Annotated in this window: 58 protein-coding genes and 2 pseudogenes (2 of these 60 running past the window's edge); 30 read left to right on the forward strand and 30 right to left on the reverse strand. The window is 67.6% G+C overall.

What is annotated here, in order from left to right; all coding sequences use genetic code 11:
- The 3 genes in view from AAHS21_RS23740 to AAHS21_RS23750 are tightly spaced (at most 33 nt apart) and all read left to right on the forward strand, a layout consistent with a single transcriptional unit that may run on beyond the window.
- Positions 1 to 12: the end of a siderophore-interacting protein gene (locus tag AAHS21_RS23740; RefSeq protein WP_342929997.1), read on the forward strand. The gene continues 846 nt to the left of window position 1, outside the view; the window shows 12 of its 858 coding nt (coding positions 847–858); its start codon lies off the left edge, out of view; its stop codon occupies positions 10 to 12.
- Positions 13 to 36: 24 nt separating this feature from the next.
- The gene (locus AAHS21_RS23745) at positions 37 to 1197 is read left to right on the forward strand and encodes a lactate 2-monooxygenase (protein ID WP_342929998.1); all 1161 of its coding nucleotides are present in this window, start codon (positions 37 to 39) and stop codon (positions 1195 to 1197) included.
- Positions 1198 to 1230: 33 nt separating this feature from the next.
- Entirely contained in the window at positions 1231 to 2127 is an 897-nt protein-coding gene (locus AAHS21_RS23750; protein WP_342929999.1) for a tyrosine recombinase XerC, read from the forward strand.
- Positions 2128 to 2215: 88 nt separating this feature from the next.
- Here AAHS21_RS23750 and AAHS21_RS23755 read toward each other — a convergent pair.
- Positions 2216 to 2710, reverse strand: a pseudogene (locus tag AAHS21_RS23755) (M23 family metallopeptidase); the annotation flags it as partial.
- A gap of 291 nt (positions 2711 to 3001) precedes the next feature.
- Here AAHS21_RS23755 and rpsB point away from each other — a divergent pair.
- From rpsB to AAHS21_RS23770, 3 genes are read left to right on the forward strand one after another with little or no spacing between them, the layout of a single operon-like run.
- Complete coding sequence (gene rpsB, locus AAHS21_RS23760) at positions 3002 to 3844, forward strand: 30S ribosomal protein S2 (protein ID WP_342930000.1); 843 nt, start codon at positions 3002 to 3004, stop codon at positions 3842 to 3844.
- Position 3845: 1 nt separating this feature from the next.
- On the forward strand, positions 3846 to 4661 hold the full coding sequence (gene tsf / locus AAHS21_RS23765) for a translation elongation factor Ts (protein WP_342930001.1): 816 nt from the start codon (positions 3846 to 3848) through the stop codon (positions 4659 to 4661).
- A 31-nt stretch (positions 4662 to 4692) separates the two neighbouring features.
- Positions 4693 to 6111, forward strand: a complete 1419-nt coding sequence (locus AAHS21_RS23770) for an amidase (protein WP_342930002.1) — start codon at positions 4693 to 4695, stop codon at positions 6109 to 6111.
- Positions 6112 to 6153: 42 nt separating this feature from the next.
- Here the strand turns inward: AAHS21_RS23770 and AAHS21_RS23775 are convergent, their stop codons facing one another.
- The gene (locus AAHS21_RS23775; RefSeq protein WP_342930003.1) at positions 6154 to 6573 is read right to left on the reverse strand and encodes a MarR family transcriptional regulator; all 420 of its coding nucleotides are present in this window, start codon (positions 6571 to 6573) and stop codon (positions 6154 to 6156) included.
- Positions 6574 to 6776: 203 nt separating this feature from the next.
- Between AAHS21_RS23775 and AAHS21_RS23780 the strand changes: the two genes are divergently transcribed.
- The 3 genes from AAHS21_RS23780 (at position 6777) to AAHS21_RS23790 (ending at position 9185) form a co-directional block, all read left to right on the forward strand.
- Positions 6777 to 7250, forward strand: coding sequence for a DUF1942 domain-containing protein (locus AAHS21_RS23780; RefSeq protein WP_342930004.1), 474 nt, complete (start codon positions 6777 to 6779; stop codon positions 7248 to 7250).
- 298 nt (positions 7251 to 7548) lie between these two features.
- A complete protein-coding gene (locus tag AAHS21_RS23785; RefSeq protein ID WP_342930005.1) occupies positions 7549 to 8118 on the forward strand; it encodes an MPT63 family protein in 570 nt (189 codons plus the stop codon).
- A gap of 131 nt (positions 8119 to 8249) precedes the next feature.
- Entirely contained in the window at positions 8250 to 9185 is a 936-nt protein-coding gene (locus AAHS21_RS23790; RefSeq protein ID WP_342930006.1) for a lysophospholipid acyltransferase family protein, read from the forward strand.
- 30 nt (positions 9186 to 9215) lie between these two features.
- On the opposite strand, the gene AAHS21_RS23795 is transcribed toward AAHS21_RS23790, so the two are convergent.
- Positions 9216 to 9941 carry a response regulator transcription factor gene (locus tag AAHS21_RS23795; RefSeq protein WP_342930007.1) on the reverse strand — a complete coding sequence of 242 codons (726 nt, stop codon included), beginning with the start codon at positions 9939 to 9941 and terminating at the stop codon, positions 9216 to 9218.
- A gap of 247 nt (positions 9942 to 10188) precedes the next feature.
- Complete coding sequence (locus AAHS21_RS23800) at positions 10189 to 10428, reverse strand: CsbD family protein (protein ID WP_342930008.1); 240 nt, start codon at positions 10426 to 10428, stop codon at positions 10189 to 10191.
- A gap of 376 nt (positions 10429 to 10804) precedes the next feature.
- Between AAHS21_RS23800 and pyrH the strand changes: the two genes are divergently transcribed.
- The 6 genes from pyrH to AAHS21_RS23830 all read left to right on the forward strand — a co-directional run bounded on the left by pyrH (position 10805) and on the right by AAHS21_RS23830 (position 15715).
- Complete coding sequence (pyrH, locus tag AAHS21_RS23805; RefSeq protein WP_342930009.1) at positions 10805 to 11590, forward strand: UMP kinase; 786 nt, start codon at positions 10805 to 10807, stop codon at positions 11588 to 11590.
- Between the two features lie 13 nt (positions 11591 to 11603).
- The gene (frr, locus tag AAHS21_RS23810; RefSeq protein WP_036468078.1) at positions 11604 to 12161 is read left to right on the forward strand and encodes a ribosome recycling factor; all 558 of its coding nucleotides are present in this window, start codon (positions 11604 to 11606) and stop codon (positions 12159 to 12161) included.
- A gap of 22 nt (positions 12162 to 12183) precedes the next feature.
- Positions 12184 to 13107 carry a phosphatidate cytidylyltransferase gene (locus AAHS21_RS23815; RefSeq protein WP_342930010.1) on the forward strand — a complete coding sequence of 308 codons (924 nt, stop codon included), beginning with the start codon at positions 12184 to 12186 and terminating at the stop codon, positions 13105 to 13107.
- A 25-nt stretch (positions 13108 to 13132) separates the two neighbouring features.
- The gene (gene rlmN / locus AAHS21_RS23820; RefSeq protein ID WP_342930011.1) at positions 13133 to 14227 is read left to right on the forward strand and encodes a 23S rRNA (adenine(2503)-C(2))-methyltransferase RlmN; all 1095 of its coding nucleotides are present in this window, start codon (positions 13133 to 13135) and stop codon (positions 14225 to 14227) included.
- 67 nt (positions 14228 to 14294) lie between these two features.
- Positions 14295 to 14807: a protein disulfide oxidoreductase gene (locus AAHS21_RS23825; RefSeq protein ID WP_342930012.1), complete on the forward strand. Its 513-nt coding sequence runs from the start codon at positions 14295 to 14297 to the stop codon at positions 14805 to 14807.
- Complete coding sequence (locus AAHS21_RS23830; RefSeq protein ID WP_342930013.1) at positions 14804 to 15715, forward strand: cytochrome c biogenesis CcdA family protein; 912 nt, start codon at positions 14804 to 14806, stop codon at positions 15713 to 15715. Before AAHS21_RS23825 ends, AAHS21_RS23830 begins: the two co-directional genes overlap by 4 nt.
- On the opposite strand, the gene AAHS21_RS23835 is transcribed toward AAHS21_RS23830, so the two are convergent.
- From AAHS21_RS23835 to AAHS21_RS23850, 4 genes are all read right to left on the reverse strand, one after another.
- A complete protein-coding gene (locus AAHS21_RS23835; RefSeq protein ID WP_342930014.1) occupies positions 15666 to 15920 on the reverse strand; it encodes a DUF2631 domain-containing protein in 255 nt (84 codons plus the stop codon). The two genes, AAHS21_RS23830 and AAHS21_RS23835, sit on opposite strands and share 50 nt — an antisense overlap.
- A 150-nt stretch (positions 15921 to 16070) precedes the next feature.
- The gene (locus AAHS21_RS23840) at positions 16071 to 16652 is read right to left on the reverse strand and encodes a fasciclin domain-containing protein (RefSeq protein ID WP_342930015.1); all 582 of its coding nucleotides are present in this window, start codon (positions 16650 to 16652) and stop codon (positions 16071 to 16073) included.
- 106 nt (positions 16653 to 16758) lie between these two features.
- Positions 16759 to 18489, reverse strand: coding sequence for a cytochrome c biogenesis protein DipZ (locus AAHS21_RS23845; RefSeq protein WP_342930016.1), 1731 nt, complete (start codon positions 18487 to 18489; stop codon positions 16759 to 16761).
- A 120-nt stretch (positions 18490 to 18609) separates the two neighbouring features.
- Positions 18610 to 19281: a fasciclin domain-containing protein gene (locus AAHS21_RS23850; protein WP_342930017.1), complete on the reverse strand. Its 672-nt coding sequence runs from the start codon at positions 19279 to 19281 to the stop codon at positions 18610 to 18612.
- 180 nt (positions 19282 to 19461) lie between these two features.
- Between AAHS21_RS23850 and dxr the strand changes: the two genes are divergently transcribed.
- The 10 genes from dxr (at position 19462) to AAHS21_RS23900 (ending at position 30417) form a co-directional block, all read left to right on the forward strand.
- The gene (gene dxr / locus AAHS21_RS23855; RefSeq protein WP_342930018.1) at positions 19462 to 20673 is read left to right on the forward strand and encodes a 1-deoxy-D-xylulose-5-phosphate reductoisomerase; all 1212 of its coding nucleotides are present in this window, start codon (positions 19462 to 19464) and stop codon (positions 20671 to 20673) included.
- Between the two features lie 6 nt (positions 20674 to 20679).
- Positions 20680 to 21894, forward strand: coding sequence for a M50 family metallopeptidase (locus AAHS21_RS23860; RefSeq protein WP_342930019.1), 1215 nt, complete (start codon positions 20680 to 20682; stop codon positions 21892 to 21894).
- Positions 21891 to 23057 (forward strand): flavodoxin-dependent (E)-4-hydroxy-3-methylbut-2-enyl-diphosphate synthase, encoded by a 1167-nt coding sequence (gene ispG, locus AAHS21_RS23865; RefSeq protein ID WP_342930020.1) that lies wholly within the window; start codon positions 21891 to 21893, stop codon positions 23055 to 23057. Before AAHS21_RS23860 ends, ispG begins: the two co-directional genes overlap by 4 nt.
- 55 nt (positions 23058 to 23112) lie before the next feature.
- Positions 23113 to 23967: a GNAT family N-acetyltransferase gene (locus AAHS21_RS23870; RefSeq protein ID WP_096286142.1), complete on the forward strand. Its 855-nt coding sequence runs from the start codon at positions 23113 to 23115 to the stop codon at positions 23965 to 23967.
- Positions 23968 to 24082: 115 nt separating this feature from the next.
- Positions 24083 to 25912, forward strand: a complete 1830-nt coding sequence (locus tag AAHS21_RS23875; protein ID WP_342930021.1) for a penicillin-binding transpeptidase domain-containing protein — start codon at positions 24083 to 24085, stop codon at positions 25910 to 25912.
- Between the two features lie 42 nt (positions 25913 to 25954).
- Entirely contained in the window at positions 25955 to 26539 is a 585-nt protein-coding gene (locus AAHS21_RS23880; RefSeq protein WP_342930022.1) for a DUF1707 domain-containing protein, read from the forward strand.
- A gap of 63 nt (positions 26540 to 26602) precedes the next feature.
- On the forward strand, positions 26603 to 27460 hold the full coding sequence (gene map / locus AAHS21_RS23885; protein ID WP_342930023.1) for a type I methionyl aminopeptidase: 858 nt from the start codon (positions 26603 to 26605) through the stop codon (positions 27458 to 27460).
- Between the two features lie 14 nt (positions 27461 to 27474).
- A complete protein-coding gene (locus AAHS21_RS23890) occupies positions 27475 to 28974 on the forward strand; it encodes a cobyric acid synthase (RefSeq protein ID WP_342930024.1) in 1500 nt (499 codons plus the stop codon).
- Positions 28975 to 29050: 76 nt separating this feature from the next.
- Positions 29051 to 29605 (forward strand): alpha/beta hydrolase, encoded by a 555-nt coding sequence (locus AAHS21_RS23895; RefSeq protein WP_342930104.1) that lies wholly within the window; start codon positions 29051 to 29053, stop codon positions 29603 to 29605.
- An 80-nt stretch (positions 29606 to 29685) separates the two neighbouring features.
- The gene (locus AAHS21_RS23900; protein ID WP_342930105.1) at positions 29686 to 30417 is read left to right on the forward strand and encodes a gamma-glutamyl-gamma-aminobutyrate hydrolase family protein; all 732 of its coding nucleotides are present in this window, start codon (positions 29686 to 29688) and stop codon (positions 30415 to 30417) included.
- Here AAHS21_RS23900 and AAHS21_RS23905 read toward each other — a convergent pair.
- The 20 genes and pseudogenes from AAHS21_RS23905 to AAHS21_RS24000 form a co-directional block, all read right to left on the reverse strand.
- The gene (locus AAHS21_RS23905; protein ID WP_342930025.1) at positions 30414 to 31346 is read right to left on the reverse strand and encodes a PPE family protein; all 933 of its coding nucleotides are present in this window, start codon (positions 31344 to 31346) and stop codon (positions 30414 to 30416) included. The two genes, AAHS21_RS23900 and AAHS21_RS23905, sit on opposite strands and share 4 nt — an antisense overlap.
- Before the next feature lie 182 nt (positions 31347 to 31528).
- Positions 31529 to 31978 carry a hypothetical protein gene (locus tag AAHS21_RS23910; RefSeq protein WP_342930026.1) on the reverse strand — a complete coding sequence of 150 codons (450 nt, stop codon included), beginning with the start codon at positions 31976 to 31978 and terminating at the stop codon, positions 31529 to 31531.
- Between the two features lie 80 nt (positions 31979 to 32058).
- Positions 32059 to 33204: a nucleotide pyrophosphatase/phosphodiesterase family protein gene (locus tag AAHS21_RS23915; RefSeq protein ID WP_342930027.1), complete on the reverse strand. Its 1146-nt coding sequence runs from the start codon at positions 33202 to 33204 to the stop codon at positions 32059 to 32061.
- Between the two features lie 18 nt (positions 33205 to 33222).
- A complete protein-coding gene (locus tag AAHS21_RS23920; RefSeq protein WP_342930028.1) occupies positions 33223 to 33954 on the reverse strand; it encodes a DUF6390 family protein in 732 nt (243 codons plus the stop codon).
- On the reverse strand, positions 33951 to 35093 hold the full coding sequence (gene hypD / locus AAHS21_RS23925; RefSeq protein WP_342930029.1) for a hydrogenase formation protein HypD: 1143 nt from the start codon (positions 35091 to 35093) through the stop codon (positions 33951 to 33953). The genes AAHS21_RS23920 and hypD overlap by 4 nt, the downstream gene beginning before the upstream one ends.
- Positions 35094 to 35105: 12 nt before the next feature.
- On the reverse strand, positions 35106 to 35378 hold the full coding sequence (locus tag AAHS21_RS23930; protein WP_342930030.1) for a HypC/HybG/HupF family hydrogenase formation chaperone: 273 nt from the start codon (positions 35376 to 35378) through the stop codon (positions 35106 to 35108).
- 20 nt (positions 35379 to 35398) lie between these two features.
- Positions 35399 to 36499 (reverse strand): hydrogenase expression/formation protein HypE, encoded by a 1101-nt coding sequence (hypE, locus tag AAHS21_RS23935; protein WP_342930031.1) that lies wholly within the window; start codon positions 36497 to 36499, stop codon positions 35399 to 35401.
- Positions 36496 to 37164, reverse strand: coding sequence for an SIS domain-containing protein (locus tag AAHS21_RS23940; RefSeq protein WP_342930032.1), 669 nt, complete (start codon positions 37162 to 37164; stop codon positions 36496 to 36498). The genes hypE and AAHS21_RS23940 overlap by 4 nt, the downstream gene beginning before the upstream one ends.
- The gene (locus tag AAHS21_RS23945) at positions 37161 to 37889 is read right to left on the reverse strand and encodes a HypC/HybG/HupF family hydrogenase formation chaperone (protein ID WP_342930033.1); all 729 of its coding nucleotides are present in this window, start codon (positions 37887 to 37889) and stop codon (positions 37161 to 37163) included. Before AAHS21_RS23945 ends, AAHS21_RS23940 begins: the two co-directional genes overlap by 4 nt.
- A complete protein-coding gene (gene hypF, locus AAHS21_RS23950) occupies positions 37886 to 40222 on the reverse strand; it encodes a carbamoyltransferase HypF (RefSeq protein WP_342930034.1) in 2337 nt (778 codons plus the stop codon). The genes AAHS21_RS23945 and hypF overlap by 4 nt, the downstream gene beginning before the upstream one ends.
- 1 nt (position 40223) lies before the next feature.
- Positions 40224 to 40487 carry a HypC/HybG/HupF family hydrogenase formation chaperone gene (locus tag AAHS21_RS23955; RefSeq protein WP_342930035.1) on the reverse strand — a complete coding sequence of 88 codons (264 nt, stop codon included), beginning with the start codon at positions 40485 to 40487 and terminating at the stop codon, positions 40224 to 40226.
- Between the two features lies 1 nt (position 40488).
- Complete coding sequence (locus AAHS21_RS23960; RefSeq protein WP_342930036.1) at positions 40489 to 40986, reverse strand: hydrogenase maturation protease; 498 nt, start codon at positions 40984 to 40986, stop codon at positions 40489 to 40491.
- 124 nt (positions 40987 to 41110) lie between these two features.
- Positions 41111 to 42466 (reverse strand): hypothetical protein, encoded by a 1356-nt coding sequence (locus AAHS21_RS23965; RefSeq protein WP_342930037.1) that lies wholly within the window; start codon positions 42464 to 42466, stop codon positions 41111 to 41113.
- Positions 42463 to 43104, reverse strand: a complete 642-nt coding sequence (locus tag AAHS21_RS23970; RefSeq protein ID WP_342930038.1) for a DUF6084 family protein — start codon at positions 43102 to 43104, stop codon at positions 42463 to 42465. The genes AAHS21_RS23965 and AAHS21_RS23970 overlap by 4 nt, the downstream gene beginning before the upstream one ends.
- Positions 43101 to 43742 carry a DUF5947 family protein gene (locus AAHS21_RS23975; RefSeq protein ID WP_342930039.1) on the reverse strand — a complete coding sequence of 214 codons (642 nt, stop codon included), beginning with the start codon at positions 43740 to 43742 and terminating at the stop codon, positions 43101 to 43103. Before AAHS21_RS23975 ends, AAHS21_RS23970 begins: the two co-directional genes overlap by 4 nt.
- Positions 43739 to 44635, reverse strand: coding sequence for a NifU family protein (locus AAHS21_RS23980; RefSeq protein WP_342930040.1), 897 nt, complete (start codon positions 44633 to 44635; stop codon positions 43739 to 43741). The genes AAHS21_RS23975 and AAHS21_RS23980 overlap by 4 nt, the downstream gene beginning before the upstream one ends.
- A gap of 56 nt (positions 44636 to 44691) precedes the next feature.
- Positions 44692 to 46491 carry a nickel-dependent hydrogenase large subunit gene (locus AAHS21_RS23985; RefSeq protein WP_342930041.1) on the reverse strand — a complete coding sequence of 600 codons (1800 nt, stop codon included), beginning with the start codon at positions 46489 to 46491 and terminating at the stop codon, positions 44692 to 44694.
- Positions 46492 to 46561: 70 nt separating this feature from the next.
- Entirely contained in the window at positions 46562 to 47617 is a 1056-nt protein-coding gene (locus tag AAHS21_RS23990) for a hydrogenase expression protein HypE (protein WP_342930042.1), read from the reverse strand.
- A gap of 175 nt (positions 47618 to 47792) precedes the next feature.
- Positions 47793 to 48121 (reverse strand): annotated as a pseudogene (locus AAHS21_RS23995) (hypothetical protein).
- Positions 48122 to 48165: 44 nt separating this feature from the next.
- Positions 48166 to 48501, reverse strand: a complete 336-nt coding sequence (locus AAHS21_RS24000) for a hydrogenase maturation nickel metallochaperone HypA (protein ID WP_342930043.1) — start codon at positions 48499 to 48501, stop codon at positions 48166 to 48168.
- A gap of 136 nt (positions 48502 to 48637) precedes the next feature.
- On the opposite strand from AAHS21_RS24000, the gene AAHS21_RS24005 reads away from it, so the two are divergent.
- A complete protein-coding gene (locus AAHS21_RS24005; RefSeq protein ID WP_342930044.1) occupies positions 48638 to 49108 on the forward strand; it encodes a Fur family transcriptional regulator in 471 nt (156 codons plus the stop codon).
- A gap of 2 nt (positions 49109 to 49110) precedes the next feature.
- Here the strand turns inward: AAHS21_RS24005 and mtr are convergent, their stop codons facing one another.
- The gene (gene mtr / locus AAHS21_RS24010) at positions 49111 to 50490 is read right to left on the reverse strand and encodes a mycothione reductase (RefSeq protein ID WP_342930045.1); all 1380 of its coding nucleotides are present in this window, start codon (positions 50488 to 50490) and stop codon (positions 49111 to 49113) included.
- A 5-nt stretch (positions 50491 to 50495) separates the two neighbouring features.
- On the reverse strand, positions 50496 to 51521 hold the full coding sequence (locus tag AAHS21_RS24015; protein WP_342930046.1) for an alpha/beta hydrolase: 1026 nt from the start codon (positions 51519 to 51521) through the stop codon (positions 50496 to 50498).
- A gap of 135 nt (positions 51522 to 51656) precedes the next feature.
- Between AAHS21_RS24015 and mqo the strand changes: the two genes are divergently transcribed.
- The 4 genes in view from mqo to cobO are tightly spaced (at most 45 nt apart) and all read left to right on the forward strand, a layout consistent with a single transcriptional unit that may run on beyond the window.
- Positions 51657 to 53141, forward strand: coding sequence for a malate dehydrogenase (quinone) (gene mqo, locus AAHS21_RS24020; RefSeq protein ID WP_342930047.1), 1485 nt, complete (start codon positions 51657 to 51659; stop codon positions 53139 to 53141).
- A gap of 45 nt (positions 53142 to 53186) precedes the next feature.
- A complete protein-coding gene (locus AAHS21_RS24025; protein ID WP_342930048.1) occupies positions 53187 to 53657 on the forward strand; it encodes a GNAT family N-acetyltransferase in 471 nt (156 codons plus the stop codon).
- Positions 53654 to 55492, forward strand: a complete 1839-nt coding sequence (locus tag AAHS21_RS24030) for a magnesium chelatase subunit D family protein (protein ID WP_342930049.1) — start codon at positions 53654 to 53656, stop codon at positions 55490 to 55492. The genes AAHS21_RS24025 and AAHS21_RS24030 overlap by 4 nt, the downstream gene beginning before the upstream one ends.
- A 2-nt stretch (positions 55493 to 55494) precedes the next feature.
- Positions 55495 to 55521, forward strand: the beginning of a protein-coding gene (gene cobO, locus AAHS21_RS24035; protein ID WP_342930050.1) for a cob(I)yrinic acid a,c-diamide adenosyltransferase. Its footprint extends 588 nt past the window's final position; the window shows 27 of its 615 coding nt (coding positions 1–27); its start codon is at positions 55495 to 55497; its stop codon lies off the right edge, out of view.

Raw genomic sequence — 55521 nt, forward strand, 5'->3', positions numbered from 1 at the left:
TCGTCAGCCTGACGGCCGGCTGGCATTCTCTATCCCATGGCATTCGGCGCTTACCAGAACGAGATCTACTTCCAGGGCCTGGCGGGGGTCGTACCCGCGCTGCCGATGGCCTTCGCAGAGTTAGAGGCCCGCGCCGAGAAGGCGATGCCACCGTCGGTGTGGTCGTACGTCACCGGCGGCGCCGGCGACGAACGCACCCAGCGGGCCAACCGCGAGGCGTTCGATCACTGGGGTCTGATCCCGCGCATGTTCGTCGGGGCCGCCGAGCGCGACCTGTCGGTGCAGATGTTCGGCATGACGCTCCCGTCGCCGTTGTTCATGGCGCCGATCGGCGTGATCGGCATCTGTGCTCAAGACGGCCACGGGGACCTGGCCACCGCGCGTGCGGCCGCGGCCACCGGTGTCCCGATGGTGGTTTCCACCCTGACCGCGGACCCGCTGGAAGAGGTCGCCGCACAGTTCGGTGATACCCCCGGCTTCTTCCAGCTGTATACGCCGAAGGATCGCGACCTGGCCGCCAGCCTGGTGCAGCGGGCCGAAGCGGCCGGCTACCAGGGCATCATCGTCACCCTCGACACCTGGATCCCCGGCTGGCGACCGCGCGACCTCAGCACGGCCAACTTCCCCCAGTTGCGGGGGCACTGCCTGAGCAACTACACCAGCGATCCGGTCTTTCGCGCCAGCCTGCAACGCCCGCCCGAAGAGGACCCGCAAGGCACCGTGCTGCAGTGGATTACGACGTTCGGAAACCCGCTGACCTGGGATGACCTGCCCTGGCTGCGGTCGCTGACCGACCTTCCGATGATCATCAAGGGCATCTGTCATCCCGACGATGCCCGGCGCGCCAGGGACGGCGGCGTCGACGGCATCTACTGCTCCACCCACGGCGGGCGCCAGGCCAACGGCGGTCTGCCCGCGCTGGACTGCCTGCCCGGCGTGATCGAGGCGGCGCAAGGCTTGCCGGTGCTGTTCGACTCGGGGATCCGCAGCGGCGCCGATGTCGTCAAGGCTCTGGCCATGGGCGCGACCGCCGTCGGGGTCGGTCGGCCGTATGCCTACGGTCTGGCGCTCGGCGGCGTCGACGGGATTGTGCATGTGCTGCGCAGCCTGCTGGCCGAAGCGGATCTGATCATGGCCGTCGACGGCTACCCGACCCTGAAAGATCTCACCCCGGACACGCTTCGGCGCGTCGGCTAAGGGGCGGCGGGCCGGACCTGCGACCGTGGGGGAGTGCAGGCGATTCTCGAGGAGTTCGACGAGTACCTGAATCTTCAGTGCGGCCGTTCGGCGCATACTCGGCGCGCGTATCTGGGCGACCTGCGCTCGTTATTCGCCTTCCTCGACGAGCGCGGGGTGGCGCTGGACGCGCTGAGCCTGCCGCTGCTGCGGACCTGGCTGTCCAGCGGGGCGGTGGCCGGGGCCGCGCGTACCACGCTGGCGCGGCGCACCTCGTCGATCAAGGCGTTCACCGCGTGGGCGGTGCGGCGCGGCCTGCTGACCGTCGACCCCGCCGCACGGCTGCAGGTGCCCAAGGCACACCGCACGTTGCCCGCCGTGCTGCGTCAGGATCAGGCGCGCGACGCCATGGCCGCCGCGAAATCCGGTGCCGAGCAAGGAGATCCGCTCGCCCTGCGGGACCGGCTGATCGTCGAGATGCTGTATGCGACCGGGATTCGGGTGAGCGAGCTGTGCGGCCTGGACATCGACGACGTGGACGCCGGCCACCGGGTGGTGCGAGTGCTGGGCAAGGGCAATAAGCAGCGCAGCGCGCCGTTCGGGGTGCCGGCCGCCGACGCGCTGCGGGCGTGGCTGGCCGACGGGCGTCCCGCCCTGGTCACCGCGGATTCCGGGCCGGCGCTGCTGCTGGGCGCGCGGGGCCGCCGCCTCGACGTACGCCAGGCCCGCACCGTGGTGCACCAGACGATCGCCGCGGTGGACGGCGCGCCCGACCTGGGCCCGCACGGGCTGCGGCATAGCGCGGCCACGCATCTGCTGGAAGGCGGCGCCGACCTGCGCGTCGTCCAGGAGCTGCTCGGCCATTCCAGCCTGGCGACCACCCAGCTCTACACCCATGTCGCGGTGTCGCGGCTGCGGGCGGTGCACGATCAAGCCCACCCGCGCGCCTAGCCGCCGAGCGGCGTCGAGTGTGCGTCCAGGGCGGTGAGTGTGCGTCCAGGGCGACGTAGCCGCACACTCAAGCGGCAGGCCCGCCGTCGAGCGGCTTGAGGCGGACGGCGGTGGACCGCAGCAGGCCGAGCGGATCGACATAGTCCGCACCCGACGACGGCCCCCACATCGCTCCCCAGTGCAGACAGGCTCCGCCACCTGCAGACGCCCGGCACTGGCCATGCCCGGCGATCAGCTCGCCGATCACCGTCTGGGCGCTCACCTGCTGACCGACCCGCACCGCGGCCCGGACCGGCTCGTAGCTGGTGTGCAGTCCGCCGGGGTGAGCCAGGGCGACCACCGGCCGTCCCGCCAGCAACCCGGCGAACACCACGGTCGCGCTGCCGGCGGCGTACACCGGCTGACCTGCGCGTCCGGCCAGGTCCACGCCGCGGTGCCCCGGCTTCCAGTTCGGCGACGGCGCGTCAAAAGGCCGCACCACGGCCGGAGCCGGCCGCAGCGGCCAATCCAGCCGGACCTGTTCGGCGGCCGCCGGGACCGCGCTGAACAGCGCCATACCCACGATCAGCGCCGCCCACCGCACCCCATGAGTTCAGCGTGGCGTCGACGACACGGCCACCCGCGTTTGCCCAATCTGTGCACGCGGACCGCACTGTGGACGTGTGCTGGAAAAACCACCAGCTGAGTCGGTGTAAACTGCTCGTCGCAGCTCGTTCGCGGGCTGACTTCGCGCGTCTGCCTCGCGTCTCCCGTTCCACTAGGAGTTCGCATCGCATGCCGGGCGGTCCCGTAACAGGGTCCGGCATCGAGCAGGCGCCAGGGCCTGGCCTCACCCGATGCCAGGCGACAACCGACATAAAGGAATGGCATCACCATGGCCGTCGTGACCATGAAACAGCTGCTCGACAGCGGCACCCACTTCGGGCACCAGACCCGTCGCTGGAATCCCAAAATGAAGCGGTTCATCTTCACCGACCGCAACGGCATCTACATCATCGACCTGCAGCAAACGCTGACCTTCATCGACCAGGCGTACGAGTTCGTCAAAGAGACCGTCGCTCACGGTGGCAGCGTGCTGTTCGTCGGCACCAAGAAGCAGGCGCAGGAATCCGTCGCCGCTGAGGCCACCCGCGTCGGCATGCCGTACGTGAACCAGCGCTGGCTGGGTGGCATGCTCACCAACTTCTCCACCGTGCACAAGCGCCTGCAGCGCCTCAAGGAGCTCGAGGCGATGGAGCAGACCGGTGGCTTCGAGGGCCGCACCAAGAAGGAAATCTTGATGCTGACCCGCGAGAAGAACAAACTTGACCGCAGCCTCGGCGGTATCCGCGACATGTCCAAGGTGCCCTCGGCGATCTGGGTCGTGGACACCAACAAGGAGCACATCGCCGTCGGCGAGGCCCGCAAGCTCGGCATCCCGGTCATCGCGATCCTGGACACCAACTGCGACCCCGACGAGGTCGACTACCCGATCCCGGGCAACGACGACGCGATCCGCTCGGCCGCGCTGCTGACCAAGGTGATCGCCTCCGCGGTCGCCGAGGGCCTGCAGGCGCGTGCCGGGGTGGGCCGCGGCGACGGCAAGCCCGAGGCGGAAGCCGCCGAGCCGCTCGCCGAGTGGGAGCAGGAGCTGCTGGCTTCGGCGACCACGACCGCGACCACCACAGCCACCACCGACGCCGCTGGAGCTGCAACCGAAACAAGCACGGAAGGCTGATATGGCGAACTTCACCGCTGCCGACGTCAAGCGTCTTCGTGAGCTCACCGGTGCCGGCATGCTCGATTGCAAGAACGCACTGGCCGAAAGCGACGGCGACTTCGACAAGGCCGTCGAGGCACTCCGGATCAAGGGCGCCAAGGACGTCGGCAAGCGCGCCGAACGTGCCACGGCCGAAGGTCTGGTCGCGGCCAAGGACGGCGCGTTGATCGAGCTGAACAGCGAGACCGACTTCGTCGCCAAGAATGCCGAGTTTCAGCAGCTCGCCGACGAAATCGTCGCCGCGGCAGCCCAATCCAAGGCCGCCGACGTCGACGCGCTCAAGGCCGCTTCGGCGGGTGACAAGACGGTCGAGCAGGCCGTCGCCGACCTGTCCGCCAAGATCGGCGAGAAGCTGGAGCTGCGCCGGGCCGCCTTCTTCGACGGCACGGTCGAGACTTACCTGCACAAGCGTGCCGCGGACCTGCCCCCGGCGGTCGGCGTGCTCGTCGAGTACACCGGCGCCGGCGCCGAGGCCGCGCACGCCGTCGCGTTGCAGATCGCCGCGCTCAAGGCGCGCTACCTGACTCGCGAGGACGTGCCCGAGGACGTGGTGGCCAGCGAGCGCCGCATCGCCGAGGAGACCGCGAAAGAAGAAGGCAAGCCGGAGCAGGCGCTGCCCAAGATCGTCGAGGGCCGGCTGAACGGCTTCTTCAAGGACGTGGTGCTGCTCGAGCAGCCGTCGGTGTCCGACAACAAGAAGACCGTCAAGGCGCTGCTCGACGAGGCCGGCGTCACGGTGACGCGGTTCGTTCGCTTCGAGGTAGGCCAGGCCTAGCCGACAAACCCGAGCGGCTAGCGTCAGTGCTATGCGACGCGTGCACGCTTTCGGTGACGACGCCCTCGGCGATCTCGACGCCACCGGCCTGGCCGAGGCCCTCCGGGCCGGCCGGGTCGGCAGAACTGAGGTGGTCGAGGCGGCGATCGCTCGCACCGAGGCTGTCAACCCCGCGCTGAACGGCTTGGCCTACAAGGCATTCGAGCAGGCCCGGGCGAAGGCGTCGGCCAATGCCGCGAGCGGTTCTGCCCGGTTTTTCGAAGGCGTCCCGACGTTCCTCAAGGACAACGTCGACGTCGCGGGGCAGCCGACGATGCGCGGTGCCGACGCGTGGGCGCCGCGCAACGCCGTCGCCGACGGCGAGTTCACCGCGGTGTATCTGGCCACCGGACCGACGTCGCTGGGCAAAACGCAGATGTCGGAGTTCGGGTTCAGCGCGGCCGCCGAGCATCCCCGCCTCGGGCCGGTGCGCAACCCCTGGGACACCGATTACACGGCCGGGGCCTCGTCGTCGGGCTCGGGTGCGTTCGTCGCCGCCGGGGTGGTGCCGATCGCACACGCCAACGACGGTGGCGGCTCGATTCGAATTCCGGCCGCCTGCAACGGGATTGTCGGTCTCAAGCCGTCGCGCGGTCGGCTGCCGCTTGACGCGGAATTGCGCCGGATGCCGGTGGGTATCGTCGCCAACGGTGTGCTGAGCCGCTCCGTGCGCGACACCGCGGCGTTCTATCGGGAGGCCGAACGCATTTGGCGCAACGCCAAGCTGGCCCCGATCGGAGACGTCACCGGGCCCGGCCGGCAGCGCTTGCGGATCGCGGTGGCCACCGGCTCGGTCCGGCGGGAGTGCGGCCCGGAACTGCGGGAGCTGACCCTCAAGACCGCCGGGGTGCTCGAAGAGCTGGGGCACCGGGTCGAACACATCGACCATCACCCGGTGCCGGACAGCTTCGTCGACGACTTCATCTTGTACTGGGGATTTCTCGCGCTGATGCAGGTGCGCACCGGGCGGCGCCTGTTCGGCAACACCTTCGACCGCACCCGATTGGATGCCTTGACGCTGGGCCTGGAGCGCCACACCGGCCGCAACCTGCACCGGCTGCCGGGCGTCATCATGCGGCTGCGCAGAATGCGGCGGCGCAGCGCCGACTTCTACCAGACCTATGACGCACTGCTCACCCCGACGCTCGCCGACCCGACGCCGCGAGTCGGTCACCTGGCGCCCACCGAGTACCAGCAGGTAATGGACCGGCTGATCGACTGGGTGGCGTTCACGCCGCTGCAGAACGTCACCGGAGATCCGGCGATTTCGTTGCCGCTGGCCCAATCCGCGGACGGGATGCCCGTCGGCATGATGTTCGCGGCCGACCTGGGGCAGGATGCGCTGCTATTGGAACTGGCGTACGAACTCGAACAAGCGCGGCCCTGGGCCCGGATTCAAGCGGCCGGATAACTCGACGGCGACCCGCTTGGCCGCCCTCGCGATCGCCGCTGGTCAGTCGGAGCCGAGTTTTTCCAGCATGCGCTTGAATTCGCGCTGCTGTGTCGCGGTGAGCTTGGCCAGGATGCGGTCATCGGCGCCGCGGACCGCAGCTTCCGCGCGTTTCAGCGTCGTGCGCCCCTGACTGGTCAGGGTGGCCGGCAGCGCGCGCCCGGAGGACACCGACGCCGGCCGTTCCACCGCGCCAATCTCCTCCAGCCTGCGCAGCACCGTGTTCATCGCCTGTGGCGTGACGTTGGTGCTGCGGGACAGCTCGGCACTGGACAGCCCTGGCGACATGGAAAGGATTCTCAGACAAACGAATTCGGGCAGCGTCAGGCCGAGCGGACTCAACACGGCCGAAACTTCGGGTCGCAGCACGGCTCCCACCCGGTAGAGCAGATAGCCAAGCGGAGCATCTTCGGTCGCACCCATGTCAGCGATACTGACATATCCCGACGGCGGGTCGGCGTAAGCGCGGCCAAAGGATGGGCGATGGCGCGGCGGCGAATGCGAGGTAACAGGTGGTTGAACGTCGCTTCAATTCGGTGTTCACAGCGCGCTACGTCGTTTGGCGTGCGGACGCCGATGGGTAACGCCTGTTTTCGGAGGGAACACGAGTTACCAAGGGGATCACAATGACACTTACCAGGACGACAGTGAAAGCGGCTCTGAGCGCTGTGGGGATTGCGGGCGCGAGCATCTTGATGGCGCCCATGGCCGCTGCCAACGTCCAGAGCTACGGAGCCACCGAACGGGCCGTCGATGGCCCACTGATCACCGACTACACCGTCAGCAATCTGGCGCCGACCGACGTGACGATTCCCGGCTACCAACCGGCTGGGCAGCTGTACCGGGCCGATGTGACGGCGAAATCGGTTGCCGGAACCGTCCAGCCCCAGATGTCCCGCTTCATGGCCAGGGCGTTCAACGGCACGGTTTACCCCGTGCTCAACACCAGGCCGGTGCCCGACGGCCTTGACCCTCGTCCGATCGATCAGGGCCAACAGACGTCCGGCGAACTCTACTTCGACGTAACTGGCGAGCGGCCGGTCGGCGTGGTGTACACCGACAAGGAAGACGATTTCCTGGTCTGGACGCGCCACGTTTAGCCCGCTCGAACTGCGAATTCGCGAGAAGTTCCCCGCGCTGTTTACGCGCGGGGAACTTTGTTTTGCGCGTCGGAATTCGACTGTGGCATTTGGGGCTGAATTTATGCTTTGAGGTTAGTGCGCATTCTGTGGCGAATTGATTTGCGCCGACGAATTACGACGTTTTCTGCATCTCAGCGCTCTGATGTTTGGGGCTGACAGGGATTGGATATGCGGCAATGGTGCGGTGATAACTCGTGCCGGAGGGAAATCATCGCGACGAAACAATGGTAACGATTGAACTGAGAGGTATTTAGCTATGAAGTTCACTTCAAATGCTATGAAATCGGTGATCGGAGCCGCCGGTATTGCTGCTGTCAGCGCTTTCACCGCGGCCACCGCGTCCGCGGCGCCCAACATCCAGGGCTTCGGCACCAGCCAGCAGCTCGTCGCGGGGCCGCTGATCACCAACTACACGGTGAGCAACCTGCAGCCGAGCAATGTGTCGATCCCGGGGTACACGCCGAAGGGCACGCTCTACCAGGCGGACGTCACGGCCCGGTCGGACGGCGGCCTGGTCACCCCGATGGTCAACGACTTCATTGCCCGTGGGCCCAACGGCCAGAACTACCGGGTGATCGACAAGGTCGGGGCCCCGGGCAGTCTGAACCCGGCGCCGATTCCGCAGGGCAGCGAGTCGACCGGCACGCTGTACTTCGACGTGACCGGCGCACCGCCGAACGGCGTCGTCTACAACGAGGGCACCCAGGACATCCTGATCTGGACGTCGAACATGCAGGGTGGCTCGGAGCCGGGTGCGGCGCCGAACACCACCCCGGCACCCGGACAGCCGCCGGCCCCGGCGCCGAACGCGCGCGCGAACACCTAAGGCCTAGTCGCTGAAGAACTCCCCGCGCCACCCACCGTGGCGCGGGGAGTTCTGCGTTGACAGCGATTTTTCAGGTTTTTCGCCAGATAATTCGCCGAATTGCCTGCGGCTCAATGGGGTATCCGGCAGGAATGGGTTACACAGATCACAGGCCGGCCGCGGTGCGCGAACAGGCTCAAGAGCACGCCGAACAGGCCCGCGAGATGATGGAGGAAAAGCGCGACGCGCGGCGCGGGGGACTGAGTGGCTGGGTGGCGCAGCGGGCCGCCCGCTGGGATCTGCGCGGTCAAGACGAAGCCACCCTGCAACGCCAGAAGTTCGTGTGGAACCTGTTGGTCGACTATTGGTTTCGCATGGAGATCGACGGCTGGGAGAACATCCCCGAGCCCCCGGCGCTGCTGATCGGGATTCACTCCGGCGCCCCGTTCGTCTGGGACGCGTGGACGGTCGGTCTGCAATGGTGGCGGCGCTTCGGCCCGGACCGCACGTTGCATGGCACCGCTCACGACGCGTTGATGGCGATCCCGCTTTTCGGCCGTTACTTCCGGTCGATGGGCGTGCTTCCGGCCGCCCCCGACGCCATCGCCACCGCCCTGGCCGAGGGGCGAGACGTCGCGCTATGGCCTGGCGGAGAAGTGGATTCGCTGCGTCCCTGGGTCGAACGCGACCGCGCCAACCTGGCGGGGCGCACAGGCTTCGTGAAGATGGCGATTCGCGCCGGGGTGCCGATAGTGCCGATCGCCACGGTCGGCGGCGCGGACGCGATGCCGGTGCTGATCCGCGGTGACCGCCTGTCCAAGGCGTTGCGACTGGATCGACTGTTGCGGCTCAAGGTCTTTCCGCTGGCGGTCTCGCTGCCGTGGGGCATCGCGCCGGCCGCACTTCCGCAATTACCGTTACCGGCCAAGATCAGGACGCGGTTCATGCCGGCGGTCGAGCTGGACCACGATCCCGCGCGCGCCGAGGACGACGATTACGTCGACGCAAAGTACCGGGAGGTGCAAGCCGGCATCCAGCAAGGTATGGATGCGCTGGCACGCAAGCGTGCGCTACCGCTGTTCGCGTGAGGCTCGAATGTGCTTGAACCTCAACGCAGTTCAATGGTGGCCGCGGCCGTTGAGGTCCGGATTCCCCGCGGTGTCGTTGACGACCCACTGCGGGTGCGGTGGCGTCACCGCCATGTAACCCACACCGCGGACGGTGTCGACCATCGATTCGTGTTCGGGGCCGAGCTTCGCGCGTAGCCGCCGCACGTGGACGTCGACGGTGCGGACGCGTCCATTGGCGTCGTATCCCCATACCTCGTGCATCAGCCGGGTGCGGCTGAATGCCCGACCGGCGTGTTGCACAAGGAAATTCAGCAATTTGAACTCGGTAACCGTCAGACTGAGATCCTTGCCGCACAGGGATCCGGCGAAACTCGCCGGGTGCAGGATGAGGTCACCAAACTTCAAGCAGCCGTCCACCGCGCTGCGGCGGCGCTTGATAGCCAGACGCAATCGCGCCTCGAGCTCGTCGGCGCCGGTGGCGGGCAACATCACATCGTCGATGCGCCAGTCCACGTCCACCGACGCGAAGTGCGCGGGGGCGACGACCGCGACCACCGCGAGGGCCGGGGTGTGGGCCGTCAGGCCGCGGCAGGTACTGCGGGCCGCCGCCAGGTCGGTGCGTGCGTCGATGATCGCCACGTCAGCGCTGTCATGGTGTCCGTTGAGCTGGTCGGACAGTGGCGCGCGACGAATCGTCTGGGTCAGCGATTCGAGAGTCGGTAATGCCGACGCGAAATCGTCGGCATTGGAAAGAAGTAGCACATCCACAGACATCTCCAAACCTCATGAGGGTCTGTCGTCGCCCCCGACCGCTTCGGAACCTCACCCAGATGTCCACCAGCGCAGCGCTGAGTACCCCATTCGGGAGTTAACTATGCCTGCTTTGTTGCTCATTGTTCGGGAGATTGCCCGGTGAAGTGCGCGGTTACCGCGGATGGCTTTGTCTGGATGCGCCCACCACAGCCCGGAAAGTCGACGGGTCCGGCCCGTCAACACGGGCCGGACCCATCCTTCAAACAAGCTATTGATTGGCCTTCTGGCGCTCTTCGGCCACCTTCGCGGCGCCGCGTGCGGCCTCCGCCTCGGCTTCCTTTTTGGCCGCGTCGCGCTGCGCTTCGGCCTTGTCCTGCTGGGCTTGACCTTCGCGGGTGAGGTCGTCGCGACCCGCCAGCGCGCCGGCGGCTTCCTTGACCTTGCCCTTGACGTCTTCGACGACGCCCTTGACGGCTTCCGCGGGACCAGAGTTCTCGTTGTCCGCCATGAATCAATTCCTCCTCAGAGGCCTACGAGGGGTGAGCGACTGACGCGCTCGCGCGATCGGCTGGCGATCGCTTTCCGGCATACGGCGTGATTCGGCCCTGCTTCTCAAGACCGCAGATTTCCCCACCGCGTGGTGCGGATTCCCAAGCCGGCGCGAGCTCAAACATCTGGCACCGGAAGCAAAGTCGCGACGCCAGCACATCCGGGCGTGACCTGCGCCGACGGTGCGCCGCTGCGGTGTGGCTCGCCGCCCGCGCAAATAATCCACCCCGCTGGCGCCAGATTGTGCTGCGATGGGGCAGGATGTGAACTGCCGTTCCGGGTGGGAAGCCACCGTGCTGCCAAGCTCGGGATGGCACTGTCATGCGAGGAGTCTGATGACGCAGCCCGAGCCCACCAGCGCTAACGGCGTTCCGACATCTTCATCCGGCCACGGACAACCCACCAGCCAGCCGCGCGCGAAGTATTCACGTGTGTTGCTGAAGCTCGGCGGCGAGATGTTCGGTGGCGGCCAGGTCGGGCTGGATCCCGACGTGGTGGCACAGGTCGCCCGCCAGATCGCCGAGGTGGTCCGCGACGGCGTGCAGGTCGCCGTCGTAATCGGTGGCGGCAACTTCTTCCGGGGTGCACAACTGCAGCAGCGCGGTATGGAGCGCACTCGCTCGGACTACATGGGCATGCTCGGCACCGTCATGAACAGCCTTGCGCTGCAGGACTTCTTGCAGAAGGAAGGCATCGACACCCGCGTCCAGACCGCGATCACGATGGGCCAGGTCGCCGAGCCCTACATTCCACTGCGGGCCGTCCGTCATCTGGAGAAGGGCCGCGTGGTCATCTTCGGCGCGGGCATGGGGTTGCCGTACTTCTCCACCGACACCACGGCCGCGCAGCGCGCGCTGGAGATCGGCGCCGATGTGGTCTTGATGGCCAAGGCGGTCGACGGCGTGTTCACCGAGGATCCGCGGGTGAACCCCGACGCCGAGCTGCTGACCGCCATCAGCCACCGGGAAGTCATCGACCGGGGGCTGCGGGTGGCCGATGCCACCGCGTTCAGCCTGTGTATGGACAATGGCATGCCAATCCTGGTGTTCAACCTGCTGACTAACGGCAATATCGCTCGGGCGGTCGCTGGTGAGAAGATCGGAACGCTAGTCACCACTTGAGGGGAAGACGCAGATGATCGATGAGGCTCTCTTCGATGCCGAAGAGAAAATGGAGAAGGCCGTATCCGTGGCCCGTGACGACTTGTCAACCATCCGGACCGGCCGCGCCAATCCGGGCATGTTCTCCCGGATCGTCATCGACTACTACGGCACGACCACTCCGATCACGCAGCTGGCCAGCATCAACGTCCCGGAGGCGCGGCTGGTCGTGATCAAGCCGTACGAAGCCAGCCAGCTGCACGCGATCGAGACGGCGATTCGCAATTCCGACCTCGGGGTGAATCCCAGCAACGACGGCACCCTGATCCGGGTGGCGGTACCCCAGCTGACCGAGGAACGCCGCCGCGAGCTGGTCAAACAGGCCAAGGGCAAGGGCGAAGACGCGAAGGTCTCGGTGCGCAACATCCGGCGTAAGTCGATGGAAGAACTGCACCGGATTCGCAAGGACGGCGAGGCCGGCGAGGATGAGGTCGGCCGCGCCGAAAAGGACCTGGACAAAACCACCCAGCAGTACGTCAACCAGATCGACGAGCTGGTCAAGCACAAAGAAGGCGAGCTGCTGGAGGTCTAGGGGCCGCTCAGCAACCGAGTCAGTGGCAACCTCCGATGCCGGTACCGGCACCCCGCCCGACGAGCCGGCGCGGGGCGTGAAAGACACCCTGCAGAAAACCGCCAAGAAAACGTCGCGGGCGGGACGCGACCTGCCCGCGGCGATCGCGGTCGGTGCGGCGATCGGCGGCCTGCTCGTCGCGACGCTGGTCTTGGCTCCGCGCTTCTGGGTGCTCATCGTCGCGATCGCGATTCTCGTTGCCACCCACGAGGTGGTGCGCCGGCTGCGCGAAGCGGGGTACGTCATTGCGGTCATCCCATTGCTGGTCGGTGGCCAAGTCACCGTCTGGCTGACCTGGCCTTACCACGCCGCCGGCGCGTTGGCCGGCTTTGCCGCCACTGTGGTGGTTTGCAATGTCTGGCGCTTGTTCATGCCGGATCCCAGCCGCAGTCCATCACCCGCCGGCTCGTCGTCGAACTACCTGCGCGACGCGTCGGCCACCGTCTTCCTGGCCGCCTGGGTCCCGCTGTTCGCCTCCTTCGGCGTCCTGCTCGTCTATCCCCACGACGGCGCGGGACGGGTGTTCTGCCTGATGGTTACCGTCGTCGCTTCCGACACCGGCGGATACGCCGTCGGGGCGCTTTTCGGCAAGCATCCGCTGGTCCCGACGATCAGCCCGAAGAAGTCCTGGGAGGGATTCACCGGCTCCCTGGTCTTCGGGATTTCCGCGGCGATCCTGACCGCGACCCTCCTGGCCGGCAAACCGGCGTGGATCGGCGCGCTGCTGGGTCTCATCCTGGTGCTCACCTGCACGCTCGGTGATTTGGTGGAGTCGCAGGTCAAGCGGGATCTCGGTATCAAGGACATGGGCCGGCTGCTGCCCGGCCACGGCGGGCTGATGGACCGGCTCGACGGAGTGCTGCCGTCGGCCGTCGCGGCCTGGATCGTGCTGACCTTGGTTCCCTAGGCCGCTAGCCGATACTGGACAGAGCATGGCCCAACAATTGGTGTTCGAAGAGCCGCGGGCGGGAAAGCCGCCGCGGCATCTCGCCGACCTCGACGCGGGTGGCCGGGTGTCGGCCGTCGAGGAGCTCGGCTTGCCGGCGTTTCGGGCCAAGCAGCTCGCGCATCAGTACTACGGCCGGTTGATCGCCGACCCGCGGCAGATGACCGACCTTCCGGTGGCCGTGCGCGACGTGATCGCCGAGACGATGTTCCCGAACCTGCTCAGCGTCGCCCGGGAAATCACCTGCGACGCCGGGCAGACGCGAAAGACGTTGTGGCGGGCCGCCGATGGGACGACGTTCGAGTCGGTCCTGATGCGCTATCCGCAGCGCAACACCGTCTGCATCTCGTCGCAGGCGGGTTGCGGCATGGCGTGTCCGTTCTGTGCGACCGGCCAGGGCGGATTGACGCGCAACCTGTCGACCGCCGAGATCACCGAACAGGTGCGCGCCGCGGCGGTGACATTGCGCGACGAGTTCGGTGACCGGCTGTCGAACGTGGTGTTCATGGGGATGGGGGAGCCGCTGGCCAACTACGCGCGGGCCGTGGCCGCGGTGCGGCGCATCACCGAAGCGCCGCCGCACGGCTTCGGCATCTCGGCTCGGTCGGTGACGGTCTCGACGGTCGGCCTGGCTCCGGCGATCCGCAAGCTGGCCGACGAACGGTTGGGCGTGACGCTGGCGTTGTCGCTGCACGCGCCGGACGACGAGCTGCGCGACACGCTGGTCCCGGTCAACAACCGCTGGAAGATCAGCGAGGCGCTCGACGCCGCGCGATACTACGGCGACGTGACGGGCCGGCGGGTGTCGATCGAGTATGCGCTGATTCGCGACGTCAACGACCAGCCCTGGCGCGCCGACCTGCTGGGCAAGCGACTGCACGGCGCGCTCGGGCCGCTGGCACACGTGAACCTGATCCCGCTCAACCCGACCCCGGGCAGCGATTGGGACGCCAGCCCCAAGGACGCCGAGCGCGAGTTCGTCCGGCGGGTCCGGGGCAAAGGCGTGTCGTGCACGGTCCGCGACACCCGCGGCCGCGAGATCAGTGCGGCATGCGGACAACTTGCCTTCGAAGAGGGTTAGTAGCGCGCTGAACCGGGCACGACCCTAGTCCGTGTTGTGAGTTAGTAGTCCAGCAAAAGGGGTTGGGATGACGATTCGCCTTTTCTCGCGCTTCAAGATGTTTGCGGCGGCCATCATGACGGGCCTTGTCGCGACGGTCCTGATATCGGCCGGTGCGCCACGGGCACAGGCTGCCGACGATCGGCTGCAGTTCACCGGAACGACGCTGAGCGGGGCGCCGTTCAACGGCGCCAGCCTGCAAGGGAAACCGGCGGTGCTGTGGTTCTGGGCGCCGTTCTGCCCGTTCTGCAACGCAGAAGCTCCCGGAGTGGCCCAGGTCGCGGCCGCTAATCCCGGTGTCACCTTCGTCGGCATCGCCGGGCACTCCGACCCCGGCGCGGAGCAGGCCTTCGTCTCCAAATACGGCCTGAACTTCACCAACCTCAACGACGCCGACGGCTCGATCTGGGCCCGCTACAACGTGCCCTGGCAGCCGGCCTACGTGTTCTACCGGGCGGACGGCAGCTCGACGTTCGTCAACAACCCCACCTCCGCGATGCCCCAGCAGGAACTGGCCAATCGGGTGGCCGCGCTGAAGTGAACCAGGGCCTCGTCGGTCTGGCATTCGCTGCCGGGTTGGTGGCCGCGGTGAACCCGTGCGGGTTCGCGATGCTGCCGGCTTACCTGCTGCTGGTGGTGCGCGGCCAGCACAACGGGCCACGTCCCGGTCCGGTGGGCGGGGTGGGGCGCGCGCTGGCCGCCACCGCCGGTATGGCGCTCGGCTTCCTGACGGTGTTCGGGTTGTTCGGCGCGCTGACCATCTCGGCGGCCACCACGGTGCAGCGCTACCTGCCGTACGCGACCGTCGTGATCGGCATTGTGCTTGTCGCCCTTGGCATTTGGTTGCTCTCGGGCCGGGAGCTGACCGCGCTGACGCCCCGGGCGCTGGGTCCGCGGTGGGCTCCGACGAGCCTGGCGGGCATGTACGGCTACGGCATCAGCTACGCGATCGCCTCGCTGTCGTGCACGATCGGGCCGTTTCTGGCGGTCACCGCCGCGGGCCTGCGCAGCGGGTCGCTCGTCACGGGCGTGTCGATCTATCTGGCCTACATCGCGGGCCTGACGCTGGTCGTCGGCGTACTCGCCGTTGCCGCCGCGACCGCGAGCTCGGCGCTGGCCGATCGGCTGCGACGCATCCTGCCGTTCGTCAACCGGATCGGCGGCGCGCTGCTGGTGCTGGTCGGGCTGTACGTCGGCTACTACGGCTGCTACGAGTTGCGGCTGCTGGACGCCGCGGCCGACCCCCGGGATGCGGTGATTCTCGCGGCCGGGCGGCTACAGGGCGTGCTGGCCGGCTGGGTGCACCAGCATGGCGTCTGGCCGTGGCTGCTGGCCTTGGTCGCGCTGGTGGGCGTCGCGGTGGTGAGCGCCTGGCACCGGCGCGCCCGACGTACAGCGGCTAGCGGATCCAGCCGCGCCGGCGGCCCCACATGTCGCGGATCAGGATAAACAGCGACAGGACCGCGAAACCGATCAGGAAGTTGTCCTCGACGTGGCCGACGTGGTTACCGCGCAGCATGGCCAGCAAGAAGAGCACGGCGAAGATGCCGACGCCGTGCCAGGTGCGGGTGTTGATCTTGCTCCATCCCCACGCGGCGGATGGCACCTCGGCCGGGTCGACGCCGTTGTAGAGCTCCACCTCGGTACTGGCCACGGCGATTCCCTTCGGATCGGATCGTCTTCTGATCACAGATTCTGGCATACCCGCCGTGCCGCAGGCACGGGTTGGTGGCCGACCCTCCGGATCGGGTAGGCCACCAACCCCGGCCGGCAGGCGCCGCACCGGCCGGCCTGCGCTACCGGTTTAGGAGGGCGGCATCAGCACGGTGTCGATCATGTACACCGTCGCGTTCGCGGTCGGCACCCCGCCGCAGACCACGCTCGCATTGTTGACTTTGAGGTCGTTGCCCTGGCCCGTCACCGTCACGTTCGCGCCCTGCAGTGTGACGTGGCTGCCGCCGACCTTCGCCGGACTCAGCTGACCCTGTACCACGTGGTAGGTCAGGATGCTCTTCAGCATCGCCGCGTTCGTCTTCAGCTGGCCGATGGTGGACTCGGGCAGCTTGCTGAACGCGGCGTCAGTCGGCGCGAACACCGTGTACTGGCCGTTGTTCAGGGTGTCCACCAGATTCACCTGCGGATTGAGCTGGCCCGAAAGTGCCGAAGTCAGGGTGGTCAGCATCGGGTTGTTGGACGCCGCGACGGCGACGGGCGCCTGAGACATCCCGTCCACCGAGGCCGGACCGTTGGGGTGGGCCGCCGCGTAATCCGTGCATCCCGGACCCACCAAATCAGCGGCGCCCGCGCTCGGCGACACTGCGACTGCGAGGCCAACGATTCCCGCGGCAGCGAAGCTGGTTGCCGCCATTTTCCTGAATGCATTCATGCGATTCGCTCCCTTCATAGGCCGGGAGCATTCACCCCGTTTGGCTGAAGTCCCGGTATCCCTCATTCGGAGCCGATCCGCTTGTGGATTGATCGCGACCGCGATATCAGCCATAGGTGAACGAAAACACCTGCAACCCCTTGCCCGGGCGCACCTCGAGCGTGCCGGGTGCCGCCTGATCGCCGCCGACGATCTGGTGGGACGTGGGAGGCCCACTGATCGGCACCGTGGTGGCTTTTCCGTCGCGCACCACTGTGAGGGTGCCGGCGCCGCCTACGACGATGTACACGTTTTTCGCGTGGTAGTTGAGTTTGATGGCGCAATCGTCGCCGTCCGCCGTCGCGCCTTGATAGTCGAGCGACCAGGGGCCGCGCAAGGCGAATTTGTCGGCCGCGAGCTCCGGTGGGTAATCGAACGTCGCCGTCCCTTCGTCGTACATCCCGGCCCCGCCGAAGTTGACGACTTTGCCGACCCCGAAATAGGTCTCCGGTGTCAGAGCGGCCTTCGGGGTGGTGTCGGCCGCGTCCACCGGTCTGGGAAGCTTGACCCCGGGCCGGGCGCCGGTGAGCAGCTGCCTGATCAGGCTCTCGGTGACGTCGTAGTCGCCTTCACCGAACTTGATGTGCCGCACCATGCCGCTGGCGTCGATCAGATATTCGGCGGGCCAGTAGCGGTTGCGATAGTTGGTCCAGGTGGAGTAACCGTTGTCCAGCGCGATCGGATACGTGATGCCCAGATCCGCCGCCCCCTTGGCGACGTTGTCCGAAACTCTCTCGAACGCGTACTCCGGGGTGTGCACGCCGATGACCACCAGACCGGCGTCCTGGTATGCCTTTTGCCAGCCGACGACGTGTGGGATGGCGCGTTGACAATTGATGCAGGAATAGGCCCAGAAGTCGACCAGCACTACCTTGCCGCGCAACGAGTCGAGGGTGATCGGCTGGCCGCCGGGTGTGTTCAGCCATCCGGCTATGCCTTTGAGATCGGGTGCGGCACCACAGTTCTCGAGTTTTGTGCCGCCATTGCTGCAGTTCGACAGCTGTGCGTTCTGGTCGTTGACGATGCCGCCGAGGTTCAGTTTTTCCCGTATCTGCTCGGAGTCACCGATTCGCTGTTGCAGCGACCCGGCGTAGTCCGGAATCGCCCGCTGCAGTGCGGCCGGCAGGTCGAACGCCAGCGCCACCGCGAGCAGCAGCGTCACGACGCCCGCGGCCACCCGGATCTCGCGCTGCCGGCTCCGGAAAGCCCGCACCCGCTCGGCGACCCGCTGACCGGCCAGCGCGAAGAACAGCAGCGGCAGCGCGGCGCCGACTGCGAACGCGCCGGTCAGCACCACCGTCGCCACGCCTATGGTCGCCGTCGCCCCGGCCACCACGATTGCGGCGAGCACCGGACCCGCGCAGGGTACGTACAACACACCCAGCGCCAGGCCCAGCCCGAAACCGCCTCCGCGAGTGGCGATTTGCTTCTGCGGGATGCGGGAGAACGGCCGCTCCAGCAGCTGCTCGAAGCGCGGAAAGATCAGACCGATGCCGATCGCGACCAGCGCGACCAGGCCGACCCAGCGGATGGTGTCCTGCGGCAGGCGCAGCACCGACAGCAGTGCCGAGCCGAGCAGGGTGACCACACTGAAGCTGAGTACCAGGCCGCCGATCACCCGGTACGGCCGCAATGTCGCGGACAGCGTGCGCTTTCCCGCGACCGCGACGGCACCCTCGGACTGCTCGGCGTGGACTTGCGTTCCCGAGAAGAACACCACCGGCAGGACCGGCAGAATGCAGGGGGAGATGCCGGTGATGAGGCCGCCGAGTAAGCCGACCAGCGCGAGTGTCAACATGCCTGGTATTCGTTGCCGTCACCGTGATGGATTGGTTTGAGCGCCAAGGAGTTTCGCAATCAACATGAGAATGGCTAGGCAGCCCACTATCTCGGCTGCCTAGCCATTCCGCCTGAAGGGTTACTGATTCGGCGGCATCAGCACCGTGTCGATCATGTACACGGTCGCGTTGGCGGTGTGCACCCCGCCGCACACCAGGCCCGCGTCATTGACCTTCAGGTCGTTTCCTTGGCCGGTCACCGTCGCGCTGGCGCCCTGCAGTGTGACGTGGGCGCCGGCGACCTTCGCCGGACTGAGCTGACCCTGCACCACGTGATAGGTCAGGATGCTCTTGAGCAGGGCGGCGTCGGTCTTCAGCTTGTCAATAGTGGCCGCCGGAAGCTTGTCGAACGCGGCGTTCGTCGGAGCGAACACCGTGTACTGGCCGTTGTTGAGGGTGTCGACCAGGTTCACCTGTGGGTTGAGCTTGCCCGACAGCGCCGAGGTCAGGGTGGTCAGCATCGGGTTGTTCGATGCCGCCGTCGCGACGGGGTCCTGCGCCATCCCAGCGACCGACCCGGGGCCGGTGGGGTTCTGCGAGGCGTACGCCGAGCACCCCGACCCGATCAGGTCGGCCGCCGGGTCGGCGGCCGCAGCGGAGGTGGTCATCGGTGCCGTTGTGCTGCTGGTCGCAACGGTCGAGCTGGTCGAGCTTTGCGCTGCGGGTTTGTTGCTCGAACAGCCCGAGAAACCCACGATCGCGATCGCGGCCAGGCTGGCCGCCGCGACTGTCTTGACCTGAACATTCGTCATTGCGCTTCGATTCCTTTGTTACGACGGCCGCAGCCGCCACCTCTGGGATGAACGCCAGTGATTCGGAGTGCGGGCGGTCACGGATGGGTCTGAATCGGACGGCCATGACGCGGGCTCGCGCCCTGAGCGCACACTCGAGCCGCCATGGCCCGCGACGGCCACCGGCGGCACAATGAGTGAGTGAGCTCCCCGAGGACCGAAGTGCGGGCCGACGGCCCGATCCGCGTGCTCGTGCTGGGCAGCACCGGCTCCATCGGCACCCAGGCGCTGGACGTCATCGCCGCCAACCCGGACCGCTTCGAGGTGGTCGGGCTGGCGGCGGGCGGGTCCAACCCGGACACCTTGGCGCGCCAGCGCGCCGAGACCGGAGTGACTAATATCGCCGTCGCCGATGAGCGGGCCGCCGCCACCCTGGGCGACGTCACCTTTCACGGCCCGGATGCGGTCACCCGGCTGGTCGAGGAAACCGAGGCCGATGTCGTGCTCAATGCCCTGGTCGGCGCGCTGGGCCTGCGACCGACGCTGGCGGCGCTGCACTCGGGCGCCCGGCTGGCGCTGGCCAACAAGGAATCGCTGATTGCCGGCGGCCCGCTGGTCCTGGCGGCGGCGCGACCCGGGCAGATCGTGCCGGTGGATTCCGAGCACTCCGCGCTGGCCCAGTGCCTGCGCGGCGGCGAGCCCGACGAGGTTGCCAAGCTGGTGCTGACCGCCTCGGGCGGACCGTTTCGCGGCTGGGCCGCCGCCGACCTGGAGGCCGTCACCCCCGAGCAGGCCGGCGCGCATCCGACCTGGTCGATGGGCCCGATGAACACGCTGAACTCGGCGTCGCTGGTGAACAAGGGACTCGAGCTCATCGAAACCCACCTGCTGTTCGGCGTCGGCTACGACCGCATCGAGGTCGTCGTGCACCCCCAGTCGATTGTTCATTCAATGGTCACGTTCACCGATGGCTCCACAATCGCCCAGGCCAGCCCGCCGGACATGAAGCTGCCCATCTCGCTGGCATTGGGCTGGCCGCGGCGGGTGCCGGGAGCGGCCCCGCAGTGTGACTTCACCACCGCGTCCACCTGGGAATTCGAGCCGTTGGACAGCGACGTTTTCCCGGCCGTCGAGCTGGCCCGGCAGGCAGGCGAGACCGGCGGCTGCATGACCGCGGTGTACAACGCCGCCAACGAGGAGGCCGCGGCGGCCTTCCTGGACGGCCGCATCAGCTTTCCGACCATCGTCAGAACAATCGCCGACGTGCTGAGCGCCGCCGACCAATGGGCCGTAACACCGGCTAACGTGGATGAGGTACTAGACGCGCAGCGCTGGGCACGGGAGCGAGCGCAGCGCGCGGTCACAACTGCAAGCCCCGCCAAAGTCTCGGGAATGGTCTTAGAAAGGTCCTAGCGGCTGATGATGTTCGGACTCGGCATTGCGCTGTTCGCGCTGGCCATCCTGATCTCGGTGGCCCTGCACGAATGCGGCCACATGTGGGTCGCGCGTGCCACCGGCATGAAGGTGCGCCGCTATTTCGTCGGTTTCGGCCCCACGCTGTGGTCGACGCGGCGCGGCGAGACCGAGTACGGCGTCAAGGCCGTTCCGCTGGGTGGCTTCTGTGACATCGCCGGGATGACCCCGGTCGAGGACCTGGCGCCCGACGAGTCCGACCGGGCCATGTACAAGCAGCAGACCTGGAGGCGGGTCGCGGTGCTGTTCGCCGGCCCGGGCATGAACTTCATCATCTGCGTGGTCCTGATCTACGTGATCGCACTCATCTGGGGGTTGCCCAACCTGCACCCGCCCACCCAGGCGATCGTCGGCGAAACCGCTTGCATCGCACCGGAAGTCGCCCCGGGCAAGCTCGGTGAGTGCACCGGTCCCGGACCGGCCGCATTGGCCGGCATCCGCCCCGGTGACGTGGTGGTCAAGGTCGGCGACACCAAGGTGTCCACCTTCGACGACATGGCCGCCGCGATCCGCAAGCTGCACGGCACCGTCCCGGTCGTCGTCGAACGTGACGGCACCCCGATCACCGCCTACGTCGACATCACGCAAACGCAGCGATACGTGGGCAACGGACAGGACGGCAAGCCCGCCCCCGCGACGGTCGGCGCCATGGGCGTCGGCGGCGTCAAACAGGCGCCCACGCACTACGGCGTGCTCGGCGCCATCCCGGCCACCTTCGCCTTTACCGGCGACCTGACCGCCGAGGTGGGCAAGGCGCTGGTCGCGATCCCCGGCAAGGTCGGCGCGCTGGTGCACGCGATCGGCGGCGGACAGCGCGACCCGCAGACGCCGATGAGCGTCGTCGGGGCCAGCATCATCGGCGGCGACACCGTCGACCACGGACTGTGGGTGGCGTTCTGGTTCTTCCTGGCCCAGCTGAACCTGATCCTGGGCGCGATCAATCTGTTGCCGTTGCTGCCGTTCGACGGCGGCCACATCGCCGTCGCGGTGTTCGAGAAGATCCGCAACCTGGTCCGGTCCGCGCGGGGCATGGTCGCGGCGGCCCCGGTCAACTACCTCAAGCTGATGCCGGCGACCTATGTGGTCCTGGTGTTCGTGGTCGGCTACATGCTGCTGACCGTGACCGCCGATCTGGTCAACCCGATCAGGCTCTTCCAATGAGCGTCGGCCTGGGCATGCCGGAAGCGCCGGCGCCCACGCTTGCGCCCCGGCGCAAAACGCGCCAGTTGATGGTCCGCGACGTCGGGGTCGGCAGCGATTCCCCGATTTCGGTGCAGTCGATGTGCACCACTAAAACGCACGACGTCAACACGACGCTGCAGCAGATCGCCGAGCTGACGGCCGCGGGCTGCGACATCGTCCGGGTGGCCTGCCCGCGTCAGGAGGACGCCGACGCCCTGGCCGAGATCGCCCGGCACAGCCAGATCCCGGTGATTGCCGACATCCACTTCCAGCCGAAGTACATCTTCGCCGCGATCGACGCCGGATGTGCTGCCGTGCGCGTCAACCCGGGCAACATCAAGGAGTTCGACGGGCGGGTCGGTGAGGTCGCCAAGGCGGCCGCCGCGGCCGGCATCCCGATCCGCATCGGCGTCAACGCCGGCTCGCTGGACAAGCGGTTCATGGAGAAGTACGGCAAGGCCACACCGGAGGCGCTGGTCGAGTCGGCGCTGTGGGAGGCCTCGCTGTTCGAGGAGCACGGCTTCGGCGATATCAAGATCAGCGTCAAGCACAACGATCCCGTCGTGATGGTCGCCGCCTACGAACAGCTGGCCGCGGCGTGCGACTATCCGCTGCACCTCGGTGTGACCGAGGCCGGGCCGGCCTTCCAGGGCACGATCAAGTCGGCGGTGGCCTTCGGCGCCCTGCTGTCCCGCGGCATCGGCGACACGATCCGGGTGTCCTTGTCGGCGCCACCGGTCGAGGAAGTCAAGGTCGGCATTCAGATTCTCGAATCGCTGAACCTGCGCCCGCGCGGGCTGGAGATCGTCTCGTGCCCGTCGTGTGGCCGCGCGCAGGTCGACGTCTACACCCTGGCCAACGCGGTGTCCGCGGGCCTGGACGGGCTCGACGTGCCGCTGCGGGTCGCGGTGATGGGCTGCGTCGTCAACGGCCCGGGGGAGGCCCGCGAGGCCGATCTCGGCGTTGCCTCCGGAAACGGCAAGGGGCAGATCTTCGTTCGCGGCGAGGTGATCAAGACCGTTCCCGAAGCTCAGATCGTCGAGACGCTGATCGAAGAGGCGATGCGGTTGGCTTCGGACATGGCCGGTGATAACGGTCCTGGCACAACAGCCAGCGGGACGCCGGTTGTCACCGTAAGCTGATAAGACCAGTTCTCTCTTACTGGTCCTGTCGTTCGCACCATGGAGAGTTCGCCAGATGTCGGCTCCGCCCCTGTTTCGCCTCGTTGGCGACAGACGGGTGTCCGTGGTGCGCGACGCCGCCGCGGTGTGGCGAGTATTCGACGAAGACCCGATCGGGGCCTGCATGGTCGCCTCCCGCGTCGCCGATCACGGTATCGACCCCGGCGCGATCGGCGGGGAGCTGTGGACCCGCCGCGGCGCGGACGAGTCGCTGTGTTTCGCCGGCGCCAACCTGATCCCGTTGCGGGGGCTGCCGGCCGACCTGAACGCGTTCGCCGACGAGGCGATGAGCGGGACGCGGCGCTGCTCGTCGCTGGTCGGGCGGGCGAGTCTGGTCCTGCCCATGTGGGAGCGGCTCGAGACCGCCTGGGGACCGGCCCGTGACGTGCGGGAACGCCAGCCGCTGATGGCGCTGGCCAAGCACCCGATGTGTGACCTCGACCCCGAGGTGCGTCAGGTGCGGCCGGAGGAGCTGGACGCCTACCTGGTGGCCGCGGTCGACATGTTCATCGGCGAGGTCGGCATCGACCCGCGGCTGGGTGACGGCGGTCGCGGCTACCGCCGCCGGGTGGCCAGCCTGATCGCCGCCGGGCGTGCCTGGGCCCGGTTCGAGCAGGGTCAGGTCGTCTTCAAGGCCGAGGTCGGGTCGCAATCGCCCGCGGTCGGGCAGATCCAGGGTGTCTGGGTGCATCCGGAGTGGCGCGGCCTGGGCCTCGGTGCTCGGGGCACCGCGATGCTGGCCGCCGTGATCGTCGGCAGCGGGCGGATCGCCAGCCTGTACGTGAACGACTTCAACGAGGTGGCCCGCGCCGCCTATGCCCGGGTGGGCTTCGCCGAGGTCGGCACCTTCGCCACGGTCCTGCTGGACTAGCCGGGCTGTCGCCCCCAGGCGCCGCCGGCGCCCGCCGCACGAACGCGCCACATTACGGTCTGGTCTCGGTGTGTCGGCGCCGGTGCACCGGCCGCTGTTCTTAACATCAGTAACGATGGCCACAAAAACCTCATCAGTATCAGTTGTTTCGGCAGCGGCGGTCCTGCTGCTGGTCGCGGCTGCCGCGCTGTCGGGCTGCACGCCGCGGCCCGACGGCCCGGGCCCTGCCGCGGAGAAGTTCTTCCGCGCCTTGGCCATTGGCGACACCGCGACGGCCGCCCAACTCAGCGACAACCCCATCGAGGCCCGCGAGGCGCTGAACGCGGCCTGGGCCGGGCTGCAGGCCACCCACTTGGACGCGCAGATCCTCAGCTCGAAGTACGCCGAGGACACCGGCACGGTCGACTATCGGTTCAGCTGGCACCTGCCGAAAAACCGGGTGTGGAGCTACGACGGCCAGCTGAAGATGGCCCGCGACGAGGGTCGCTGGGAGGTCCGCTGGGCGCCCAACGGGCTGCACCCCAAGCTGGGCGAGCACCAGACGTTCGCGTTGCGCGCCGATCAGCCGCGGCGCGCCTCGGTGAACGAACTCGGCGGCAGCGACGTGCTGGCGCCTGGCTACCGCTATCACTACACGCTGGACGCCACCAAGGCCGGCCCGCCGCAGTCGCTGAGCTTCACCACCCACTCGATCGTCGACGTGCTGCGGCCGTTCAACGACACGCTGACCGACCCGCAGCTGCTCGCCGAACGGGCCAGCTCGACAGCCAACCAGGTGGACCTGGGCGTCACGCTGCTGCCCGCCGACAACGACAAGGTCTTTCCGCTGATCGGCCACCTGCCCGGGATCGTGGTCACCCCGCAGGCCGACATGCTGGCGACCGACCCGCATTTCGCGCCCGCCGTCATCGGCGAGGTCAAGAAGGCCGTGATCGACCAACTCGACGGCCAGGCGGGCTGGCGGGTGGTCAGCGTCAACCAGAACAACGTCGACGTCGCGGTGCTGCACGAGGTCGAGGGAGCGCCGGCCCCGTCGGTGTCGATCACCTTGGATCGGGTCGTGCAGAACGCCGCCCAGCGCGCGGTGGACAACAAGGGCGGCAAGGCGATGATCGTCGCGATCAAGCCGTCGACGGGGGAGATCCTCGCGATCGCCCAGAACGGCGCGGCCGACGCCGACGGGCTGCCCGCCACCAACGGCCTGTTTCCGCCGGGGTCGACGTTCAAGATGATCACCGCCGGCGCCGCCGTGGACCGCGACATGGCCACGCCCAACTCGATGGTCGGCTGCCCGGGCCATCTCGACATCGGCCACCGCACGGTCCCGAACTACGGCGGCTTCGACCTCGGCGTGGTGTCGATGTCGCGCGCCTTCGCCAGTTCGTGCAACACCACGTTCGCCGAGTTGAGCAGCAAGATGCCGCCGCGGGGCCTGACGCAGACGGCCTCCCAATACGGGATCGGGCTCGACTACACGGTCGACGGCATCACCACCGTCACCGGGTCGGTGCCGCCGACGGTCGACCTGGCCGAGCGCACCGAGGACGGCTTCGGGCAGGGCCGGGTGCTGGCCAGCCCGTTCGGCATGGCGCTGGTGGCGGCCACCGTCGCTGCCGGGAAAACCCCTGTGCCGCAATTGATTGCGGGCCGGCCGACGACGGTCGAGGGTGACAGCACCCCGATCAGCCCGAAGATGATCGACGCGCTGCGCCCGATGATGCGGCTGGTAGTGACCAATGGGACAGCCAAGGAGATCAACGGCTGTGGCGAGATCTACGGGAAGACCGGTGAGGCCGAGTTCCCGGGCGGGTCACATTCCTGGTTCGCCGGGTACCGCGGCGATCTGGCCTTCGCGGCGCTGATCGTCGGGGGCGGCAGCTCGGAATGGGCGGTCCGGATGACCAAATTCATGTTCGAGTCGCTGCCGCCGGGCTATCTGACCTGAAACCTTTCGGCCTGGCAACCCGGAACGGCGTAAATTGCGGGCATGACGGATAGCGGCGGGGACATGGTGACGCTGCGCGTCTCCGATGCGGACCGCAACGGCACGATGCGGCGACTGCACAACGCGGTTGCGCTCGGCCTGATCGATATCGACGAATTCGAGCAGCGCTCGTCGCGGGTGTCCTACGCGCGCACCCAGGGCGAGCTGGACGGCCTGGTCGGTGACCTGCCCGGGCCGGGCGCGATCGTCACCTCGGCGGCGGATCGGATCGAGCTGCGGGGCTGGGCCGGCTCGCTGCGGCGGCACGGCGAATGGACGGTGCCCACCCGGTTGGCGCTGGTACGGCGGCTCGGCTCGGTCAAACTCGAGCTCACCAAGGCCCGGTTCGCCGGGCCGGTAGTGGTCGTCGAGCTCGACGTGCGGTTCGGCTCGGTCGACATCTGGCTGCCGGAGGGCGCCAGCGCCTCGATCGACGACGTCGAGGTCTACGGCGGCAGTGCTCGCGACCGCCGCAAGGATGCTCCCGGCGAGGGCAGGCCGCATGTGGTGCTGACCGGGCGGGTGGTGTGCGGCTCGGTGACCATCCACGGACCCCGCCGTTCGCTGCTGCACCGCCGCAAGCCCTGATGCCGGCGCCTGCGGCTCCCGCAGCCACACCCGAGCCCGCTGCCTGCGATTAAGCTAGCGAGCATGTCTGTTCGCACCGCGCTTTCGCCCGGAGTGTTGTCCCCGACTCTGCCGGTGCCCAACCGCATCCCGCGACCCGAGTACGCGTGGCAGCCCACCGCCAAGGAGGGCACCGAGCCGTGGGTGCAGACGCCCGAGGTGATCGAGAAGATGCGCGTCGCGGGCCGGATTGCGGCCGGTGCGCTGGAGGAGGCGGGCAAGGCGGTCGCGCCCGGCGTGACGACCGACGAGCTGGACCGCATCGCGCACGAGTACATGGTGGACCACGGCGCCTACCCGTCGACCCTGGGCTACAAGGGCTACCCCAAGTCCTGCTGCACCTCGCTCAACGAGGTGATCTGCCACGGCATCCCCGATTCGACGGTGGTCGAAGACGGCGACATCGTCAACATCGACGTCACCGCCTACATCGACGGCGTGCACGGCGACACCAACGCGACGTTTCTGGCCGGCGATGTGTCCGAGGAACACCGGCTGCTCGTCGAGCGCACCCGTGAGGCGACGATGCGGGCGATCAACGCCGTCAAACCCGGACGCGCGCTGTCCGTCGTCGGACGCGTGATCGAGGCATACGCAAACCGGTTCGGGTACAACGTGGTTCGCGACTTCACCGGTCACGGCATCGGCACCACGTTTCACAACGGGCTGGTCGTGCTGCACTACGACCAGCCGTCGGTCACCACGGAGATCCAACCGGGAATGACGTTCACGATCGAACCGATGATCAATCTGGGCTCGCTGGACTACGAAATCTGGGACGACGGCTGGACCGTGGTCACCAAGGACCGCAAGTGGACCGCACAGTTCGAGCACACCCTGCTGGTCACCGACACCGGTGCCGAAATCCTGACCCAGGTCTAGGAAGCCGTGAGCGCTTGAGCGGCGCGCTGCTGGTCGCGGGTACCAGCTCCGATGCGGGCAAATCGGTGGTCGTCGCGGGCCTGTGCCGGCTGCTGGCCCGCACCGGGGTCAGGGTCGCGCCGTTCAAGGCGCAGAACATGTCCAACAACTCCGCGGTCACCGTCGAGGGCGGCGAAATCGGCCGGGCCCAGGCCATCCAGGCCCGGGCGGCGGGACTGCAGCCCAGCGTGCGGTTCAACCCGATCCTGCTCAAGCCGGGCAGCGACCGGACGTCGCAGCTGGTGATCCGCGGGCGTGTTGCCGAATCAGTGACCGCGGCAAGCTATTTCGAGTATCGCGACCGGCTCACGGAAGTCGTCGCCGACGAGTTGGCTTCGCTGCGCGACGAATTCGACGTGGTGATCTGTGAAGGTGCCGGATCTCCGGCCGAAATCAACTTGCGTGCAACAGATTTGGCTAACATGGGTCTGGCCCGTGCCGCGAAACTGCCCGTCGTCGTGGTCGGCGACATCGACCGTGGTGGTGTGCTGGCGCATCTGTTCGGCACCCTGGCGGTGCTCGACCCCGACGATCAGGAACTGATCGCGGGCTTCATCGTCAACAAGTTTCGCGGCGACCCCGCGCTGCTGGAGCCCGGGCTGCGGCAACTCCTCGAATTGACCGGCCGCCCGACCTACGGGGTGTTGCCCTACGCCGACGAGCTCTGGCTGGATGCCGAGGACTCGCTGTCGGTGCTCGCCCGTCGCGTCGTCGGTAGGCCGGCGCCGCCGCGCGGCGGTGAGTGGCTCCAGGTCGCCGCCGTCCGGTTGCCCCGGATCTCCAACTCGACCGACATCGAGGCGCTGGCCTGCGAGCCCGGTGTGCTGGTCCGCTGGACCAGCGACCCGGCCGACCTCGCCGACGCCGACCTGGTGGTGCTTCCCGGGAGCAAGGCGACCGTCGCCGATCTGCACTGGCTACGCGATCAGGGCCTGGCCGCCGCGATTACCGAGCACGCCGGGGCCGGCAAGCCGCTGTTGGGGATTTGCGGGGGATTCCAGATGCTGTGCCAACGGATCCAGGACACGGTGGAATCCGGTAGCGGGGAAGTGGCGGGGCTCGGGCTGCTGGACGCCGACATTGTGTTCGCCGAGGAGAAGGTGCTGCGGCGGTGGGAGCGGCCGCTGTCCGGCTACGAAATCCACCACGGCCGGCTGGCCCGTTACCTCAACGAGCCGTGGTTCCAGGCGGGCGACGACCTGCACGGCCTGGCCCACGGCGCGGTCTTCGGAACGCATTGGCACGGCCTGCTGGACAACGACGACTTTCGCCGCGACTGGCTGACCGAGGTGGCCGCGGCCGCCGGACGGACACGGTTCGTTGTCGCCGACGACACCGACGTCGCGGCGCGACGCGACGCCCAACTGGACGCGGCCGCCGAACTGCTCGCGTCGCACCTCGACATGGACGCCGTCCTCGGCCTGCTCGACGGCCCGCCACCGCGGCCACAGCTGGTGAGCCGGCTGCGGCCGTAACGCCGGCGGCTCGCGCGGCGCCGGGAGAAACCTCGCGCGGTGCCAATATTGGCTGTAGCGTGCGTAAGTGCCCTCGATGATGACCACGCTCGACGGGTTTCCCGTCCCGGTGGGCGTGTCCGGTCCGGAGAAGGGTGTCGTCGTCGTCATCCTCGGCGATGAACAGCGAGAGTTAGCCGCTTATGACGCGGTCTGTGAGCGCCTCCACACCGCGTCGCTGCGCACCATCGTGATCGGCCTCGACCCGCGGCTGACCCCTAAGTCGGTGATCGGCATCCTGGACGGCCTGGGTATCGGCTGGGCCGTCGTGGTGGGGGACCGCGCCGGCGGCGACATCGCCTGGGAGCTCGCGGCGACCAAGCTGGGCCGGTTTGTTGGCCTGGTCGTCGTGGACCGCGGGCATCCGTGCGTGGCCGACGTCAACGGCGTGGTCCGCGACGAGCACTGTCCCCCGGTCGAGATCGGCACCACCGTGTTGGTCAGTACGCCGGGTGGGCGGACGGTCGCCCGCAACAGCCAGCGGTTCGTGTACGCCGACTACCGCAGCGTGGACATGCTCGGACGGCGCAACGCCCAGGAGTCGACCGCCCAATTAGCGGCCGAGATCGTCTTGCGTACCAGCACCTGGTAGGACTGTCCGGCCGGCATACGTTTGGCGACAGCGTGGTCGCGCAGTCAAGGAAAGGACGCTGCGGCGTGAACGCCTCTGGAATGCGTCGGCCGGTCATCGGCCTGACCAGCTATCTCGAGCAAGTGCAGTCCGACGGCTGGGACATCCCGGCGGGCTATCTGGGCGCCAACTACTTCGAGGGTGTCATCAAGGCGGGCGGCGTGGCGGTGCTGCTGCCGCCTCAGCCGGCGGATCCCGGGGTCGCCGAGAGCGTGCTCGACCACCTCGACGGGTTGATTGTCACCGGGGGATACGACGTCGACCCGGCCGCCTATGGCCAGCAACCGCATCCGAAGACCGACGCGCCCCGCACGGTCCGCGACCAGTTCGAGTTCGCGCTGTTGCGCGCCGCACTGGAACGCGGTCTTCCGGTGCTGGGCATCTGCCGCGGCACGCAGATGCTCAATGTCGCATTCGGTGGAACCCTGCATCAGCATCTGCCCGACGTTCTTGGCCACCGCGGGCATCACGCGGGCTACGGGCGCTTCACCAAGTTGCCGGTCACCACGGTTGCCGGGACCAGGCTCGCCGAGCTACTCGGCGAGTCCGCCGACGCCTGGTGCTATCACCACCAGGCCGTCGACAAGGTCGGTGACGGCTTGATCGTCAGTGCCTGGGACGCCGACGGCGTCGTCGAGGGGCTGGAGGTACCCGGGGATAACTTCGTGGTCTGTGTGCAGTGGCATCCCGAGCAATTCCTCGAGGACCTACGGCTGTTTACGGCGATCGTCGACGCCGCGAGCTCGTATGCGTCCGGCACGCGGGTCGCCTAACGGGTCTGTGGCCATTGCGGCGGTTCACCGTTGTTGACCAAATGCATTGGCTCATAGCCCCACCCGCGTTCCAGGGTGGCCGGGGGTGGCGTCCTGGCCAGCCAGCTTTGCGGCACGGTCAGCGTCCCGATCGATGCCGCGCGCCCGAAGCCCGGCACCGCTGCCCGAGCGCGGATCGGTAACCGGGACAACAACGTTGCCGCTTTTTGCAGTGCCGCGTTCTTGTTCCGGGCATTCAAGTGGTTGATCGCGAAGTCCGACGGCGCACACAGCGAACCAAGCTTGGACAGCGATGCGGTCACCGGCGATAGGTACGTGTCGAACACTGCCGACGGTTCCCCGGACGACGTAGCCAGTGCATCGAGAGCATCGGGTATCGCCGAGATCACGTGGCGGCCAGCCGAGATCACTGCCGGCGCGTGCGGCGTCCGGCTGTCCCGGCCGGGATTCACACCGGCCAGTGGTGGCGACGCGAACGGTGTCACCGCCGCGGCGTCGGCGCAGGCCTGCGCGTAGGTGTGCATCGCATCGACGTCCTGGGCCCACATCTGGTCGTAGTCGCTCTCGGCGTCCGCGATGGCCGCGCTTGACTGGCCCAGACAATTCGTCTCGGCCAGCCACCTGCACAGCATGCGGTTGGCCTGGATTGCCGAAGGGGTCACCGTCGCCGCCAGCGCCAACTCGTAGGCATTCGCGGCGGAGGTAGCCCGGGCGGCCGTCCGTTCGGCTTGTGCCGCAACGTCGGTCAGCCATTGGGCGTGGGTGTTCATCGCGGGTTGCGCGGTCGCCGAATTATATTGCGCCGCGGCGCCATATAAGCGAGCAGCGAGCTTGCTCCATGCCGTTGCGGCGTCGGTCATCGATCGTGAGCCGGGGCCCGAATGCAGCAGCCCCGAGTTGATTTCGGGCGGTAGCGTTGCGAAATCCATTGCTATCACGCTTTAAGGGCTGCGGAGAATGGTGAAAACATGGACGTTCCCTTCAAAGAGATAGACGCGAACAAGAACGCCGCCAAGGGCGTTCGCTTTTCGCTCCTGCGGAAGTTGTAACAGGCCTCACAACGCATCTCACACGGTCGAAAGCGAGGCGGGCGCAGCCTGGTGCTGTCCGATCAACGACGAGCAACGCAGAGCAGCGTCAATATCTCCTGTTTGTGGCATTCGGGTGCGGGGGTGCCGTCGGGCACGCCGCCGAAGCGAAAACCGCTGCCCGCAAAAGAAACCGGCAGTACGGACAGTAACGAGTGCGCCGATATGCGCGTCCAGAGGTCCGGGCGGTCTCGCGTCATCCACATGCTGTGGAACGGCTTCTTGTTCACCGGGGACGCGTCCCATGAACTGCCCTGTTGCAGGTGGACCGCCATGGTGAACGCGCTATCAGATTGCGGATGACCGGAATTCGGTGTCGACTGCGACCACGCCGCGGGTTCGGGCAGGGTGGCCGCCGAAAATTGGGACCGCAACGCAGAACCGGCGATGAGGCTGGCAAACAGACTCAGCGCCGCGATAACGGCGATGGCTGCCTGCCGCCGCCGAGTGTGACTTGCGCCCCGGACGTTCACAGTGGCCCGACTGTACCGGACAAAGCTGGTCTTCGACGGTCGCCAGCTGTGAGGTGGATCGGAGTCTGTTGTGTATTGCGCTACGCGGCGAAAACGATGAGCGGTATCGCCATTTCGGCCGCGGTGGCCCCGCCGTGAAACCCGATGAGGCGGGCCGCTTCCGGGGGCTCGCGCTTGGTGGCCAGCACCGCGGTGTCGCCGGTGCAGATCACGACGACGTCGCCGATGCGCGCCAGGTGTCCCGGATCGACCGGCCCGAACATCCCGGTGGCCACCGCCTGGTCGCGGCTGTATACCTGGGCCCGGCCGTCCAGCAGCGCGCTCCACGTGGCCTGCACATCGGCCGCGGCGCCCGGTTCGGTGTGCAGGTAGCGCACCCGCGGTTCACCCGCGACCACCCGGACGCCCGCACTCAGCCGGGCGTCGGTGTCCAGGTCGACGCGGGCCTGCGGCGGCACGTTGAGGCCGCCGTGATCGGCGGTCACCAGCAGCGCGGCGTTGGCCGGCAGGGCATCGACCAGGCGTGTCAGCAGCGTGTCGACCCGTGCGGCGGCGTCATGCCAGTGCGGCGATCCGATGCCGAACACGTGCGCGGCGGTGTCCAGGTCGGCGGTGTAGCCGTAGACCAGGCCGGGGGCCGCGCCCAGCTCGTCGATGACCAGCTGGGCGTAGTCGTCGCCGGGGTTGCTGGGGCGAAAATCCGCGCCGCGATACGCCGAATCCGTCAGTCCGCTGCCCAGGAACAGCGCGGGCAGCACGGCCCGCGCGGCGACCCCGCATCGCTGCAGCCGCTCGAACCAGGTGGGCAACGGCTGCCACTGCGCCGAAGGCGGGGCCCAGGGTGAGTCCGAGCGCCAGTAGATGTGGGTCAGCACCCGGTCGGTGCCCGGGACGTTGAGGGTGAAGCCAAGGATGCCGTGTTCGCCGGGCTGCGCGCCGGTGCCCAGCGATACCAGGCTGCTCGGCGTGGTCGACGGGAAGGTGCAGGTGAGTTGGGACATCCGCCCCGCGCCGCCGGCCAGCACCGAGGCCAGCAGCGGCGCGCTGCCCGCCAACTCCGGTAGCAGGTGCCAGCCCAGTCCGTCCACCAGCACGACGGCGACCCGATCAACCTGCCCGGCAACCGATTCGGTGACCGCCAACCTGTCGACGGCACCCGGCACGCCGAGCAGTGCGGCCGCCGCCGGAAGCACATCGCACAGGGAGCCGGGCGCTGCAGCGGACATGGCCCCAGTCTGGCACGGCTAAACCTGTGCCAGCCGTTGACTGGTCACCCGCAGCTGCCGGTCGGTGCTCTCAGCCAGCGCACGCCGCTGCTGCGGGTCCAGCCGCCCACACAGCCGGCCCCAGTGCACCGCGACCTCGTCACCGACGGCCACGTCGGGGACCGCGCTGTACCCGTCGGCCCAGATGTCGAGCAATCGCAGCGACGGCTCGCCCAGGGCCAGCGCCCGCCCATCGCAGACCAGCCGCCGGCAGCTCACCTCGACGTCGTCACCTTTTCGGGAAACGACTGTGCCCCAGGTGATTCGGCAGTTGTCCAGCACACCGAGCGGATGTTCGTCCATGCCTCGACCGAGAAATCGTGTCCACGGGTACACGCCGAACACATGGAAGCAATGGTTGCCGGCCGCTTCGCGCGCCAGCTCCGATGTCAGGTGTGACCAGTAACGTCCGGCCTGCGGCCCGATGATCGCCAGCAACGCCTCGTAGAAGTCCCGCGCATCGATTCCGGCGCCGATGCCGCCGCCGAGCCAATACGATTCGACCAGGCGATGATCCAGCGGGTCGGCGATACCCGTCAGCGCGGCCAGCACCCGCAGATACGGCCAGGCCCCGGAGAACGTCGTCGCCGCGGCGCGTACCTCGGCTACCGAGCCGTCCCGCAGCGTGGCGCCCAGCGCTGGCCCGCAGTAGCCCAGTGCGTTGGGTGCATACGCGTAGCGGGCGAACATCTCGACGCCCCTCTGATTCAAGACTGTGCCACCAGTTTGACCGCGTCACGGTGCATGCGGCCGAAGTTGTAGTAGGCCGCGCAGGCCCCCTCGGGCGACACCATGCACGTACCGATCGGCGTCTCCGGCGTGCAGGCCGTGCCGAAAACCTTGCACTCCCAGGGCTTCAGCACACCCTTGAGCACCTCACCGCATTGACATGCCTTCGGGTCGGCGACCCGCACACCGGGCATCGCGAACCGCAGCTCGGCGTCGAACTCCGCGAAGTCGTCGTGCAGTCGCAGTGCGCTTTGCGAAATGAAGCCCAGGCCTCGCCATTCGAAATGCGGGCGTAGCGCGAACACCTTGCCCAGCAGCGCCAGCGCGGCCGGGTTGCCGTGCTCGGGCACCACCCGGTTGTACTGGTTCTCCACCTCGCAGCGGCCCTCACGGATCTGACGCAGCAGCATCGCGACCGCGGCCAGGATGTCCAGCGGCTCGAAGCCGGCCACCACCAACGGCTTTCGATACACATCGGGGACGAATCGATATGGCCGGTTGCCGACCACCGTCGACACGTGCCCGGGACCGATGAACCCCGACAGCCGCAGATCCGGCGACTCCAGGATCGCCTTGATGGGCGGCACGATCGTGACGTGGTTGCAGAACACGGAGAAGTTCGGCAGTCCCAGCTCGCGTGCCCGTACCAGCGTGACCGCGGTGGACGGCGCGGTGGTTTCGAAGCCGATCGCGAAGAACACGACGTGGCGGTCCGGGTTGTCCATCGCGATCTTGCACGCGTCCAGCGGCGAATAGACGAAACGCACGTCGGCGCCCCGGGCCTTGGCGTCCAGCAGGCTTCCGTTCGAACCCGGCACCCGCATCATGTCGCCGAAGCAGGTGAAGATGACGCCGGGCTGACCGGCCAGCCACATCGCGTCGTCGATGCGGCCCATCGGAATAACGCAGACCGGACAACCCGGGCCGTGCACCAATTCGACGTTGTCGGGCAGCAGATGCTCGATGCCGTGCCGATAGATGGTGTGGGTGTGCCCGCCGCACACCTCCATGAACTTGAACTGTTCGCCTGCTTGGGAAGCCCCGCTGCCGGCCAGGTGCTCGATCGCGCCGAGCAGCTTGCGGGCCGCGGCGGGATCGCGGAATTCGTCAACGAATTTCATTGCCGTCTCCCTTCAGACGATGGCCGACGAGTCGAAGGCTGCCATTTCGGTGGTGTAGGCCTCGCCGAGCTTTTTGATCGCGGCCAAGGTGAGCAGCGCCTCGGTTTCGTCGATCTTGGCCATCGCGAACCCGACGTGGACCAGCACCCACTCGTCGGGCCCAGGCATGTCGTCCTCCAGCAAGCGCACGCTGATCGTGCGCTGCACGCCGCTGACGTCGACCTTCGCCAAATACTGTGCAGGGTCCGTGATTTCAACGATCCTGCCCGGAATTCCCAGGCACATGTCGGCGCATCTCCTTTCCGTCAGCAGATCCTTGGTAGTGGATCCCCGACGAGCATGTCGACGATGCGGGTCCCGCCGAATCCGGTGCGCAGTACCACGGCGTCCGCGGGTTCGGCGACGATTTCTCCGACCACGGCCGCCTGCGTCCCGAGCGGATGCGACCGCAACGCGGCCAGTCCGGCCTCGGCTTCCTGCGGCGCGACGACGGCGACGAACTTGCCCTCGTTGGCGACATAGAGCGGATCGATGCCGAGCAATTCGCACGCACCATTGACCTGTGCCTGCAACGGGAGTCGCTGCTCGTCGAGCACCACCCCGAGACCGCAGGCCTGGGCCAGCTCGTTGCATACCGTGCCGACGCCGCCGCGGGTGGCGTCGCGCAGCCAGCGAGTGGAGGGCGCCGCGGCCATCAGCACTTCGACCAGCGGGCTGACACAGGCGGTGTCGGAAGCGATGTCGGCCTCGATGGCCAGATCGCCGCGGGCCAGCATGACGGCCATGCCATGCTCGCCCATCGACCCGGACAACAGCAGTTTGTCGCCGACGCGCACCGAATCCGCCGACAGGGTGCGCCCGGCCGGGATGACGCCGGCTCCCGCGGTGGTGATGAACAGTCCGTCGGCCGCGCCCCTGGGCACCACCTTTGTGTCGCCGGTGACGATCTGCACACCCGCCTTGGTGGCCGCCGCGGCCATATCGGCGACGATTTCCTTCAGCTCACCGATCGCAAAGCCCTCTTCGAGCACGAACGCCGCCGATATCCAGGCCGGCACGGCGCCCGTCATCGCCAGGTCATTGCAGGTGCCATTGACGGCGAGCTCACCGACGCAACCACCCGGAAAACGCCTGGGCTGCACCACAAACGAGTCGGTGGACATCGCCAGTCGCTCGCCGCTGGGCAACGTGAGCACCGCGCCGTCACCGAGTGACTCCAGCGCCGGGTTGCGAAACGCCTCCATGAACACCGCGTCGACCAGCGCCGCCGACGCTTTCCCGCCGGCGCCATGCGCCAGCGTCACATGGTCGTCGAGTAACCGCGGCCGGCGCCGGCGGAACGACTCGATCCGCTCGATCACCTCACCCTCGGCGAAGCGCGGCCCCGACGAAAGATAGTTGTTCATGCGGCCCCCACACCTCGGTCGCCGGACCGTTCGTGAACCGCCAGCCACAGCTGATAGCCCAGCAGCGCTTGAGATTCCTGGATCCGGTGCACACTTTGTGATCGAACGACAAAGCAGGCGTCCACATTTGGATTGTTCACGAAGGCACCGCCGTCGTAGCCGGCGAAACCGATGGTGTACAAGCCGCGTTGGTGCGCCTCGGCCAGCGCGGTGAGCAGATTCGGCGAGTTGCCGCTGGTCGACATTGCGATGGCGATGTCACCGGCTTTGGCGCGGGCGATCAGCTGACGGGCGAATACCAGCTCGAACCCGACATCGTTGCCCAGCGCGGTCACGATGGCCTGGTCGGCGGTCAACGACCAGGCCGGCAGCGACGTGCCGATCGGCGGCCGGGCGAACAAGGTGGCAAGGGTAGCGGAATCGGTGCAGCTGCCACCGTTTCCGAAGGTGAACATCCGTCCGCCCGCGGCGAACCGGCGTGCCGTCTCGGTGGCGGCCACATTCAGCAGCTCGGCGTTGGTGTCCAGTGTGGCGCGCCGCAATGCCAGGCTTTCGGCCGCCTTCGCCCGCGCCGACGCCGCCAGGTCGGCGAGCAGCGAGGTGGGGTCGTCCTCCTGCGCGTCGATGAACGGATAGAGAAAGTTGGTGGGTTCGTCGCGGCTCATAACGTGTCCTCGATTCGGCTGATCGCGGTGCCGGCATGCACGAGCACCAGATCGCCGGTGGCAACGGGACCCACGAGCGTGGTCACGACGTTCTCCACGCCGCGTGCGGTGCGCACGGTGGCCGTCTCGTCGGCGCAGGCGGCCCTCACCTCGCCCAGGCGGCCCTCGTCGCTGCACGTCACGCAGACGTCCTCGGCGCATTCGGGTTTGAGCAGCCCGGCGTGCTCGAAGCAGACGTGCGTCAGCTCCCACAGCAGGTGATAGAACAACACGAAGCCACCGGTTGCGGGCACCCGCGGATCCGGATCGTCCAGCCACAGCACGTGATCGGCCATCCCTGCCCGCGGTCGCTCGCCGCTGCCGATCCACATCGTGGTGGCACCCCATGCGGGGCCGCGTCGCATCACCGAGCGCACGTCCGCGTCGTGCGCACCGGAGACCGCGATCACGATGTCGCCTGGGCGCACCGAAACCCGCACCAGATCAACCAGATCGGGCCCGGTGAGTGCGACGGCGGGCAATGCTCGTTTCCCCACGATCACCGGATGGACGAACTCGACCGCGATGTGCATTGCATGCGGCTCCCAGCACGGGGCGATGGACCACATGGTGGCACCGGCGGCGAACCGCTTGGCCAATGTGAAGGCCGCGGCGGCCAGGTCAGTGGCCAGATCCGAGGCCAGTTCGGAGCCGAGCCCGCGGTCGATCGCCGTGAACGTCGTCATGACATCTCCTCGAGTGCGGTGAGCATCGAGATCGCCGCCTGGCCCAGCGCCAGCCCGCCGTCGTTGGGCGGCACGGTGTGATGGGTCAGCACCTCAAAACCATTGTGCTGCAGCAGCTCACGACAAGCACGCAAGAGCAGCACGTTCTGGAAAACACCGCCGGTCAGGCCCACCAGCCGGATCGGGCCGGCCACCTGCGCGACTACCTTGGCGACCGCGACCGCGACGGCCCGGTGAAACGCGGCCGCCAGCAGCGCCGGTGGTGTGCCCGCGTAGAGCGCCGACACCGTGGTTTGCACGCAGGTGGCCGGGTCGATCACCCCGTCGGGCCGCACGGTCAGCGGTAGTGACGGACCGGGGCCCGCGGCGCACTCGGCCAGCGCCTCGAGCTCGATGGCGGCCTGGCCTTCGTAGTCGATGCGGTGCCGCACCCCCAACAGCGAGGCGATCGCGTCGAACAACCGGCCCATGCTGGAACACGGCACACATCCGGTGCCGCTGTCCAATTGTGAACGGGTGAGCCGCAATTCCTCAGCCGAAGCCGCGGCGACCGGCGCCAGTTGCGGGGTCCAGTCGATGCCGGCCATCCACAACTGGGACAGCGCCATCCGGCACGGGTTGCGAACGGCGGCGTCGCCGCCCGGCAGCGGCACCGGCAACAGATGGCCGGCTCGCACGAAGCGGTGGCTGTCGCGGTCGAGGACAAGGATTTCCCCGCCCCAGATCGTGTCGTCACAGCCGTACCCGGTGCCGTCGAAGGAGACGCCGACCACGGGTTCACCGAGGCGGCCGTGTTCGGCCAACAGCGAGGCCACATGCGCGTGATGGTGCTGGACGAGATCCAGCGGTCGATCACCGGCGCGACGTTCGGCCCAGCTGCGGGTATGATACCCCGGATGTAAATCGGCGGCTAATCGGGCTGGCTCACAACGGATTTCGCTGAGCTGACGCACCGCACGCTCGAACGCCCGCAGCGTCTGCCAGCTGGCCATGTCGCCGATGTGGCCGGACAGGTAGGCGTGCGAACCGTCGGTGAGGCAGAACGTGTTCTTCAACTCGCCGCCCACCGCCAGCACCGCCGGGCCGCGGCGCCCCAGATCGACCGGCAGTGGGGCATAACCGCGCGACCGGCGGATCGGGAGCTCCCGGCCGTCCACCACGCGCACCACCGAGTCGTCACACGGCACGTGAATGGGCCGGTCGTGGTCGAGGATCGCGTCGCAGAGTCCCGGGAGCCGGGAGGCGACGTCGTCGTCGGTGAAGCAGATGGGTTCCTCGGTCCGGTTGGCGCTGGTGAACACCAGCGCATCGGGAGCGGGGGTCAGCAGCAGGTGGTGGACGGGGGAGTACGGCAGCATCAGCCCCAGCAGCGGGCTGCCGGGGGCGACGGCCGCAGCGACCGGCGCGCCCGGACGCCGCCGCAACAACACGATCGGGCGCGCGGGACTCGACAGCACCGCGGCCTCGTCGTCGTCGATCTCGGCGTAGCGGCGCGCGACGTCCACGTCGCGGACCAGCATGGCGAACGGCTTGGCGCCGCGTGCTTTTCGTGCCCGCAATGCCCCAACGGCCGTTTCGTCGTCGACGGCACAGGCCAGGTGGTAGCCGCCGATGCCCTTGATGGCGACCACCGCGCCCGCCGTCAGCGCCCGTTGGGCGGCCGCCAGCGCCGTGTCCGACCCCGCGACCCGCCCGTCCTGCGACCAGAACCACAGCGAGGGACCGCATTCGGGGCAGGCGATCGGCTGGGCGTGGAACCGGCGATTCGCGGGATCGTGGTATTCGGCCGCACATCGCGCGCACATCGGGAACGCCGCCATCGTGGTGGCCCGGCGGTCATAGGGTAATTCGCGGATGATGGTGAACCGCGGTCCACAGTTGGTGCACGTGACGAACGGGTGGCGGTAGCGCCGATCGTGGGGGTCGAACAGCTCGGCGACACAGTCGTCGCACACCGCGATGTCGGGCGGAATCGGGGTGGTGGCACCGGTGATCGCCCGACTCGCCACGATCCGGAACTCGTGCCCGCAACTGGTATCCGCGGTCAGGTCCGCCACGCTGACGGCGGCGATGCGGGCCAGCGGCGGGGCCTGGGCCCGCAGTCGGCGACCGAACTCCGACACGCGTGCCGGTTCGCCCTGTGCCTCGACAAAGACCGCGCCCGAGTCGTTACCGACGAAGCCGGCCAGGCCGAGCTCGGTGGCGATCCGGTGCACGAACGGTCGGAAGCCGACTCCTTGAACGACACCGGTCACAATGAAGCGCTGCCGCACCTGCGGGTAGCAGCAGTCGGGCGCCAGCAGCAGGGGCCCCGACGAGGAGAGGCCGGCCATCTCAACCGCCCTCCGGCAGGGTCGGATCGATGTCGCCGCGGCCCATCAGTTCGAGACCGGCCATCGCCTGCTCGGCCCCGGCGCGGTCGGTCTTCTCGACCACGAAGCCCAGGTGGATGATCACCCAGTCACCGCGCTCGAATGTCTCGTCGGGCAGCATCCCGACGTTGACCTTGCGCGCCTGCCCGGTGACCTCGACCAGCGCCAGCTGGCCCTCGTAACCGTCCAGCATCCTGATCACCTGACCGGGTATCCCCAAACACATCTCAGCACTCCTCGCGCACCGCGCAGGCCGTCGGAGCCTGTAGCGCGGCGACGATCTCCTCGATCGCATGAACGGCCCGCGGAACGGCTTTGGCGACCGGTTCGGTGAGACCGATGCCTTCTTCTACGCAGCCGGCCTCACACCCGACCACAACCGTGTAGGGCGGATTGCCGCCGAGCGCGCGCAGGCCGGCGAACACCGCGGCCGGGTCCATGCTGTGTCCATCGAAACCAACTGTGGCACAACCAGAGTCATGGTCAGCCTGGAACACGTGCAGGGTTCCCGGATGTCCGCGACTGGGTACCGCGTCGACGAGGACCAGGGTGTCCCAGTCCTCCAGTAGGTCATACGCGAGGTGCATACCCGCGATGCCGTAGTCGGTCACCCGGACACTCGGATTGTTATGTGGCAGCGTGGCGTTGCGGACCACTTCGGAGCCGAATCCGTCATCGCCCAAGAAGATGTTGCCGATCCCGGCCACCAGGATGCGCGCGTTCATGGCCGTCTCCGACGCGGCTACATCCGCCTCAACTTCAGGTAGCGGCGGGCGTCGGGCAGCGACACCACCCCCAGTACTACCGCGATCCCGACCACCAGTGCGATGACGGCGATGAATACCCAACCTAAGACCTCCATGTCGAACTCCTTTCTCCGGTGTTGGTTTGTGTTTCCAGAGGCTCGACTTCGTCGGGGGAGAAGTACAGGTAGCGGCCGTACCAGTCGTGCAGTTCGGCGGCTGGGTCGTCCTCTACCACGACGCCGACATGTTTGTTGCCCTCTACGTCCTCGTGCACCGACGTGACACGGGCGGTCTTGCCGGCGACGAAGATATCCTGAGCGTCGGCGTTGCGCCGCGGCCGCAACCGAACCCGGACGCCCCGCGCGACGCGGATACCGTTCACCAGCACCGCGTCGATCTCTGGGCAAACAGCGTTGTCCGCCAGCGGATCCCACCAGTCGACGCCGTCGGGAATCTCTGGGACCAGGCCTGCGGGCAGGTCGAGCCGGTGCGGATCGCGCAGCACGCCGTGCAGGCGTGCCATCGTGTCGGGCGACATCGTGTCGCACGCCTCGATGATCCGTGCGGCCCGCGGATCCGTGGCCCGGGCCTGCGCCTTCTCGTCGTCGGTCATCGTCATCACGCGCAGAGTCAAGATCTCGTCGATCTCGGTGCAGTCATACAGCGCGGTATTGCTCTGCTCGGCGACCTCGGGGTGGTCGTAGAGAATGATCGGCGAGATCAGCAGGATGTCGTGGCTGCCGGGTGAACCGGCCAGTACGGGGAAGCAACGGTGCTGGCTGCACCGCGACACTGCCTCGGCCGCCGCCGGCGGTGGCTCGAGCATCGAGACGAATTGGCCACTTACGACTTCGGTGATCAGGTGGCTGCCGATCATCGACCGCGCGATCGCGTCGTCCTTGTCCACCGCGGTATCGCCGATATTATTCAGCCGCACCGAGACTCGGCGCATCGCGCCGTCGGGTTCGCTGCGGACGGTCAGCTCGCCGCGGATCTGCTTGCGTTCGCGAACCAGGCGGCCACCTTCGACACGCTCGATGTCGGTCGCCGCGCTCACCACAATCGGCAATTTCCACGGTTGCTCGTCGAATGCGAGAGGGCCGAACGACCTCTCGCACTCCACGGCTTCATCCCAGGTCAGCCAGCAGCCGGCCGGCGTGGTGAGCTCGGCAACCGGTTCGAATCGATCGTCGGCGGTGGCGCGTTCGGCCCGCCGGTGCTGCAACTGCAGAAACCGCACCGTCAGCGTAAGCGCCTCGGCTCCCTCGACCAGGAACTGTGCGGCCAACCCGTCGTCTTCGCCCAAGCTTTCCTCGGCAGCCCCCGGAGGTCCCAGAACACCGAACTGCCAACGTGATTGGTTTTTGCTCGACGTGCCGCGGTACGGGTAGAGCAGATAACCCTCGTAGAGCACCGCGTCGGCGACGGCGCGGGCGCGGTGCCAGCTCGACGTCGTCATGCCGTCGTCCGTTCGTGATCCAGTAGCGAGGTGACCGCTTGATCGAGGTCGAGCATGCCCTGAACCGACTTGTAGTTGGCCAGCGCGGCGATGGTCTCGTGGTTCAGCCGGACCCAGCCGGTGTTGGGATAGTGCTGTGCGATCAGTGCCCGCCAGACCTGCACCGGCATGTCGTAGCGGTGCTCGCGGTCCCACGGCACCTGCTGGACCGAGAAGCCGCGGTCGGATTTGACGAATATGGTTCCGCTGAATAGGAATTGCAGCGGCACCGCGCCGTCGCGCAGCGCGTGCAGATACTTGGAGGCCGCGACCTCGAAGTCGTAGGTGCAATCCAGCGCAAGTTGCACGGTGGTGTGTCCGGTGAATCCGGGCACCATCGCGGTGCAGTGCTGCCAGAGGAACCCGTGCTGGGTGCTCGCCCAGCGCTCGCGCGGGCCGAACAAGTCGATCAGCCCGGCGGCCTCCTCGTCGGAGTACGACCGGCGCGGTGGCTCGATGCGGACCTGAGCGCGCAGCGCGATGGCGTGCACCGGGTCGTCCCCGTCGGCCGCGACGCCGACGCGGGCGGTCAGAACCGGGCTGACCGCGTACGGTTCGGGCGCGACGTCGGCAATCGTGTAGGTCACCTCGACGCTCATCGCGGCGTCTCCAGTGGCGTTTCTAAAGCGCGGGCCGCGATCGCGGCGAAGAACTCATCGATGAACCGCCGCGCATGCAGGCCGCCGTCGAAACCGCGCCACAGCATGCGCAGGCGGCCGACGAATTCGTAGCAGGCGTCGATCGGGACGAGATAGCTTTGCGGCTGCGCGAATTCGGTGCTGACCCGGACCAGCAGCGCCTCCACGTCCGCGGTGAGCAGGCCGACCCGCGGATCGGCCGCGCCGATGGCGTTCCAGGTGTCGAGGTCGAGCTCGGACTCGCACGCCCCGGCGGGGCCGGGATAGAACGCCACCGTGCGCAGTAGCGCGGAGTTGGTGAAGAAGAACGCCACGCCGACCGGAATCTGAAGTGCGTCCCAGGCGCGCCGGTCCAACGCGAAATTCGGGAATGCCAAGTACCTGTCCGGCACCGCGCGGTAGCGCAATTCGGCTTGCGCGTCGGTGAACAGCAGATAGCAGGCGCGGCACACACACATCAATTGCCGCCCCGCCACATTCACCACGTGCTGATGCTCGTCGGCAAGACTCTCCGAGCACATTTCGCAGCGCTCGCCGGCCGGCTCGGGAGTTGCGCGGCCGCTCTTGATACGGGCCAGCACGTCGTACGGGGTTGTCATGCGCCGGCTCCCATTGGTTCGGCCAGTGCCACCGAGGGCACCCCGTCACGCAGCAGCAGGGGTAGCGGTTCCAGGTGAGCTTCGTCGGGGCCGGCGCCCGCGTGCACGACGTCGAATTGGGTGCCGCAACGTGGGCAGCCCAGCAACGTCTCGCGCAGTTGGGCTCCCGTCAATGTGTCGTCACACACGGGGCAATGGTCGAGGTAAGCCAACGGCAGGTCGCCCACCCTGCACACCACGACCGTGGCGCCCGAAATCCGGAGTCCGGCAACCTCGCCGGGCGCCAACTCGGCCAGTTCGGGCACCGGGTGCCAGCTGGACCCGTGCGAATGCGCCATCGAGCCGTTCGAACGCACATGCGCCAGCAGTGATTCCGCGGGAATCACGGACGGCTCGGCCGCGGGCTGGGCGGTGACCACCTCGATCGCCGAAATCTCGGGCGCCGCAGCACGAACGGCGTCCTCGACGGCGAGCTCCAGCGTCACCGCCGACGACGGGCAGCTCTTACAGCTGCCGGTGAACGCCAGCCGTACGGTGTCGCCGACAACCTCGACCAGGTCCACATCACCGCCATGCGAACCCAGGTACGGCCGCACCCGGTCCAGCGCGTCGCAGACCCGGCGATGCACATCGTGTGGGTGCAAGCCGTGCACAAGGAGCAGGCTGGCCACCAGGTCGTCGGTGGCCAGCCGCTCGGTCAGGTCGGGATCACCCAATCGCATGATCCGCTCGAGCCCGGCTCCGTAGAGCTCGACCACCTCACGGACCAGCTGCTGCGCGCGCTCATACGCTGCCGTGCCACCCGCTGCGCAGGAATCCAGGAGTGTCTGGATCCGATCGCCCGCAGTACGCCATTGTGGGTCGCTGTCGGGACTTTCCGGGCGATCTGCCATGCGTCCTCCAATATTGTGACGACCCGCTGCGCCCGGCTTCGCCGCGCTTGCGATCGTCACGCCCCGGCGGGTGATTGCGTCGGTGTGTGCAGTCTCTCCAGGGTCTTGCCCTTCCCCAGATACATGTGCACACCGCACGGCAGGCAGGGATCGAAGCTGCGCACGGTGCGCATGACATCGATGCCCTTGAAGTTCTCCCGGTCGTTCTCCTCGAAAATCGGCTGCCCCTGGACCGCGTCCTCGTACGGTCCCGGCGTACCAAAGCTGTCGCGCGGGTTGGCATTCCACGGGGTCGGCGGGTACGGGTGGTAGTTCGCGATCTTGCCGTCCCGGATCACCAAGTGATGGCTCAGCACGCCGCGCACCGCCTCGGTGAAGCCGCACCCGATGCCCTCGTCGGGCACCTCGAAGCGCTCCCAGGTCTTGGTGCGCCCGGCGCGGATCTCCGCCAAAGCCTTTTCGGCGAAGTGCAGCGCGCACGCCGCCGCGTAGGCCTGGAAGTAGGTCCGGGCGCGGTCGCGCTCGATGGTGTTGCTGCCGTACTTGGGCACCTTCCACTCGAACTCGACCGGCCCCTTCAGCGCGGTCTTGGGCAGGTTGATCTGCACGCTGTCACCGGTCGCCTTGACGTAGCCGATGTCGACCAGGCCGGCCAGCGCGGTCGACCACAGCCGCGCCAGCGGGCCGCCGCCGGTGTCGAGCGCCAAGTGGTCCTTGCCGTCGAACCAGCGCGGTGACATCACCCAGCTGTACTTGCCGCCGTCCATGTCGCGCTTCTGCGGATGCGGGTTGGTGTGCTGGTTCCACGGGTGCCGACGGTCCACCGCGTTGCCTAGTGGATCGGTCTTGACGAACATCTCCTGTTCGGTCCAGTCGTCGTAATACGAACTGCCCAAAAGGATCCGGATGCCGAGATTGATGTCGACCAGCGAGTGGGTGACCAGCTGGCCGTCCACCACCACACCCGGCGTCACGAACATCGCGTTGCCCCAACGCTCCATGTCCCGGTAGGCGAAGTTGCACACCTCGGGATCCTGGAAGGAGCCCCAGCAGCCGAGCAGGGTGCGGCGCAGCCCGACCTTCTCGTAGCCGGGCAGTGCGGTGTAGAAGAAGTCGAACAGGTCGTCGTGCATCGGCACGACTTTCTTCATGAACTCGATATAGCGCATCAGCCGCGTCATGTAGTCGGTCATCAGCTGAATCGTCGCGACCGTGCCCACCCCGCCGGGGTACAGCGTGGACGGGTGCACGTGGCGACCTTCCATCAGGCAGAACATCTCTCGCGTCCAGCGGCTCACCGCCAGCGCCTCGCGGTAGAACTCGCCGCTGAACGGATTCAGCGAGCGCATGATGTCGGCGATGGTCCGATAACCGTGCGCGTCGGCGTGCGGTGCCTGAGTTTTCTCCGCCAGGGAAAGCACGCTCGGATTTGTCTCGGCGACCATCTTCTCGCAGAAGTCGACGCCGACCAGATTCTCCTGAAAGATGTTGTGGTCGAACATGTATTCCGCGGCCTCGCCCAGGTTGACGATCCACTCGCCCAGGTGTGGCGGCTTGACGCCGTAAGCCATGTTCTGCGCATAGCACGAGCACGTCGCGTGGTTGTCGCCGCAGATGCCGCAGATCCGGCTGGTGATGAAGTGGGCGTCGCGGGGATCCTTGCCCTTCATGAAGATCGAGTAGCCACGGAAGATCGACGATGTGCTGTGACACTCGACGACTTCCTTGTTCTCGAAATCGATCTTGGTGTAAATGCCAAGGCTGCCGACGATTCTGGTGATCGGGTCCCATGCCATCTCGACGAGCTGACCCGGTTCCTTTTTTTCCTCTGTCGGTTTGGGAATGATGGTTGTCATCGCATTACTGCTCTCTGCCCCGAGGGCTGGTGGCGTGAAGATCGCTGAAACAAGACGAGCGCGCCGCGACCTACCAGGTGCGGCGTGCCCCGCTGACAAGCTCGGTGCCCTTGTGGCGCCAGCGCGGTTCCTTGTCGACGGTTCGGGCCGTGATACCCCTCAAACTACGAATCACGGATCCGTATAACCCCGACGCGGTGCTGGAGAGCTTGCCCCCGGGCGGTTCGTCCATGAACGGCATGAACTTGTCGGGGAACCCCGGCATCGTGCACCCGATGCAGATCCCGCCGACGTTCGGGCAACCACCGATTCCGTTGATCCACCCTCGCTTGGGTACGTTGCATTTCACGACCGGGCCCCAACAACCAAGCTTGACAATGCATTTCGGTGAGCCGTAATCGGTCGCGAAATCGCCCTGCTCGTAGTAGCCGGCCCGGTCGCACCCCTCGTGCACCGTGTTGCCGAACAGCCACGTGGGGCGCAGCGCATCGTCGAGCGGGATCATCGGCGCCTGACCGGTGGCCATGTACAGCAGGTAGGTCAGCGTCTCGGACAGGTTGTCCGGATGGATCGGGCAGCCGGGCACGCACACGATCGGGATGCCGGCCTTGCTCTTCCATCCCCAGCCGAGGTAGTCGGGTACGCCCATCGCTCCGGTCGGATTGCCGGCCATCGCGTGGATGCCGCCGTAGGTGGCGCAGGTCCCGACCGCGACGATCGCTGTGGCCTTGGGCGCCAGCCGATCGAGCCACTCACTGGTGGTCATCGGCTGACCGGTGGCGGGGTCGTTGCCGAACCCACACCAGTAGCCCTCGTCCTTGATCTTCTCGTTGGGAATGGATCCCTCAACGACAAGCACGAACGGTTCTAATTCACCGCGATCGGCCTTGAAGAACCACGCGAGGAAGTCGTCCGCGCCCCCGTTGGGTCCGCATTCGAAATCGATCAGGGGCCAGTGCACCGCGACTTTGGGGAGACCGGGCAGCGCCCCGAGAGCGATCTCCTCGACGCTGGGTTGGGTGGCGGCAGTCAACGCCACCGAATCACCGTCACAACTGAGGCCCGCGTTGATCCATAGAACGTGGATCAGCGTCTCTTCTGCTTTGACTGCTGCTTCCGTTGGCATGATGCAGCTTTCCGGGGCCGGGCTGAGGGCCCCTGCGCCACCGGAGTCGACCGTCGGCCCACTTGCGCAGCGCTGTTTTTGGGTCTACTCCCGCCCTTAGGGGTTGTCAACGGTTCTGGCACGCGCCGTGAATCAATGGCGCTGTCCTGCAAATGATTTGCAAGACAGTCAAGGTTCAGTCCACGGCGCCTTCGGCGAACCGTCTCAGCCAGCCGAACCAGGCGCCCATACCGGCGCCGGTGCGGGCGCTGACCGGCAGAATCGGCGCGGCCGCATTGACCTCGCGAAGAGGTGGCATTCCCCGCCAAAGCCGCGGTTGCTCTCGAATGCGGCCCGGTTGGCCTCGGCGCGAACGTCGTTCTCGGCGAAGATCACCTCCAGTACGTCGATGCGCTGCTTGCCGGTCTCGTAGTGACGGTGATCGCCGTGGTCGTGCTCGTGCCGAATGTGATCGTGTTCGTGCGTGTGCACGGTGTCGTCGTCGTGCCGATGAAATCTACCCATCGCTCAACACCTTTCGATGTGACACCGGTGCCGCGGGCCCCTTCTCATGAGACGTCCAGCGACGTCACCAGGAACTCGTTGCCGGACACGACCTCAACATCGGAGCTGTCGCAGTGTGGACACCAAATCGACCAGGCCGAGGTGATCTCCGACTGGCGCCCGCACCCGCGGCAGCGCACCTCGGCGCCGACGCACTCGAGTTCCAGCTCGGCGTCCGGCATGTTCTGCGACTCCCGGACGAGGGTCCAGCAGAACGACAACGAATCGGGGACCACCTGGCGCAGGGCGCCGATGCGGACACGGACGACGTCGACGTGCCGTCCGTCGGCATGCGTTTTGACCACGCCGGCAATCGCCTCGCACAGCGAGAGCTCATGCATCGCCGGTCCCCGGGCGCGCGGCCATGACGTCGTTTCTACACCCGTGGGGTCGCGCATACCGGTGAATCCAGGGCGTGCGCACGGCGGCGGTAGGTCCAGACTGGTAATCCGGGGTATCCGGCGCAAGACTAGGCGGGTGACGTCCAACCCGTCGTCGCTTGATCCCGCGGTCACCGAACGCATCGGCGACTTCCTGCGTGCCCGCGGATTGCGGCGCATGACCTCGCGGATCCAGGTATTGGCGGTGCTCGAACCCGTGAACGGACACCTCTCCGTCGCGGAGATTCACCAGCGGGTGCGGGCCGCCCTGCCCGCCGGCGCCCAGCCGCCCGATGTGGCCACCATCTACCGCACGGTGACCACGCTGGTCGAGCAGGCGGTGCTGCACGCGCTCACCCTCGACGGCGGGATCACGACCTACGGATTGGCGACCGCCCCGCACCACCACGCGGTGTGCACGCAATGCGGCTCGATCATCGAAGTGCCCGCGCGTCAGCTCAGCTCGGCGCTCGAGCATGCGATGGAGGGTAGTGCGTTCGCTCTGTCGGATCGGGCCGGGCTGACGCTGCGGGGTCTGTGCCCGCAATGCCAGCGGGGCGGGCGCTGAGGTCAGCGCAGGCCCAGTAGCGCGTTCTCCACCACTTCGGGCAGCGCCGGGTGAATCCAGTACTGCCCGCGCGCCATCTCGGGAGCGGTCAGCCCGAAGCTCATTGCCTGGATCAAGGGCTGGATGATCGACGAGGCCTGATGGCCCATGATGTGGGCACCCAGCAGACGCCCGGTGCCGCGCTCGCCGATCAGCTTGACGAACCCGGTGGTGTCTTCCATCGCCCAGCCATAGGCGACGTCGCCGTAATCCTGGATCTTCACCGAGATCTTGAAACCCTGTGCAATGGCCTCGTTTTCAGTGAGTCCGACGCAGGCGACCTGGGGGTCGGTGAACACCGCGGACGGCACGAAGCGATGGTCGGTGACCGCCATCGCCTCGGTGTCGTCCCAGTCGCACAGCAGATTGTGCTGCACCACCCGCGCCTCGTGGTTGGCGACGTGCTTGAGTTGATACTTCGAGGAGACGTCGCCGAGAGCGAAAACCCCACGTGCCGTGGTCCTTTGGTACTCGTCGACGACGACAATGCCGTCCTCGACGGCGATGCCGGCTTGCTCGAGGTCGAGTTGATCGGCGTTGGAAACCCGGCCGGTGGCGACCAGCATCGCGTCGGCGTTGATGGTGTGGCCGTTGTCGAGTCGCACCGCGACACCGCTGCCCTGGTTCTCGGCGCTCACGACGTTGCAGTGGGTGTGCAGTTCCCATTTGCTCGACGCGATGCGGGTGAAGCGCTTGCACAGGGCGTCGTCGCAGTGCCGCAGCAACGCGGAGCCGCGCACCACCAGCGTGACCCGCGCGCCCAGCGACGAGAAGATATGGGCGAACTCGGCGGACACGAAACCACCTCCGACGATCACCAGATGTTCTGGGAATTCGGAGATTCGCATGATCGTGTCGCTGGTGTAGTACTGCGCGCCGCAGTCGAGGATCGCGGCGGGAACCACCGCCCGAGCCCCCGCGGCGATCACCACTTGCTCGGCGGTGAACTCGTCGCCGGCGTCGGTGCGCAGCAGATAGCGCCCGCCGGCCTGGACCGGACCGAACCGGGTGTGCTGCTTGTACACGTCGATGTTGGGCGCCGAGCTGCGATAGTCCTCGCCGCCGACCCCGATCGGATCGATGCGCCCGAAGACGCGCGAGACGATGTCGTCCCAGCGCACCCGGTCGATGTGCGCGTCGACGCCGTAACGCGAAGCCTCGCGGATGGTTTGGGCGACCTCGGCGGCGTAGACGAACATCTTGGTCGGGATGCAGCCGACGTTGAGGCAGGTGCCGCCGAAGGTGCCCTGCTCGCAGATCGCCACGCGCTTGTCGGCGAAACGGTCATCGAGAACGGTGTTGCCCGAGCCGGTTCCGATGATCGCGACGTCGTAGGTCTCCACGCTGCTCACCCCTTTCCGGATGACGCCGAGGCGTCGCTGTTCGTGGAGCGCAGGTAGCCGTCCAGCCACAGATCCAGTTCCCGATAGGCGACCGAGCGCGGACCCTCCAGCGACAGGAACACGTCGTGTTTGGCGTCGGCCACCGGAACGACGTTGCTGCGGTGCCCGATGCAGCCCGCCCACCGGGCGATCTGGGTGACGTCGAGGACCGCGTCGCCGCGTTGCATCGACATCGCGTCCGCGGATTCGGTCACGCTGTGGTCCGAGCGCAGGATCAGGTTCGACACCCCCACGTCCAGGCCCCGGTGCAGGCGGGCCTGGCCGCGGCGCACGGCGTGCAGCCATCCCGCGGTAATAGGGAAGCCGCCCAACGGTTTCCACTCCAGGTTGTAGTCGAACTCGCCGTCGTAGTCGCGGTGCAGCGTGGTGCCGTAACCGCCCTTGCTGGTGCCGCGCAACACGACCTTGGAACGCACCCGCGACAGGCCGCCGATCATCGCCGACGTCATGCCCAGGCGCAGCACCGCCGGGCCATGCAGATCCAGGAAGGGGCTGTTGAGCACCAAGCCGCCGATGCCGTTGTGCGCCTTGGCGTTTCGGCGGCGCAACCGGTCCAGCCACAGCGGCACGATCAGGCCGCCGGCCGAATGGCCGTACATCAGGACCCGGACGTCGGGGGCCTGCTGGCCGATCAGAGCCAGGGCGCGTTCGAGTTCGGTGTCGTAGTGCGCGAGATCGGTGATGAAGTGTGGGGTCTGGCCGTCGCGTCGCGACCGTCCGCACTTCTGCAGGTCCAATGCGTAGAAGGTGAAACCACGGGCGGCGAAGTGATCGGCCAGCGCGGTGTTGAAGAAATAGTCGGTGTAACCGTGCACCGTCAGAACCGCGTGCTCGAGGCCGCCGCCGTCACCGCCGCCGGGGCCGCGCCGAATCAAGGTTGCGACGATGTCGCCCTCGCCGGCGGGATCGGGTCCCAATTCGATGGTGTACTGCCAATAGCCAGGCAGGACATCGGGCACCCAGCCAGTCACCAGCCCAGCTTAGCGTGGCGGATGCTTTTGCTGGTCGTGGCCGGTTCGGGTCGGTGCGGCCGCGCCGGCCGGGATAGCCTGGATGACCGGCTAGAAAAGGACTTCGAAAAGGACCGAGAAAGGGCCAGCGTTTCGGTGTCAGACACAACGACGCGCACCGACATCGTGCTGGTCGGCGCCGGGATCATGAGCGCCACCCTGGCCGTATTGCTGCGGCGGCTGGAGCCGGACTGGTCGATCACGGTGGTCGAGCGGCTCGATGCGGTGGCCGCCGAGAGCAGCAGCCCGTGGAACAACGCCGGCACCGGGCATGCCGGGCTGTGCGAGATGAACTACACACCCGAGCGCCCCGGCTCCCAGGGGTCGATCGATATCACCAAAGCCGTATCGATCAACGAGCAATTCCAGGTGACGCGCCAGTTCTGGGCCTATGCCGTCGAGAACGGCATCCTCACGGATCGGCGCTTCGTCAACGCCGTCCCGCATGTCAGCTTCGTGCACGGCGCGCGGCAGGTCGACTATCTGCGGCGCCGGCAGCAGGCGCTGGCGCCGAACCCGCTGTTCGCCGGGACGGAATTGGTCGACGATCCAGACGAGTTCGCCCGCCGGCTGCCGTTCATGGCCGCCGGACGTGACTTCTCCGAGCCGACTGCGCTCAACTGGGCCCCCGACGGCACCGACGTCGACTTCGGCGCGCTGACCCAACAGCTCATCGGCTATTGCGTGCGCCACGGTGCCACGGCACTGTTCGGCCACGAGGTGCGCAATCTGACCCGTCATGCCGACGGCTGGACGCTGCGGATCGCAAACCGGCGGACTGGCGAAAAGCGCAATCTGGATGCGAAATTCGTATTCGTCGGCGGCGGCGGTGACGCACTACCGCTGTTACAGAAGTCCGGTATCGCGGAGGTCAAAGGCTTCGCCGGCTTCCCGATCGGCGGCCGGTTCCTGCGTACCGACAACCCAGCGCTGACGGCCGCGCACCGGGCCAAGGTCTACGGGGTCCCCGCCCCCGGCGCCCCGCCGCTCGGGGCGCTGCATCTGGACCTTCGGTTCGTCAACGGCAAGTCGTGGCTGGTCTTCGGGCCGTATGCCGGCTGGTCGCCTAAGTTCTTGAAGCATGGTCACGTCAGCGATTTGCCCCGTTCGGTCAGGCGGGACAACGTGCTGTCGATGCTGGGGGTCGGCATCACCGAGCTGACGCTGGTCAATTACCTGGTCCGCCAACTGCGCCTCACCGAACGCGACCGGATGGAGGTGCTGCGCGAATTCGCCCCTGGCGCGCGGGATTCGGATTGGCAGCTGACGGTGGCCGGTCAGCGCGTGCAGGTGATCCGGCGGGTCGCGGGCAAAGGCGGGGCGCTCGAGTTCGGCACCACCGTGGTGGGATCGTCGGACGGCAGCATTGCGGGTCTGCTCGGTGGCTCGCCCGGCGCCTCGACGGCGGTGCCGATCATGCTCGATGTGCTGGCCAGCTGTTTTGCCAACCGCTACCAATCCTGGCTGCCCAGGCTCAAAGAGATGGTGCCCTCGCTGGGGACCCGGCTGTCCGAGGAACCGGCGCTCTACGACGAGGTGAGAACGTGGAGCGCCAACGTATTACAGTTGAACGGCTCATGAACCGCGCCGGCTAGCTAACCGAACTGATGAGGAGGAGCGGCGCCGATGACAGAAGCGCTACGCCGCATCTGGGCCAAAGACCTTGACGCGCAAACCCTTTACGAGCTACTCAAGCTACGGGTAGAGGTGTTTGTCGTGGAGCAGGCCATCCCGTATCCGGAGCTGGACGGGCGTGACTTGCTCGCCGAGACCCGGCACTTCTGGCTGGAGTCGGCGGACGGCGAGGTGATCAGCACGCTGCGGCTGATGGAGGAGCACGCCGGTGGGGAGAAGGTGTTCCGGATCGGGCGGCTGTGTACCAAACGCAGCGTGCGCGGACAGGGCCATACCACCCGGCTGCTGCGGGCGGCGCTGGCCGAGGTCGGTAACTACCCGTGCCGGATCAACGCGCAGACCTATCTCGCCGAGATGTACGCCCACCATGGTTTTGTGCGCGACGGCGACGATTTCATCGACGATGGCGTGCCGCACGTCCCCATGCTGCGGCCCGGCTCCGGGCAGATGGCGAAGCCGTGAAGCCGTATCCGTTCAGCGCGATCGTCGGCCACGATCAGTTACGGCTGGCGCTGCTGCTGTGTGCGGTGCGCCCGGAGATCGGTGGCGCGCTGATCCGCGGCGAGAAGGGCACCGCAAAATCGACGGCCGTGCGCGGGCTTGCCGCGTTGCTGTCCGCGGCGACCGGAACTAACGGCGCCGGGTCCGGCCTGGTCGAAATGCCGCTCGGCGCAACCGAAGACCGGGTGATCGGGTCGCTGGATCTGCAGCGGGTGCTGCGCGACGGCGAGCATGCTTTCTCGCCAGGGTTGCTCGCGCGTGCCCACGGCGGCGTGCTGTACGTCGACGAGGTCAACCTGCTGCACGACCATCTGGTCGACGTGCTGCTCGACGCCGCCGCGATGGGCCGGGTGCACATCGAACGCGACGGCATCTCGCATTCACATGAGGCCCGTTTCGTGCTGATCGGCACGATGAATCCAGAGGAAGGCGAACTGCGCCCGCAACTGCTCGACCGGTTCGGGCTGACGGTCGAAGTGCACGCCTCGCGTGACGTCGAGGTGCGCGCGGAGGTGATCCGGCAGCGGATGGCTTATGAGGCCGACCCGGACGGCTTCGCCACCCGCTACGGCGGCGACGACGCCGAGCTGGCCCGGCGGATCGCCGCGGCCCGCGCGCTGGTCGACGATGTGGTGTTGCCGGACAACGAATTACGGCGCATCGCGGCGCTGTGTGCGGCGTTTGACGTGGACGGGATGCGCGCGGATTTGGTGGTAGCCCGCACCGCCGTCGCGCACGCCGCCTGGCGGGGCGCGACAATCGTGGCCGAGCAGGACATCAGGGTGGCCGCCGAACTGGCGCTGCCGCACCGGCGTCGCCGCGACCCGTTCGACGACCCCGGCCTCGATCGCGAGCAGCTGGACGAGGCCCTGCGGCAAGCCGACGACCAGCCGGAGCCCGATCCCGATCCGCCCGGCGGCGGCCAGTCCACCAATGACACAGCCGCACAACAAGAGTCGTCCTCCAACGCGAAAACCCAGGCGCCCCGGACACGACCCAGCGCCCCGCCGTCGAAGACGTTTCGCACCCGGGCATTGACGGTTCCCGGCGTCGGTGAAGGCGCGCCCGGCCGGCGCTCGCGGGCCCGCAATTCCTCGGGCAGCGTCGTGGCGGCCGCCGGGGCCGACGACCCGGGCGCCCATGGTCTGCACCTGTTCGCCACGCTGCTGTCAGCCGCCGAGCAGGCCGGCGCGGGACCGCTGCGCCCGCGGCCCGCCGACATCCGCCGCGCCATCCGCGAGGGACGCGAAGGCAACCTGGTGATCTTCGTCGTCGACGCGTCGGGGTCGATGGCCGCCCGGGACCGGATGGCCGCCGTCAGCGGTGCCGCCCTGTCACTGTTGCGCGACGCCTATCAACGGCGCGACAAGGTCGCGGTGATCACCTTCAGGCAGCACGAAGCGCGGTTGTTGCTGCCACCGACCTCGTCGGCCCACATCGCCGGCCGGCGGCTGGCCCGATTCGACACCGGCGGCAAGACCCCGCTGGCCGAGGGTCTGCTGGCCGCGCGTGAGCTGATCGTGCGGGAACGGACCCGCGATCGCGCGCGGCGTCCGCTGGTGGTGGTGCTGACCGACGGGAGGGCAACCGCGGGCCCGGACCCGTTGGGCCGCAGTGCAATCGCGGCGTCGCGACTGGCGGCCGAGGGTTCGGCGGCGGTGGTCGTGGACTGTGAAACGTCATATGTGCGACTGGGATTGGCTCAGCAGCTGGGCCGCCAGCTCGCCGCACCGACCGTCCGGCTGGAGCAACTGCACGCCGACCACCTGACGCGAGCCGTGCGCGGCGCGGCCTGACCATGCCACAGGGAATCCCGCTGCAGGTC

The sequence above is a fragment of the Mycobacterium sp. 050272 genome, assembly GCF_039023525.1.
Taxonomy (GTDB): Bacteria; Actinomycetota; Actinomycetes; order Mycobacteriales; family Mycobacteriaceae; genus Mycobacterium.

What these genes read in the sequence shown, in the direction of transcription:
- hypE (WP_342930031.1), bottom strand. Translation starts at nt 36,499, where the DNA reads ATGAACAACTATCTTTCGTCGGGGCCGCGCTTCGCCGAGGGTGAGGTG.
- pyrH (WP_342930009.1), top strand. Translation starts at nt 10,805, where the DNA reads ATGACGCAGCCCGAGCCCACCAGCGCTAACGGCGTTCCGACATCTTCA.
- AAHS21_RS23975 (WP_342930039.1), bottom strand. Translation starts at nt 43,742, where the DNA reads ATGACAACCCCGTACGACGTGCTGGCCCGTATCAAGAGCGGCCGCGCA.
- AAHS21_RS23930 (WP_342930030.1), bottom strand. Translation starts at nt 35,378, where the DNA reads ATGTGCCTGGGAATTCCGGGCAGGATCGTTGAAATCACGGACCCTGCA.
- AAHS21_RS23990 (WP_342930042.1), bottom strand. Translation starts at nt 47,617, where the DNA reads ATGCCAACGGAAGCAGCAGTCAAAGCAGAAGAGACGCTGATCCACGTT.
- rlmN (WP_342930011.1), top strand. Translation starts at nt 13,133, where the DNA reads ATGGCCCAACAATTGGTGTTCGAAGAGCCGCGGGCGGGAAAGCCGCCG.
- AAHS21_RS23775 (WP_342930003.1), bottom strand. Translation starts at nt 6,573, where the DNA reads ATGGGTGCGACCGAAGATGCTCCGCTTGGCTATCTGCTCTACCGGGTG.
- AAHS21_RS23880 (WP_342930022.1), top strand. Translation starts at nt 25,955, where the DNA reads ATGACGGATAGCGGCGGGGACATGGTGACGCTGCGCGTCTCCGATGCG.
- AAHS21_RS23745 (WP_342929998.1), top strand. Translation starts at nt 37, where the DNA reads ATGGCATTCGGCGCTTACCAGAACGAGATCTACTTCCAGGGCCTGGCG.
- AAHS21_RS23970 (WP_342930038.1), bottom strand. Translation starts at nt 43,104, where the DNA reads ATGAGCGTCGAGGTGACCTACACGATTGCCGACGTCGCGCCCGAACCG.
- frr (WP_036468078.1), top strand. Translation starts at nt 11,604, where the DNA reads ATGATCGATGAGGCTCTCTTCGATGCCGAAGAGAAAATGGAGAAGGCC.
- tsf (WP_342930001.1), top strand. Translation starts at nt 3,846, where the DNA reads ATGGCGAACTTCACCGCTGCCGACGTCAAGCGTCTTCGTGAGCTCACC.
- ispG (WP_342930020.1), top strand. Translation starts at nt 21,891, where the DNA reads ATGAGCGTCGGCCTGGGCATGCCGGAAGCGCCGGCGCCCACGCTTGCG.
- AAHS21_RS23785 (WP_342930005.1), top strand. Translation starts at nt 7,549, where the DNA reads ATGAAGTTCACTTCAAATGCTATGAAATCGGTGATCGGAGCCGCCGGT.
- AAHS21_RS23825 (WP_342930012.1), top strand. Translation starts at nt 14,295, where the DNA reads ATGACGATTCGCCTTTTCTCGCGCTTCAAGATGTTTGCGGCGGCCATC.
- AAHS21_RS23860 (WP_342930019.1), top strand. Translation starts at nt 20,680, where the DNA reads ATGATGTTCGGACTCGGCATTGCGCTGTTCGCGCTGGCCATCCTGATC.
- AAHS21_RS23845 (WP_342930016.1), bottom strand. Translation starts at nt 18,489, where the DNA reads ATGTTGACACTCGCGCTGGTCGGCTTACTCGGCGGCCTCATCACCGGC.
- AAHS21_RS23980 (WP_342930040.1), bottom strand. Translation starts at nt 44,635, where the DNA reads ATGGCAGATCGCCCGGAAAGTCCCGACAGCGACCCACAATGGCGTACT.
- AAHS21_RS23875 (WP_342930021.1), top strand. Translation starts at nt 24,083, where the DNA reads ATGGCCACAAAAACCTCATCAGTATCAGTTGTTTCGGCAGCGGCGGTC.
- AAHS21_RS23780 (WP_342930004.1), top strand. Translation starts at nt 6,777, where the DNA reads ATGACACTTACCAGGACGACAGTGAAAGCGGCTCTGAGCGCTGTGGGG.
- AAHS21_RS23770 (WP_342930002.1), top strand. Translation starts at nt 4,693, where the DNA reads ATGCGACGCGTGCACGCTTTCGGTGACGACGCCCTCGGCGATCTCGAC.
- AAHS21_RS23870 (WP_096286142.1), top strand. Translation starts at nt 23,113, where the DNA reads ATGTCGGCTCCGCCCCTGTTTCGCCTCGTTGGCGACAGACGGGTGTCC.
- AAHS21_RS23840 (WP_342930015.1), bottom strand. Translation starts at nt 16,652, where the DNA reads ATGAATGCATTCAGGAAAATGGCGGCAACCAGCTTCGCTGCCGCGGGA.
- AAHS21_RS23985 (WP_342930041.1), bottom strand. Translation starts at nt 46,491, where the DNA reads ATGACAACCATCATTCCCAAACCGACAGAGGAAAAAAAGGAACCGGGT.
- AAHS21_RS23795 (WP_342930007.1), bottom strand. Translation starts at nt 9,941, where the DNA reads ATGTCTGTGGATGTGCTACTTCTTTCCAATGCCGACGATTTCGCGTCG.
- AAHS21_RS23940 (WP_342930032.1), bottom strand. Translation starts at nt 37,164, where the DNA reads ATGAGCCGCGACGAACCCACCAACTTTCTCTATCCGTTCATCGACGCG.
- AAHS21_RS23800 (WP_342930008.1), bottom strand. Translation starts at nt 10,428, where the DNA reads ATGGCGGACAACGAGAACTCTGGTCCCGCGGAAGCCGTCAAGGGCGTC.
- AAHS21_RS23915 (WP_342930027.1), bottom strand. Translation starts at nt 33,204, where the DNA reads ATGTCCGCTGCAGCGCCCGGCTCCCTGTGCGATGTGCTTCCGGCGGCG.
- AAHS21_RS23900 (WP_342930105.1), top strand. Translation starts at nt 29,686, where the DNA reads ATGCGTCGGCCGGTCATCGGCCTGACCAGCTATCTCGAGCAAGTGCAG.
- AAHS21_RS23905 (WP_342930025.1), bottom strand. Translation starts at nt 31,346, where the DNA reads ATGGATTTCGCAACGCTACCGCCCGAAATCAACTCGGGGCTGCTGCAT.
- hypD (WP_342930029.1), bottom strand. Translation starts at nt 35,093, where the DNA reads ATGAAATTCGTTGACGAATTCCGCGATCCCGCCGCGGCCCGCAAGCTG.
- AAHS21_RS24025 (WP_342930048.1), top strand. Translation starts at nt 53,187, where the DNA reads ATGACAGAAGCGCTACGCCGCATCTGGGCCAAAGACCTTGACGCGCAA.
- AAHS21_RS24000 (WP_342930043.1), bottom strand. Translation starts at nt 48,501, where the DNA reads ATGCATGAGCTCTCGCTGTGCGAGGCGATTGCCGGCGTGGTCAAAACG.
- AAHS21_RS23790 (WP_342930006.1), top strand. Translation starts at nt 8,250, where the DNA reads ATGGGTTACACAGATCACAGGCCGGCCGCGGTGCGCGAACAGGCTCAA.
- rpsB (WP_342930000.1), top strand. Translation starts at nt 3,002, where the DNA reads ATGGCCGTCGTGACCATGAAACAGCTGCTCGACAGCGGCACCCACTTC.
- AAHS21_RS23965 (WP_342930037.1), bottom strand. Translation starts at nt 42,466, where the DNA reads ATGACGACGTCGAGCTGGCACCGCGCCCGCGCCGTCGCCGACGCGGTG.
- AAHS21_RS23960 (WP_342930036.1), bottom strand. Translation starts at nt 40,986, where the DNA reads ATGAACGCGCGCATCCTGGTGGCCGGGATCGGCAACATCTTCTTGGGC.
- AAHS21_RS23895 (WP_342930104.1), top strand. Translation starts at nt 29,051, where the DNA reads ATGATGACCACGCTCGACGGGTTTCCCGTCCCGGTGGGCGTGTCCGGT.
- AAHS21_RS23945 (WP_342930033.1), bottom strand. Translation starts at nt 37,889, where the DNA reads ATGACGACGTTCACGGCGATCGACCGCGGGCTCGGCTCCGAACTGGCC.
- hypF (WP_342930034.1), bottom strand. Translation starts at nt 40,222, where the DNA reads ATGGCCGGCCTCTCCTCGTCGGGGCCCCTGCTGCTGGCGCCCGACTGC.
- AAHS21_RS23850 (WP_342930017.1), bottom strand. Translation starts at nt 19,281, where the DNA reads ATGACGAATGTTCAGGTCAAGACAGTCGCGGCGGCCAGCCTGGCCGCG.
- map (WP_342930023.1), top strand. Translation starts at nt 26,603, where the DNA reads ATGTCTGTTCGCACCGCGCTTTCGCCCGGAGTGTTGTCCCCGACTCTG.
- AAHS21_RS23955 (WP_342930035.1), bottom strand. Translation starts at nt 40,487, where the DNA reads ATGTGTTTGGGGATACCCGGTCAGGTGATCAGGATGCTGGACGGTTAC.